At 67.1% G+C, this 55,973-nt stretch carries 55 protein-coding genes and 1 pseudogene (1 of these 56 running past the window's edge); 25 read left to right on the top strand and 31 right to left on the bottom strand.

Features of this window, described 5'->3' with window-relative positions; all coding sequences use genetic code 11:
- The 3 genes in view from cysS to OA56_RS00280 are tightly spaced (at most 12 nt apart) and all read left to right on the top strand, a layout consistent with a single transcriptional unit that may run on beyond the window.
- Window positions 1–919 carry the 3' portion of a cysteine--tRNA ligase gene (gene cysS, locus OA56_RS00290; RefSeq protein ID WP_461583094.1) on the top strand. Its footprint begins 542 nt before the window's first position, so the window shows 919 of its 1,461 coding nt (coding positions 543–1,461); its start codon lies off the left edge, out of view; it ends in the stop codon at window positions 917–919.
- A 12-nt stretch (window positions 920–931) separates the two neighbouring features.
- Window positions 932–1,126, top strand: a complete 195-nt coding sequence (locus OA56_RS00285; protein ID WP_037989220.1) for a DUF3460 family protein — start codon at window positions 932–934, stop codon at window positions 1,124–1,126.
- 4 nt (window positions 1,127–1,130) lie between these two features.
- On the top strand, window positions 1,131–2,555 hold the full coding sequence (locus OA56_RS00280) for an exonuclease domain-containing protein (protein ID WP_461583093.1): 1,425 nt from the start codon (window positions 1,131–1,133) through the stop codon (window positions 2,553–2,555).
- On the opposite strand, the gene OA56_RS00275 is transcribed toward OA56_RS00280, so the two are convergent.
- From OA56_RS00275 to OA56_RS00260, 4 genes are all read right to left on the bottom strand, one after another.
- Window positions 2,548–3,903, bottom strand: coding sequence for a TolC family outer membrane protein (locus OA56_RS00275; protein ID WP_461583092.1), 1,356 nt, complete (start codon window positions 3,901–3,903; stop codon window positions 2,548–2,550). The two genes, OA56_RS00280 and OA56_RS00275, sit on opposite strands and share 8 nt — an antisense overlap.
- A 3-nt stretch (window positions 3,904–3,906) precedes the next feature.
- Window positions 3,907–5,247: an HlyD family type I secretion periplasmic adaptor subunit gene (locus tag OA56_RS00270; protein ID WP_461583091.1), complete on the bottom strand. Its 1,341-nt coding sequence runs from the start codon at window positions 5,245–5,247 to the stop codon at window positions 3,907–3,909.
- A 45-nt stretch (window positions 5,248–5,292) separates the two neighbouring features.
- Window positions 5,293–7,020 carry a type I secretion system permease/ATPase gene (locus tag OA56_RS00265; RefSeq protein ID WP_461583090.1) on the bottom strand — a complete coding sequence of 576 codons (1,728 nt, stop codon included), beginning with the start codon at window positions 7,018–7,020 and terminating at the stop codon, window positions 5,293–5,295.
- A gap of 169 nt (window positions 7,021–7,189) precedes the next feature.
- Window positions 7,190–8,746 (bottom strand): hypothetical protein, encoded by a 1,557-nt coding sequence (locus OA56_RS00260; protein ID WP_461583089.1) that lies wholly within the window; start codon window positions 8,744–8,746, stop codon window positions 7,190–7,192.
- Window positions 8,747–9,495: 749 nt separating this feature from the next.
- Between OA56_RS00260 and OA56_RS00255 the strand changes: the two genes are divergently transcribed.
- Entirely contained in the window at window positions 9,496–10,440 is a 945-nt protein-coding gene (locus tag OA56_RS00255; RefSeq protein WP_461583088.1) for a lectin-like protein, read from the top strand.
- A 105-nt stretch (window positions 10,441–10,545) separates the two neighbouring features.
- On the opposite strand, the gene OA56_RS00250 is transcribed toward OA56_RS00255, so the two are convergent.
- From OA56_RS00250 to OA56_RS00230, 5 genes are read right to left on the bottom strand one after another with little or no spacing between them, the layout of a single operon-like run.
- Window positions 10,546–12,516 carry a polysaccharide biosynthesis protein gene (locus OA56_RS00250; RefSeq protein WP_461583087.1) on the bottom strand — a complete coding sequence of 657 codons (1,971 nt, stop codon included), beginning with the start codon at window positions 12,514–12,516 and terminating at the stop codon, window positions 10,546–10,548.
- A complete protein-coding gene (locus OA56_RS00245; protein WP_461583086.1) occupies window positions 12,513–13,487 on the bottom strand; it encodes an MraY family glycosyltransferase in 975 nt (324 codons plus the stop codon). The genes OA56_RS00250 and OA56_RS00245 overlap by 4 nt, the downstream gene beginning before the upstream one ends.
- A complete protein-coding gene (locus tag OA56_RS00240) occupies window positions 13,484–14,302 on the bottom strand; it encodes an NAD-dependent epimerase/dehydratase family protein (RefSeq protein ID WP_461583085.1) in 819 nt (272 codons plus the stop codon). Before OA56_RS00240 ends, OA56_RS00245 begins: the two co-directional genes overlap by 4 nt.
- Complete coding sequence (locus tag OA56_RS00235; RefSeq protein ID WP_461583084.1) at window positions 14,299–15,150, bottom strand: glycosyltransferase family 2 protein; 852 nt, start codon at window positions 15,148–15,150, stop codon at window positions 14,299–14,301. The genes OA56_RS00240 and OA56_RS00235 overlap by 4 nt, the downstream gene beginning before the upstream one ends.
- Before the next feature lies 1 nt (window position 15,151).
- Window positions 15,152–15,820, bottom strand: a complete 669-nt coding sequence (locus tag OA56_RS00230; RefSeq protein WP_461583083.1) for a hypothetical protein — start codon at window positions 15,818–15,820, stop codon at window positions 15,152–15,154.
- 187 nt (window positions 15,821–16,007) lie between these two features.
- Between OA56_RS00230 and OA56_RS00225 the strand changes: the two genes are divergently transcribed.
- The 9 genes from OA56_RS00225 to OA56_RS00185 all read left to right on the top strand — a co-directional run bounded on the left by OA56_RS00225 (window position 16,008) and on the right by OA56_RS00185 (window position 25,712).
- The gene (locus OA56_RS00225; protein WP_461583082.1) at window positions 16,008–17,027 is read left to right on the top strand and encodes a glycosyltransferase family A protein; all 1,020 of its coding nucleotides are present in this window, start codon (window positions 16,008–16,010) and stop codon (window positions 17,025–17,027) included.
- Window positions 17,024–18,274, top strand: a complete 1,251-nt coding sequence (locus OA56_RS00220) for a glycosyltransferase family 4 protein (protein WP_461583081.1) — start codon at window positions 17,024–17,026, stop codon at window positions 18,272–18,274. Before OA56_RS00225 ends, OA56_RS00220 begins: the two co-directional genes overlap by 4 nt.
- A complete protein-coding gene (locus OA56_RS00215) occupies window positions 18,271–19,041 on the top strand; it encodes an ABC transporter permease (protein WP_461583080.1) in 771 nt (256 codons plus the stop codon). Before OA56_RS00220 ends, OA56_RS00215 begins: the two co-directional genes overlap by 4 nt.
- On the top strand, window positions 19,038–20,249 hold the full coding sequence (locus OA56_RS00210; RefSeq protein WP_461583079.1) for an ABC transporter ATP-binding protein: 1,212 nt from the start codon (window positions 19,038–19,040) through the stop codon (window positions 20,247–20,249). Before OA56_RS00215 ends, OA56_RS00210 begins: the two co-directional genes overlap by 4 nt.
- Window positions 20,246–21,136: a lysophospholipid acyltransferase family protein gene (locus tag OA56_RS00205; protein WP_461583078.1), complete on the top strand. Its 891-nt coding sequence runs from the start codon at window positions 20,246–20,248 to the stop codon at window positions 21,134–21,136. The genes OA56_RS00210 and OA56_RS00205 overlap by 4 nt, the downstream gene beginning before the upstream one ends.
- A gap of 7 nt (window positions 21,137–21,143) precedes the next feature.
- On the top strand, window positions 21,144–22,166 hold the full coding sequence (locus tag OA56_RS00200) for a class I SAM-dependent methyltransferase (RefSeq protein ID WP_461583077.1): 1,023 nt from the start codon (window positions 21,144–21,146) through the stop codon (window positions 22,164–22,166).
- Window positions 22,163–22,759 (top strand): acyltransferase, encoded by a 597-nt coding sequence (locus tag OA56_RS00195; protein WP_461583076.1) that lies wholly within the window; start codon window positions 22,163–22,165, stop codon window positions 22,757–22,759. Before OA56_RS00200 ends, OA56_RS00195 begins: the two co-directional genes overlap by 4 nt.
- Complete coding sequence (locus OA56_RS00190) at window positions 22,756–23,658, top strand: glycosyltransferase family 2 protein (RefSeq protein WP_461583075.1); 903 nt, start codon at window positions 22,756–22,758, stop codon at window positions 23,656–23,658. The genes OA56_RS00195 and OA56_RS00190 overlap by 4 nt, the downstream gene beginning before the upstream one ends.
- Before the next feature lie 95 nt (window positions 23,659–23,753).
- A complete protein-coding gene (locus tag OA56_RS00185) occupies window positions 23,754–25,712 on the top strand; it encodes an acyltransferase family protein (protein WP_461583074.1) in 1,959 nt (652 codons plus the stop codon).
- Window positions 25,713–25,758: 46 nt separating this feature from the next.
- Here the strand turns inward: OA56_RS00185 and OA56_RS00180 are convergent, their stop codons facing one another.
- The 20 genes from OA56_RS00180 to OA56_RS00085 form a co-directional block, all read right to left on the bottom strand.
- Window positions 25,759–26,682: a peptidyl-prolyl cis-trans isomerase gene (locus OA56_RS00180; protein WP_461583073.1), complete on the bottom strand. Its 924-nt coding sequence runs from the start codon at window positions 26,680–26,682 to the stop codon at window positions 25,759–25,761.
- On the bottom strand, window positions 26,679–27,770 hold the full coding sequence (locus OA56_RS00175) for a hypothetical protein (protein ID WP_461583072.1): 1,092 nt from the start codon (window positions 27,768–27,770) through the stop codon (window positions 26,679–26,681). Before OA56_RS00175 ends, OA56_RS00180 begins: the two co-directional genes overlap by 4 nt.
- Before the next feature lie 80 nt (window positions 27,771–27,850).
- Window positions 27,851–28,735 carry a hypothetical protein gene (locus tag OA56_RS00170; RefSeq protein ID WP_461583071.1) on the bottom strand — a complete coding sequence of 295 codons (885 nt, stop codon included), beginning with the start codon at window positions 28,733–28,735 and terminating at the stop codon, window positions 27,851–27,853.
- Window positions 28,736–28,909: 174 nt separating this feature from the next.
- Window positions 28,910–29,353 carry a nuclear transport factor 2 family protein gene (locus OA56_RS00165; RefSeq protein ID WP_461583070.1) on the bottom strand — a complete coding sequence of 148 codons (444 nt, stop codon included), beginning with the start codon at window positions 29,351–29,353 and terminating at the stop codon, window positions 28,910–28,912.
- Window positions 29,350–31,686 carry a type II secretion system secretin GspD gene (gene gspD / locus OA56_RS00160; protein WP_461583069.1) on the bottom strand — a complete coding sequence of 779 codons (2,337 nt, stop codon included), beginning with the start codon at window positions 31,684–31,686 and terminating at the stop codon, window positions 29,350–29,352. Before gspD ends, OA56_RS00165 begins: the two co-directional genes overlap by 4 nt.
- Window positions 31,683–32,213, bottom strand: a complete 531-nt coding sequence (locus OA56_RS00155; RefSeq protein WP_461583068.1) for a hypothetical protein — start codon at window positions 32,211–32,213, stop codon at window positions 31,683–31,685. Before OA56_RS00155 ends, gspD begins: the two co-directional genes overlap by 4 nt.
- Window positions 32,210–32,752, bottom strand: a complete 543-nt coding sequence (locus tag OA56_RS00150; RefSeq protein ID WP_461583067.1) for a GspMb/PilO family protein — start codon at window positions 32,750–32,752, stop codon at window positions 32,210–32,212. The genes OA56_RS00155 and OA56_RS00150 overlap by 4 nt, the downstream gene beginning before the upstream one ends.
- Window positions 32,749–33,750 (bottom strand): PilN domain-containing protein, encoded by a 1,002-nt coding sequence (locus tag OA56_RS00145; RefSeq protein WP_461583066.1) that lies wholly within the window; start codon window positions 33,748–33,750, stop codon window positions 32,749–32,751. Before OA56_RS00145 ends, OA56_RS00150 begins: the two co-directional genes overlap by 4 nt.
- Window positions 33,747–34,655, bottom strand: coding sequence for a type II secretion system minor pseudopilin (locus OA56_RS00140; RefSeq protein ID WP_461583065.1), 909 nt, complete (start codon window positions 34,653–34,655; stop codon window positions 33,747–33,749). The genes OA56_RS00145 and OA56_RS00140 overlap by 4 nt, the downstream gene beginning before the upstream one ends.
- Complete coding sequence (locus OA56_RS00135; protein WP_461583064.1) at window positions 34,652–35,254, bottom strand: prepilin-type N-terminal cleavage/methylation domain-containing protein; 603 nt, start codon at window positions 35,252–35,254, stop codon at window positions 34,652–34,654. Before OA56_RS00135 ends, OA56_RS00140 begins: the two co-directional genes overlap by 4 nt.
- Window positions 35,251–35,649 (bottom strand): prepilin-type N-terminal cleavage/methylation domain-containing protein, encoded by a 399-nt coding sequence (locus OA56_RS00130; protein ID WP_461583063.1) that lies wholly within the window; start codon window positions 35,647–35,649, stop codon window positions 35,251–35,253. Before OA56_RS00130 ends, OA56_RS00135 begins: the two co-directional genes overlap by 4 nt.
- Complete coding sequence (locus OA56_RS00125; RefSeq protein WP_461583062.1) at window positions 35,646–36,098, bottom strand: GspH/FimT family pseudopilin; 453 nt, start codon at window positions 36,096–36,098, stop codon at window positions 35,646–35,648. The genes OA56_RS00130 and OA56_RS00125 overlap by 4 nt, the downstream gene beginning before the upstream one ends.
- Before the next feature lie 19 nt (window positions 36,099–36,117).
- Window positions 36,118–36,549, bottom strand: coding sequence for a type II secretion system major pseudopilin GspG (gspG, locus tag OA56_RS00120; RefSeq protein WP_461583061.1), 432 nt, complete (start codon window positions 36,547–36,549; stop codon window positions 36,118–36,120).
- A gap of 20 nt (window positions 36,550–36,569) precedes the next feature.
- The gene (locus OA56_RS00115; protein WP_461583060.1) at window positions 36,570–37,781 is read right to left on the bottom strand and encodes a type II secretion system F family protein; all 1,212 of its coding nucleotides are present in this window, start codon (window positions 37,779–37,781) and stop codon (window positions 36,570–36,572) included.
- 6 nt (window positions 37,782–37,787) lie between these two features.
- Window positions 37,788–39,509: a GspE/PulE family protein gene (locus OA56_RS00110; protein WP_461583107.1), complete on the bottom strand. Its 1,722-nt coding sequence runs from the start codon at window positions 39,507–39,509 to the stop codon at window positions 37,788–37,790.
- 14 nt (window positions 39,510–39,523) lie between these two features.
- On the bottom strand, window positions 39,524–41,227 hold the full coding sequence (locus tag OA56_RS00105) for a hypothetical protein (protein ID WP_461583059.1): 1,704 nt from the start codon (window positions 41,225–41,227) through the stop codon (window positions 39,524–39,526).
- Between the two features lie 77 nt (window positions 41,228–41,304).
- Window positions 41,305–42,213, bottom strand: coding sequence for an AEC family transporter (locus OA56_RS00100; RefSeq protein WP_461583058.1), 909 nt, complete (start codon window positions 42,211–42,213; stop codon window positions 41,305–41,307).
- A 9-nt stretch (window positions 42,214–42,222) separates the two neighbouring features.
- Complete coding sequence (gene hslU / locus OA56_RS00095; RefSeq protein WP_055422422.1) at window positions 42,223–43,548, bottom strand: ATP-dependent protease ATPase subunit HslU; 1,326 nt, start codon at window positions 43,546–43,548, stop codon at window positions 42,223–42,225.
- Window positions 43,545–44,081, bottom strand: coding sequence for an ATP-dependent protease subunit HslV (gene hslV / locus OA56_RS00090; RefSeq protein ID WP_055422421.1), 537 nt, complete (start codon window positions 44,079–44,081; stop codon window positions 43,545–43,547). Before hslV ends, hslU begins: the two co-directional genes overlap by 4 nt.
- 15 nt (window positions 44,082–44,096) lie before the next feature.
- Complete coding sequence (locus OA56_RS00085; RefSeq protein ID WP_461583057.1) at window positions 44,097–45,152, bottom strand: STAS domain-containing protein; 1,056 nt, start codon at window positions 45,150–45,152, stop codon at window positions 44,097–44,099.
- A 99-nt stretch (window positions 45,153–45,251) separates the two neighbouring features.
- On the opposite strand from OA56_RS00085, the gene ybgC reads away from it, so the two are divergent.
- The 12 genes from ybgC (at window position 45,252) to OA56_RS00025 (ending at window position 55,270) form a co-directional block, all read left to right on the top strand.
- Entirely contained in the window at window positions 45,252–45,671 is a 420-nt protein-coding gene (gene ybgC / locus OA56_RS00080) for a tol-pal system-associated acyl-CoA thioesterase (RefSeq protein ID WP_088178242.1), read from the top strand.
- A 20-nt stretch (window positions 45,672–45,691) separates the two neighbouring features.
- A complete protein-coding gene (gene tolQ / locus OA56_RS00075) occupies window positions 45,692–46,366 on the top strand; it encodes a protein TolQ (RefSeq protein ID WP_461583056.1) in 675 nt (224 codons plus the stop codon).
- 15 nt (window positions 46,367–46,381) lie between these two features.
- Window positions 46,382–46,816, top strand: a complete 435-nt coding sequence (locus OA56_RS00070) for an ExbD/TolR family protein (RefSeq protein WP_055422417.1) — start codon at window positions 46,382–46,384, stop codon at window positions 46,814–46,816.
- An 8-nt stretch (window positions 46,817–46,824) separates the two neighbouring features.
- Entirely contained in the window at window positions 46,825–47,799 is a 975-nt protein-coding gene (locus tag OA56_RS00065) for an energy transducer TonB (RefSeq protein ID WP_461583055.1), read from the top strand.
- A gap of 71 nt (window positions 47,800–47,870) precedes the next feature.
- Window positions 47,871–49,163 carry a Tol-Pal system beta propeller repeat protein TolB gene (tolB, locus tag OA56_RS00060; protein WP_055422715.1) on the top strand — a complete coding sequence of 431 codons (1,293 nt, stop codon included), beginning with the start codon at window positions 47,871–47,873 and terminating at the stop codon, window positions 49,161–49,163.
- A 56-nt stretch (window positions 49,164–49,219) separates the two neighbouring features.
- Window positions 49,220–49,744, top strand: a complete 525-nt coding sequence (gene pal / locus OA56_RS00055; RefSeq protein ID WP_461583106.1) for a peptidoglycan-associated lipoprotein Pal — start codon at window positions 49,220–49,222, stop codon at window positions 49,742–49,744.
- Window positions 49,745–49,758: 14 nt separating this feature from the next.
- Window positions 49,759–50,535 (top strand): tol-pal system protein YbgF, encoded by a 777-nt coding sequence (ybgF, locus tag OA56_RS00050; protein ID WP_055422415.1) that lies wholly within the window; start codon window positions 49,759–49,761, stop codon window positions 50,533–50,535.
- Window positions 50,532–51,182 (top strand): 7-carboxy-7-deazaguanine synthase QueE, encoded by a 651-nt coding sequence (queE, locus tag OA56_RS00045; protein ID WP_461583054.1) that lies wholly within the window; start codon window positions 50,532–50,534, stop codon window positions 51,180–51,182. The genes ybgF and queE overlap by 4 nt, the downstream gene beginning before the upstream one ends.
- A 40-nt stretch (window positions 51,183–51,222) precedes the next feature.
- Window positions 51,223–51,906, top strand: a complete 684-nt coding sequence (gene queC, locus OA56_RS00040; protein WP_055422413.1) for a 7-cyano-7-deazaguanine synthase QueC — start codon at window positions 51,223–51,225, stop codon at window positions 51,904–51,906.
- A gap of 75 nt (window positions 51,907–51,981) precedes the next feature.
- Complete coding sequence (locus OA56_RS00035; RefSeq protein ID WP_461583053.1) at window positions 51,982–54,033, top strand: hybrid sensor histidine kinase/response regulator; 2,052 nt, start codon at window positions 51,982–51,984, stop codon at window positions 54,031–54,033.
- Window positions 54,030–54,743 carry a response regulator transcription factor gene (locus OA56_RS00030; RefSeq protein ID WP_055422411.1) on the top strand — a complete coding sequence of 238 codons (714 nt, stop codon included), beginning with the start codon at window positions 54,030–54,032 and terminating at the stop codon, window positions 54,741–54,743. Before OA56_RS00035 ends, OA56_RS00030 begins: the two co-directional genes overlap by 4 nt.
- Window positions 54,744–54,778: 35 nt before the next feature.
- Window positions 54,779–55,270, top strand: a complete 492-nt coding sequence (locus OA56_RS00025) for a VOC family protein (RefSeq protein WP_055422410.1) — start codon at window positions 54,779–54,781, stop codon at window positions 55,268–55,270.
- Between the two features lie 66 nt (window positions 55,271–55,336).
- Here the strand turns inward: OA56_RS00025 and OA56_RS00020 are convergent, their stop codons facing one another.
- Window positions 55,337–55,453 (bottom strand): biotin/lipoyl attachment domain-containing protein, encoded by a 117-nt coding sequence (locus OA56_RS00020; protein ID WP_461583108.1) that lies wholly within the window; start codon window positions 55,451–55,453, stop codon window positions 55,337–55,339.
- Between the two features lie 5 nt (window positions 55,454–55,458).
- Window positions 55,459–55,785: pseudogene (locus tag OA56_RS00015) on the bottom strand (integrase core domain-containing protein); the annotation flags it as partial.
- Window positions 55,786–55,973 lie beyond the last annotated feature (188 nt).

The raw sequence follows: 55,973 nt of genomic DNA, 5'->3' as shown, positions 1-55,973 counted from the left end.
CGTGCTGTGGAAACCCTCCCCGCCCGAACTCCCCGGCTGGGATAGCCCCTGGGGCCGCGGCCGTCCCGGCTGGCACATCGAATGCACCGCCATGATCGAGACCCACCTGGGCCAGACCATCGACATCCACGGCGGCGGGCAGGACCTCATCTTCCCCCACCACGAAAACGAGATCGCCCAGGGCACCTGCGCCCACGGCGGGCTCACCTACGCCCGCTACTGGGTGCACAACGGCTACCTCACCATTCACGGCGAGAAGATGTCCAAGTCGCTGGGCAACTTCCGCACCGTGCGCGAGCTGCTGGCGCGCTATCCCGGCGAAGTGCTGCGCTACGCCCTCCTCTCCGGCCACTACCGTAAACCGCTCGACTTCACCCCCGAGTTGCTGGAACAGTCGCTGCACGCGCTCGACCGGCTCTACACCACGCTCGCGCTCACCGAATCCGTCCCCGCTGCCCCGCTCAACCCCCAGGCCGCGGCCGAGCGCCTAGAGCTCTCCCCCGAGCGGCGGGCCGCACTCGTGCCCGAAGCGCTGCCGCACGGGCTCGGCGCCGCGCCCGAATTCGTCGCCGCGCTCGCCGACGACCTCAACACCCCCCAGGCGCTGGCGCTCTTGCACGAAGCCGCCGCGCAGCTGCGCAAAGACCCGACCCCCGAGCGCAAGCGCGAATTCCTCGCCGCCGCCGAGCTCCTGGGGCTACTCGCCGACACGCCGCAGTCCTGGCGTCAGCGCCTGCCCGCCCAAGGGGAAGAAACGCTCAGCGAAGAACGCATCGAAGCGCTGATCGCCGAACGCGCCGCCGCCCGTCGCGACCGCGACTTCGCCCGGGCCGACGCCATCCGCGACGAGCTCAAGCGCGCCGGCATCCAGATCGAAGACACTCCCAGCGGCACCGTTTGGCGCCGCGCCCTCGCCTGAAGGAGTACCGTCATGTACGAATCCGAACACACCAAGTTCATCCGCGACTGGCTCGCCAAGCACCCCGAGCAGCTCGAAGAGCGCCGCAAAGGCCGGGCGCTGTGGTGGGACAAACCGCAGGACCCCGAGCTCACGGAACAATTCCGCCGCGCCGAGGTTCCAACGTATCCCTATTATTACGACGCCGACTCCGCCCATCACGCCTGAGCTCATGCCCGAAGACGTCGCGACCGCCGCCCCGCTTGCCGAGCGCTACGTCCTCCTCGACCTGGAAACCACCGGCGCGCACCCCGAGCGCGACCGCATCACCGAGATCGCGCTGCTGCGCTTCGAAGGCGGCCGCCTCGTCGATCGCTGGCAAAGCCTCGTGCGCCCCGACGTCCCCATCCCCCCCCTCATCGAGCGGCTCGTCGGCATCACCAACGCCATGGTCGCCGACGCCCCCCCTTTCGAGTCGCTCGCCCCCGAACTGCTGCCGCGGCTCGCCGACGCCGTGCTCGTCGCCCACAACGCCCGCTTCGACTACGGCTTCCTGCGCCAGGCCTTTCGCCGCTGCGGGCTCACCTTCGAATCCCCGGTGCTGTGCACCGTCAAACTCTCGCGCGCCCTCTACCCGCAATACCACAAACACGGCCTCGACAGCCTGATCGAGCGCCACGGATTCATCTGCACCGCCCGCCACCGCGCCATGGGCGACGTCGAAGTGCTCGCCCAATTCCTCGACCTCGTGCGGCGCGAATTCCCTCCGGAAACGCTGCTCCTCGCCAAGCGCAAGGCCATGCAGTGGCCCAGCCGCCCGCCGGGGCTCGCCGACGGCGTACTCGAGTCCCTGCCGGACGTGCCCGGCGTCTACCTCATGTACGGAGAAAACGACCTGCCGCTCTACCTCGGCAAGAGCAAACGCCTGCGAAGCCGCGTGCTCGACCACTTCTCCCAGGCGCAGCACCACGGCACGGAAGCCGAGATCGTCCGGCAGGTCCGACGCCTCGACTGGCTCGAAACCGCCGGCGAGCTCGAAGCGCTGCTGCTCGAAGCCGAGCTCGTCAAGCAACTGCAGCCCCTCTACAACCGGCAGCTGCGCGCGCGCGGCGCCTGGGCCATCGAACCGCTCCCCGAACCCAGGCCGCGCGGCCCCGTGGTCGGCTACCGCAACCTCGCCGGCACCGACCCGGCCGAGTGGCTCGGCCGCGTCCACGGCCTTTTCCCCGAGCGCAAGCACGCGGAAAAGGCCCTACGCCAGATCGCCCGCGCCCACGCCCTCTGCCCGCAACGCCTGGGGCTGGAACCCATGCGCCGCGGCCCCTGCCTCGCGCATCAGATGAAACAATGCCTCGGCGCCTGCGCCGGCAAGGAACCGCCCGAAGTGCACGACGCGCGCCTTCGCGCCGCGCTCGCCGCCCTTCCGCCTCGACCCTGGCCCTACGCCGCCGCGGTGCGCCTCACCGAATACGACCCCGAGCGCGAACGCCGCATGACGATCGTCGCCGACCGCTGGTGCCTCCTCACACGCTTCGACCACGAACCCACGCCCGAAGAACTCGCCGCCGCCCTCGAGCGCCCCCGCCGGTTCGATGCCGACCTCTACCGCATCCTGGCGCACGCCTTCGCCCTCACGGCCCCGCAGCCGCTCAGCTAGGCGATCCCATCTTGCCAGCCCCCTGCCGCTGCACCGCCTCCAGCCGCTGCAGCGCCTGATCCACTTCGCCCGTGGCCGCCCACAGCTCCACGATCGACCCCAGGAGCTCGAAGGCCGCGCTCACCCACTGCATCTGCACCTTGGCCAGATCCTGCTCCGCGTTCAGCACATCCACGTTGTTGCGCGTGCCCGCCTGCACCCCCTTGCGCGTGGCCGCGAGCGCCTGCTCCGCCGAGCGCGTTGCCTGATCGAGCGCCGTCACCCGCTCCAGGCCGAAGCGTACCCGAGAATACGCATTCGTCGTGGAGGTGACCAACTCGCGCCGCCGGCCGTCGAAGCGCGCCTGAGCCTCCTCACGCGCCGCCAGCGCCGCCCGCACCGAAGCGTTCACCCCGCCGCCCGAATACAGCGGAATCGACACCTGTACCGCCACGTTGGTGGAGAGATACTCCTCGCCGATCGTCGTCACGCTGTCGCTGCGTGAAAAGGTTCGGCTCGCCACCGCATCCACCGTCGGCAAATGCCCCGCCTTCTGCACCGCCACCTGTTTCTCGGCCGCATCGAGCTGCGCCTTGAGCGAAGCAAGCTCGGGGTTTTGCAGCATCGTCCGCTCGACCCATGCCGTCACCGGTTCCTGCAGCATGTCGCGCGCAAGGCCCCGCACCTCGGTGAAAGGGGTCAGCTCCTCTGGGTTCACCTCCTGTCCGATCAAGGCCGCCAGATCCTGCCGCCCCGTCTCGATCTGCCCCTGCCAATCGACCACGCTCGCCTGCGCCGAATCCAGGCGCGCCTGAGCCTCCTCGATCTCGATGCGCGTTCCCTGACCCGTCTCGAAGGCCCGCTGCGCCTGGCGCAAGACCTCCGTATAGCGCGCCACGTCCTGCTCGGCCACTTTCAGCTGCGTGCGCGCCTCCAGCAGCGCCAGATAGGCTTTGGCCACGCGCGACAAGAGCGTGGCCGTCTCGGCCTCCATCCCGCGCGCACTCGCTTCCGCCAGGCTCTGGGCCCGATCCCAGCTGCGCCATTCGGCCGGACGATAGAGCCCCTGGCGCACCTGCAGCGCCCAGTTCTTCGTATCCGGCTCATCGTATTGCGACGGATAGGGCCCAGACAAATATTTGGTGTGCGTATATTGCTTCCCGCGCGCCGCCGCCGCCGACACCTGCGGCAGCAGCCGCGAGCGCGCCACGTCCACCCCCGCTTCGTCCTGCGCGGCGCGAGATCCTGCAATCTTCACCCGCGCGTCGTAGTCTTTCGCCAGGCGGAACGCCTCGGCGAAATCCAGCGCCCACGCCGGCAGCGCGCACGCCCCGCTCAACAATCCTGCCACCAACCAACGTACCCGCATGGCTCACTGCTCCGTCAAGGCCTGATGGAATCGCCGCAGCAGCGGATCGACCAGATAATGCAGGAAGGTACGCTCGCCCGTCTTGATCACCACGCTCACCGGCATGCCCGGCTGCAGCAGGCGGTTGCCCAGGGTCTCTCTGCCCTTGTCGGTGAGCCGCACCCGCGCCAGATAATGCGGCGGCACGTTCGGATCCTTGTCGACCACGAGGTCCGCCGACACCGACACCACCTCCCCTTCCAGCGGATGCGGCAGCTCCTTGCTGAAGTTCTGCAGCATCACGTCGGCCTTCAGCCCCTGATGCACGTGCTCGATCAAATGCGCCGGCACGCGCACCTCGAATTCCAGCCGTTCGTCGGCCGGAATGATCTCCATGAGCGGCTCGCCCGGGCGCACCACCCCACCCACCGTATGCACCGCCAGCGCGTTCACGTACCCATCCACCGGCGCCTTGATCACCGTGCGCGTGAGCTCCTCGCGCAAGGCGCGCCGCTTCTCGTCGAGCACCGCCACCTGCTTGGCCACTTCGGCGAGCTGCGACTCCACCTCCTTGCGATACTCCTCGCGCCGCTGCGCCGCCCGTAAGCGCGCCTCGTCGGCCTGACGCTGTGACAGATCGAGCCGCGCCTGCAGATCCAGCGCCTGCCGCTCCAGTTCCAGCCGTTGCGATTGCGGCGCGTAGCCTTCGGCCGCGAGCGACCGGATCCCCTTGAGCTGCTCCTGCAGCAAGGTGAGCTGCTCGCGCTTGGAGGCCGCATCCTGGCTGTAGGTGCGCACCTGCTCCTCGAACACGCGCAGGTCACTCGCCAGGGACGAGCGCCGCGCCGCGAAGAGATCGCGCTGCAGCGCCATCTGCCGTCCCGCCTCCGGATCCGTCTTCGCCGCCTCGATCAGCTCCTCGGGAAAGCGGATCGTGCTCGCATCGGCCCGCTCCGCCTCCAGCCGCGCCTTCATCGCCATGAGCGAGAGATACTCCTTGTTCGCGCTCTCGTACTGGGCCGAAGCCGTGGTCTCGTCGAGCACCACCAGGGGGTCGCCCGCGCGCACGAACTGCATGTCGCGCACCAGGATCTCCTTCACGATCCCGCCGGAGAGGTGCGCCACCGTCTTGCGCTTGGATTCGACGATCGTCACCCCTGCCGCCGGCACCCCCGCATCGAGCGGCGCAAGCGCCGCCCAGGCGAAGAACCCGCCCACCAGCACCAGCAGGATCAGCATCCCAATGCGCAGGAAACGCTTCGCCTCGTGCGGCAGGTGCTCCTCGGCCACCACCACCGGCGCGATCGCCCCGTCGATGGTGAGCTCCTTGCCCGCCGGCCCCGTCAACAACTTCTCGTCACTCATCACCGTTCATCCCTGAACCTGTATTCCCTTTCCGAAAAAACCCGCTCACGCCGGCGCCACCGCCTGCCCGCCCTGTTGCTGCTGTGCCGCCGCGGCCTGCGCCTGCTGCGCCGCCCGCTGCAGCGCCGCCAGCACCTCGTCGCGCGGCCCGTAGACCTGCACCGTCCCGTCGCGCATCACCAGCAACCGGTCCACCGCCGCGAGCACACTCGTGCGGTGGGTGATCACCACCACCGTCTTGCCCTGCGCCTTGAGCCGCAACAGCGCCTGCACCAGCGCCGCCTCGCCCACGTCGTCCAGGTTCGAATTGGGCTCATCGAGCACGATCAGCCGCACGTCGCCGTACAAGGCCCGCGCCAGCCCCACCCGCTGGCGCTGTCCGCCCGAGAGCACCGCCCCGCCAGGGCCGATCGGCGTGTCGTAGCCCTGCGGAAAACGCAGGATCATCTCGTGCACCCCGGCCGCCTGCGCCGCCGCCACCACCAAGGGCGCCTCGATCGACCCGAAGCGCGCGATGTTCTCCGCAATCGTCCCGTCGAAGAGTTCGATGTCCTGCGGCAGATAGCCCAGATACCTTCCCAGCTCCGCCTTGTCCCACGATGAAACGTCCGCCCCGTCCAGGCGCACCTTCCCCGCCTGCGGCGTCCACACCCCCACCAGCGCCCGCGCGAGCGTCGATTTGCCCGAACCGCTCGGCCCGATCACCCCCACGATCGCCCCGGTGGGAATGGCGAAACTCACCCCGCGCAGCACCGGCACGGTGCCGCCGGGCGGCGTGAGCACCACCCCTTCCACCACCACCTCGCCCTTGGGCGCGGGCAGCGACATGCGCGGCGGCCGCGCCGGAAAGGCCGCCAGCAGCTGCCCCAGCCGGTCATAAGCGAGCCGCGCCTGCACGAAACCCTTCCAGTTGCCGATCAGCTGATCGATCGGCGCAAGCGCCCGCCCCATCAGGATCGAACCCACGATCATCCCCCCGGGCGAGAGCTCGTTCTTGATCGCCAGCCACGCCCCCAGCCCCAGGATCAGCGACTGCGACGTCACCCGGACGAACTTCGTCACCGACGAAATCAAGCCCGCTCGGTCGCTCGCCACCGCCTGCAGCACCAGATGCTGCACGTGCTTCTTCTTCCACCGGTCGCGCAGCGCCGGCAGCATCCCCAGCGCCTCCACCACCTCGGCGTTCGCCAGATTGTTGTGCGCGAAATTCGTCGCCTCGTTGGCGTACTTGTTCGCCTCCGCCAGGGGCTTCTGCGTCGCCATCTCGGTCACCGCCGTGAGCGCCACCAGGATGAGCGCCGCGCCCACCGAGAACCAGCCGATCAGCGGATGCATCAGGAAAATCACCGCCAGATAGATGGGAAACCACGGCGCGTCGAACAGCACGAACGGCCCGTTTCCGGTCATGAACTGGCGCAGCTGGGTGAGGTCCGTGAGCGCCTGCCGCGCGTTCCCGCCGCGGCGCAGCGTCGCCTCGAACGCCGCGTCGAACACCCGGTCGTTCAGTTTCGCCTCCATGGCCGCCCCCACGCGCACCAGCACCCGCGAGCGCACGAACTCGATCGCCGCCATCACCAGGAAGAGCGCGACCACCAGGATCGTGAGCATCAAGAGCGTCGTCTCGTTGCGGCTGTTGAGCACCCGGTCGTACACCTGCAGCATGTAGAGCGGCGCGGTGAGCTGCAGCAGGTTGATCACGAACGAAAACGCCCCGACCCCAAAGAAAAACGGGCGCATCGAGCGCAGTATTTCCCTCATTTCAGCAAACTGCATTCGATCCTTATCCACGGTCATCACATCCCATGTCGGTTGAACGGTCTCTCGTGCGCAGGGCAATATGATATATCGCTACCAGGTGAGTAGGGCGGGAGTAGCACGGGCTCCTCCCACCCAGGAGATTCCTCATATCAATGCAAAATGGATAAAAATTTATGGTTCTAGACTACATTGGACGAGAAGTCTGTCGCTGCAGAATCTCCAAGAGTCGCCGCACTTGCGCGTTGTCCGGGGCGAGCTGCTGCGCTTTCCGGGCATCGCTGAGCGCCGCTTCGGTTCTTCCTTGGCGGGCCGACAACAAGGCTCTCAGACTCAGTAACTGGGCATCTTCCTCCACCGCGGGGCCAAACGCCGCCAGCCGACGTTCTGCCTCTTCGAACCGACCAGCCCGACCCAGCGCATCGATCCAGAGGATTTTCAGCTCGCGCGGCAACTCTCCCACGGCAGACCAGCGCGTCAGGAGATCGGCGGCTTCAGCGGGTCGATCGAGTCGAATCAGGGATCGAGCATAGGCGCGCAGCACCGTGGTCACCGCGGAATCATCCAAACGGCGTGGCAGGCGGGCGAGATCGGAACCAAAGGACGACTCGGCCAAGCGGAGAGATTCGTCATACTGGCCGACATCGGAAGCCAAGTCGATGGCAAGCGCCACGAGGTTCGTCCGTGACACACGGAAGCTCGGATCGATCGACGCCTGCAGTGCCGCTCGAATCTCACGCCAGGCACCCGCCAAGTCACCGGTCGCCTTGCGCGAGAGCGCGAGGTAATATTCGGTCACTCCAGGAGGACCGTTGAGCCGGCGCGCCTGCTCGAAATCCTGCAAGGCCCCCGTGGCGTCGCCCTCTTTCAATCGAGCGATGCCGCGACTGAAGAGCGGCCGCCACGCGGCATAATGGCGTGGATCGCTCCACGCCGTAGCCGGCAAGGCTTTTACCGCTTGGTCCCACAACGCCAGCGGCGAGCGGAAAGTCTGCGCATGCCAGACGGCGGCAAGGAACACGATCGCAAGATAGACGGCAACGACCGGACCCAGCCAGCACGCGGCAAACGCAGGCCAACGATGGCGTATCCAAGCCAAACCGCCCACCGCGACGAAAGGAAGTCCGGTCGCCCACCAGTAGCTGCGGTAGAGGACGACGGGGTCGAGGATGCGATAGACGGTGAATTCGATGAGAAAAGAGGTGGCAAACCACGCGAGCCCCAGCGCCAGCCAGCGCTTCGCTGCATCCCTGCCACGGGCGAGGTAACCCCACGAGCCGATGAGCACCAAGAGATAGCCAACGAAGGCGACGATACCAATAGCATCATATGGATTGACCGACAGCGCCGGACGCAAATCGATCGACATACGCCATACATCTGGAACCAACCAGACGTAGAGGTAGAAAAAAAACGCCTTCGCTTCCAGCAGGATCGACAGCCACCACAGAAGCCCCAACGGCCGATCGGTGATCTGGGCGAGGGACTCGAGAATCCACGGCGGGACTTGGCTCTCGCCATGGACGAAATACGCCCACAGTGCCCCACGAAACACGAACCAGACGAGGGCTGCAGCCGCGAGCAATAGCGCCACCAAGACGAGGAAAGCGCGCAAATCGAGCGCACGCCCGTCGGGTCGCTGCGAAGCCCGATGCACGAGGTAGAGCATGCCGAATCCGGCCGCAGCCGTAATTGCCTGCTCCTTGGAGAAAACGGCAGCGACATAAGCGGCCACGGCGAGCAACAGAAAAGCCCCCGTAGCAGCAAGGCTCGCGAACGCTCCAACGACGAAACGAAGAAGAGGTAGGAGAGCAGCGCAAACGTCGTCGCCATCACGATCGAACGCTGCTGCAGGTACGCCACGGCGTAGAGCGCAACGGGCGAGACGGCGAACCACGCCACGGCGGCGGACGTCCACCAGGAAGGGAGCGATTCGCGCGATGCCTCCCACCGCAGAACCGATCGCACCAGAGCATGGAGCAACAAGACGTTGACGACGTGAAGTCCTAAATTGAAGAGCCGCTGCGCGAGCACCGATCCGGGGGCCACGGCATCGACGAGATGAAACGCCGCATAGGAAAGAAAGCGTTTTCCGCCGATGACATAGGGGACGAACTGCCAACGAGAGACATCATCGAATAGATTGACGTCATCGAAGAAGGGCTCGGTGCGCAACGTCACGCCATAGACTGCCAACAGCCCCACGACCAACCCCAGTAGCGGGGCCCAACGGCGAACCAAGTTCGGTGCGAACATCATTACTCCTCGAGTCTTACCAGCATCTCTTCATCGGCTTCAGTAAAAAATTCTGCACTCGGGCGAGCGATACGGGCCGGTTCGTTTCTCTCGCATGGGCCCTCCACTCGGGGCTACAGAAAAAATTTCCCAGCATTCCAATGCACGGCCGAGGACCCCATCGGCTTGCACCACGCAGATCGCTCATCTATCATATGGAAAGATGCACCAGACGATCAACCCGATCCAGGAGCCAACATGTCCATCTCCTTCACCTACGGCGATCACGAGTATATCCTCGTGACCACACCCATGACGTGGATCGAAGCGAAAAATTACGCCACGGAGCTGGGGGGTCACCTAGCCATCATCGATTCCGCGGAAGAAAACAAAGCCATTTTCTCCGCAGTGACGTCCGCCATTTCGAGTGCGCCATACGCCCCCGACGGAGGCGGCGCCAGCTACGTCTGGTTAGGCGCTTCCGACATTGGGAACGAGGCACACTGGACATGGGTAGATGACACTCCTTTGATCTACGTCAATTGGGGTAGCGGTCCTCTCGGAACGGAACCCGACAACTTCGGCGGCAACCAGAATGCCATGGGGCTAGGGCTCCAACCATGGCCTTATCCCACCGGAGGGATCGGTCAACCCGGTCAGTGGAATGACATCTCGGAAAACAACCGTCTTTTCTCCCTCGTCGAGATCGACCACCTTCCTTCGAGCTCAACGAACCCGGCTCCGCCAGCAACGAATACTCCTCCAGCGACCGATACTTCTCCGGGAAACACACCCCCTGCGTCACCTGCACCCCCAGAGGCATCTGCACCCTCTGAATCACCTGTACCCCCTGAAGCACCAGCGACCGACTGGGGCGGCGTACTCGTCTTTTCCCCTTTCCGGTTCAGCTTTCCCGAATCGATCACGAATCTGGTCCAGATTCGCGCCATGCCCGATTCCGCTCACTGGGGACTCGGCACTTTTCTCTCTCCGGTGCCCTTCAAGAACGCATTCCACGGTGTGCCGGAGATTTCCGACGTCCATTCCTGGAACGTCCTTTCCCTTCCCGCATCATGGTTTGCCACGTCCCTCATGGCCAATGACGCACAGACCAAGCCGACGGTCGAGAATACTCAACCCGACCTTTCCTCCGTCGAGATGACCGGAATTCCCACCTTCGAAGGGTCGATGGCTTGGGGATGACAAAGCACTAGCAGGAAATCTGAACACAGGACTCCGGCGGCCGGTCAGCACGGCCGCCGGGAAGGAAGTAAGCCACCACGCACGCCGCGCCTCGCGACAAGCCTCTCAGCCGAGGGCGACCCGTCGTTGCCCCACCGTCGGGCGCGCAAGCGATACCACCGTCCCTTTCATGCCCAGACGGTGCGCAAACTCGGAAAACAGGCGATCGAGCTCTTCCCCGTCCGGTTGCTGCGCCACGACGAGCGTGATTTCACGCGCCAGCGCCTCGTCGCGTCGCGCAATGGCCTGTTCCAGCAACCGCACCCAGGCATGAAGCCGATCGGCGTCGATCCAAGGTTCATCCGCACGGCGGATCTTGGGGTGACGCGTGGGCTGCACGTTCGCGCCGATCACCAGCTCTTCGTGCAGCTTCTCTCCTGGACGCAGACCCGTGAAGACGATCTCGATGTCGCCGTCGGGATGCGCCGCATCGCGCAGCGACAAGCCCGCCAAGGTGATCAACTTGCGCGCGAGGTCGAGAATCGAAACCGGCTCTCCCATGTCGAGCAAGAAAACCTCTCCCCCTTCGGCAAGGCTGCTTGCCTGCAACACGAGTTCCACCGCCTCATGGATCGACATGAAGTAGCGCGTCACCTCGGGGTGCGTGACCGTGATGGGGCCGCCGCGCTCGATCTGGCGCTTGAAGAGCGGCACCACCGAACCCGAAGACCCCAGAACGTTGCCGAAGCGCACCATACTGAATCGACAGGGAAGCCGTTCCTGGAGGCAGCGATGAGCGGCTGCCAGTACCAACAGCTCCGACCAACGCTTCGTCGCACCCATCACGTTCGTCGGATGCACCGCCTTGTCGCTGGAGATCAATACGAACCGCTCGATACCCTCGGCAAGCGCCGCCTCGACGAGCGCTTTGGAGCCGAGTACGTTGTTGCGTATCCCCTGCAAGGCATTCTGCTCGACCAAGGGGACGTGCTTGTAAGCGGCAGCGTGAAAGATCGTGGTGATGCCGTGACGCTGGATGAGGTCGCGCAACCAATCGCGATCCTCGATGCTGCCTAAGGCGGGCACCAGATCGGAGAAACCGAGCTCCAGTAACGCCTGCTGCACACGGTAGAGCGCGTATTCGTTGATTTCGACGAGCACGAGACGCACCGGATCGAGCAGGGCGATCTGCCGGCACAGTTCCGAGCCGATGGAACCGCCTGCGCCCGTGACCATCACTACCCTGCCGCTCACCGACTCCCGCATCAGCTCCATGTCGGGCACCACGCCATCGCGCCCAAGGAGATCGCCCACATCCACTTCACGCACGATGCGCGGCAGATAACGGCCCGCGGTGAAATCAGCCACCGGCGGCATCACCCGCACGCGCAGGTTGAACCGCTGCAACGCCTCGACCACGCGCTTGCGCTGCAGCTCGGAGGCCTGCGGTAGGGCGACGATGGCGTCGCGAATCTCGTAGCGACTCACGAGCATGCCGAGTGAATCCATGCCGAAGACGCGAACCCCCCCGATCTCCTTGCCGATCACCAAAGGATCCTCGTCGAGGAAGGCCGCCGGAAAGAATTCCTTGCCCTGACGCAACGCCGAGACGAGCTGCCAGCCCGCGTCGTTCGCACCGAAGATGAGCACCTGGCGGCCGCCGAACTGACGACGCAGCGGCCACCACAGCACCCAACGGGCGATGAACCGAGATCCTCCCACCCCGACGAGCGCAAAGGTCCAAAAGAGGATCACCGCCACGGCAAGCTGCTGCGCGCCGTGATCGGTAAAGATTTCCCGCACCGCAAGGCCCCAAAGAACGGAAGCCACCGTGACCGCCTTGGTGATCGCCCACAAGGCGTGGTCGCTGATGTAACGGATGATTGCCCGGTAGAGGCCACACCAGGCGAAGATGGGCAGCGCGATCACGATCGCTATGAGCACGGCCAAAATCGCGCGACCCCAAGCGACGTCGCCGAAAGCCAGACTCGTGGCCGCGGTAACCATCACGGCGAGCGCCACCGAATCGCCCACGGCCATCAACCACCGTTTTCCCATCGGCGAGAGCGCCGATAGCAGATTCACCAGGTGGCTCATTCCCATGTTCTTCCCGCCCCTGCAAGAAAAGCTGCAGCCGACAATACTCCGAGCACCCCGACAGCCAGTAACGCCGACGGTTCGACGCCCCGCCAGCGCAGCAAGGCCAGCAACACGAGCAAGAGCCCATCGAGGAGCCAAAGCCCCAGTAAAACCGGACGATGCCCCCCCCAGCGGCGCGCCAGGCGCTGATACGCATGCAAGCGGTGCGGCAACCAAAAGCGTTCGCCCCGGAGCACACGCCGCAGCAACGTCACCCCGGCATCGGCCACGAAAGGGGAAGCCATGATCAACCATGCCGGCACGGCCTCCCACCCCTGTCGCGACATACCCCCAAGCAGCAAGGAAAACGTGAGGGCCCCCAAAAAGAGACTGCCGCAATCCCCCATGAAGATCCGCGCGGGCGGACGGTTCCACACAAAGAACCCCAAGCCGGCCGCCAACACGCACCATGCCACCGGCGCATCTGCCCGCAAACCGATCGACACGAGACTGCCGAGGGCGAGGAACATCGCCTCCGAGACCGCGAACCCGTCTAGTCCGTCCATGAAATTGAATGCATTGTACCAGCCCACGCCAACCGACACGAGCAGCACGGTCGTCGAGAGCGGCAGGTCGGGCAACCACAGTCGCACCGACACCACAGCCACCGCCAGCTGGGCCGCCAGACGCCAGCCGATCCTCAAGCCACGGCGATCATCGACTAGTCCCACCACAGCAAGGAACGAGGCTGCAACGAGCGTCGCTACCCAGCGACCATTCACCGGCAACCCCAAGCCCATGGCGGTAAGCACCCCCGCCCACACGCCGGCGACGATGCCGACGCCCCCGCCGCGCGGGCGCACTGCGGCGTGCATCGAGCGCTCGTTGGGCACGTCCACGAACCCCCAGACGGCAGCGTGCGCCAGGAAGACCTTCGTTGCTGCCCAAGAGACCAGCAGCGCCACGACGAACGCCACGGCTAGGCTCATGCCCCCTCCGAAGGTAGCCGGAAAGAGCCCGGCACCAACCCCACGACGGGCCACAGCGGCGGCTCACCCTGCAGCAAATCCTCTTCGGTGCGGCGGAACATGGCTGCCCGCAGACCGAATCGCGGCAAGACGAACGAGCCTGCCGCCAGCAAGGCACGCCAGGGTCGTCGGCAAAGGCGGACGAAGCGCACCCGACGCCCGCAGGCGCCGGCGATGCGCTCCACCATACAGCGAAAGGACAGGACTTCCCCACCGCCGGCGCTGAAGGTGCCGCTCACGGAAGGATCACGCACCAAGACCGCCAGGGCAGCGGCCAAATCTTCCACCCGCACCGGTTGGCGCAAGCCTGCCCCCTCCGACCACACCGGACACCACGGTATTCGCCGCAGCCAGGCCGCGAGGCGCGACACATTGCGATCCCCTGGGCCGTAGATCATGGTCGGTCGCACCACCGCCAGAGACACCCCGCGCGCTTCGGCCCAGGCGCGCCAAGCCGCCTCGCCCTGCGCCAGACGCTGCGCGAGAGCGCGCTCGACCGGATCGAGGCTCTCCGCTTTCGAGATCACGCTCATGGAAGAAAGCACCACCACGCGCCGTGGCGAAAAGGCGTCCAGGCGCGGCGTCACGTCCGGCGCCGACCACACGGGCGCGCAGACCACCCAGTCGAGAGGCGGCACATCAGCGGCGAGCCCCCCCGAGCGCGACCACGGCGCCACACGGATCCCCTGACCCTGCAACGCGCGCGCCAGATGCCGCGCAACGAAACTCCCCGCCCCGACCACGCCGACCATGCCGGGACCGCTTTCACGCCTCACGAACCATGCCCTGCCCGTTTGATACAAGCCAGCAGAAAATGCCCCGCGATGCCGAGCGCCACCACGGGAGCGAACACGCTCCCCCAGCCGGAGCGCCCCTCGTACTTGCGGTAGAACCGCCACATTCCGCGGTGTTTGTGCCACTCCACGAACCACGGTCGGCTGCGGCTGCAGACCCCCTTCTCGTGGAGCACCGACACCGCCGGATCGAACACCACCCGCCAGCCGGCGAGCCAGAAACGGCGGCACCAGTCCAGGTCCTCGCAATGGAGGAAGAACCCTTCGTCCCACACCCCCACGGCGGCACAGGCATCGCGCCGCACCGCCATGCAGGCGCCGGAGATGGCCGGCACGTCGATGGGCGAGGACACGGCCTCGCCGCCGGGCATCCCCGAAGGCCGGCGTCCGATCATACGCCGCAGGCCCGCGAGCACCCCGGGGAATTCCCTGCGTCCGCCCCACTGCTCGCGCCCATCCGGCCCCACCAGGCGAGGACCCACCATGCCGATCTTCGGGTCGGACTGCAAGGTGGCACACAATCGCGCCACCGCGCCTTCGGGCAGCACGCAGTCGGGATTGACGAAGAGAACCACTTCCGCGGGCAAGGCCACCAGCCCCTGGTTGCAGGCGGCGGCAAAGCCGCGATTCTCGGAATTTCGGATCAGCACGAGCGAAGAAAGATCCACCCCCGCCGCGGCCAGGCGCTGCTGCGCCGGCTCACGGGAGGCATTATCCACCACCACGATCGCGTCGACCTGACCCTGCAGCGAACGCACGCACGCCCCGAGCGCCGGGCCGGAGTCGTAGTCGACGACGATGGCGGCGCGAAGCATCCCTCCGACGTGCATCTCAGTTGCACGTATCCTTGGTCTGATCCCCCGTCAGCCAAGGTTGCCCCACCACCACCGTAGCCACGTCCCAGGCATCCCACGTGTTGGAATCGCCGAAATCGAGAGTGGAGCTGGTACTGTCGGCAATAATGCCCACGATCTGCCACGTCCCCTTGGGCACCCCGTCGAGGCCGAGGTTGGCCATGACCAAATTTTCCGTCACCTTGCCGGAGGGATTGAGGCTCCGAGGCAGATACATCATGGTAGCTTTGTTCGTCGTCAACTCGTCGATGGAATCGATGGGTTCGAACGCCAACCAGCCGGCATTCAATGGCTGCCGAACCCCTACCTGATACTGTGTCACATTATTACTGCCACCATTAGGCGTAAAAATCAAAACATAAACATCATGCATCGTACCCGCCTTGGTCGGGTCCCCCGCATCGTAGGTCATGGTAAAAGTGACCGCATCGACTTTCGATGGATCGCAAGGAGTGAATTTCGTGTTGCTCGGTTGCGTCGCCGTGAGCTTTTCCGCCGCCGAACCCTTCGGAAAGGTCGGTACGATCTTCATCGAATATTTATAAGAAGAGGCACCCGCCGCTTGCGCGAACGCATCACTGACAAGCCCACCGCTGACCATGACGATCGCCGCAGCGACCCAGATCCGCAGTCCCTTGCTTTGCATGACACACCTCCAGTCGTAGATTTCCCTGCACCCCGAAACGGCCACCCTGGCCACCACCCTTCGGTACGATGACATTATAGCCATCCTCGCACCCGGTTCCATCGACCGAATACGCCCGGGAGCATCGCCCAATTTCGGAAACCTGCCCCTCTCTGCTAGAATCGCGCCGATGAGCGACGCGAGCCCCATGCCACTCCCATCCGACCTCCAGGAGGATCGTCCTCCGCACGCCTCCATCCTCATCCCCGTGAAGAACGGCGGCGAGCGCTTCGGCACCGTGCTCGCGGCGGTGGCACGGCAGCGCACCGACTGGCCCTTCGAGCTCATCGTGGTCGATTCGGGCTCCACCGACGGCTCGCAAGACCTCGCCCGCCGCCATGGAGCACGGCTCATCGAAATCCCGCCGGCCGAATTCGGGCACGGACGCACGCGCAACCTCGCTGCACAGCTCGCCCGGGGCGAATTCCTCGTCTTCCTCACGCACGATGCCGTGCCGGCGCACGATCGTTGGCTGCAAAACCTGGTCGATGCGTGCGCCATGAGCGAGGATTGCGCCGGCGCCTTCGGCCCCCACCTCGCGCACCCCGAGGCGCGGCACGTCACGCGCCGGGAGCTCGCCGAGCATTTCGCCGGTTTCGGCACCGAGCGGCGGCTCTTTCGCCTAGAGGACCCACAGCGCTACCGCGCCGACGAAGGGCTGCGCCAGTTCCTGCACTTCTTCTCCAGCAACAACGCCTGCCTGCGCCGCAGCGTGTGGACGCGCTACCCTTTGCCCGACGTCGATTTCGCCGAAGACCAGACGTGGGCAAAAACCGTGATCGAAGCCGGCTTTGCCAAAGCCTACGCGCCCGATGCGCCGGTGTACCACTCGCACGACTTCGGTGTCTGGGAGACCCTGCAGCGCAACTTCGACGAAGCGAGCGCCTTCCGTCGCCATTTCGGCTATCGTCTGCAGCCCAGCCTGGGGCACGCTTTGCTCGTGGCCGGAAAGCTCGCCCGGCGCGATGCCGCCTGGCTCGCTGAAACGGGGCTCTCCGGCCCCGCCCTGTGGCGCCAGGCGTTCGGCATGGCCCGCATCGAGCTCGCCCGGGTGCTCGGCCACTACTTCGGCACCCATTGCGAGCGTTGGCCGAGGCGCCTCGGGCGGCTACTGTCGCGCGACCAGCGCCTGCAGCGCCTCACCTCCGATCCCCACTTCTCACGATGAACCGTCTCGATTTCTGGATCCGCATCTTCGCGCGAAAAGTGGCCGATCACGGCCTCGTGGGCGCGCTGCGGCTTGCCTGGCAGCGGCTGCTCGGCCGCCGGAACACGCAAACGCCCACCACGCTGCCCACGCCCGACGAAGTCACCGCCTACTACGGCCGCATCCTCGACCTCGACCCGCCGCCTCCGCCCGCGCCGCTACCCATAGAAAAGGACACCATCGGCTGGCTCATCCCCCCTTTCCTGCCGGGAAGCGGCGGGCACACCACCATCTTCCGCCTGATCGCCATGCTCGAGCGACGCGGGTACCGCCACCGCATCCATCTCACCGAACCGGGCCAGTTCACCTCCCCCGAGCAGGTCAAAAAAACAATCGACCGGCACTTCTTCCCCCTGCAGGCCGAAGTCGTCTTCCCCACCACGAGCTACCCGCCCTACGAATTCTTCTTTGCCACATCCTGGGATTCCGCCTACCGTGTGGCGCACAGCCCGGCGCAGCACAAGCTCTATTTCGTGCAGGATTACGAACCCTGGTTCTATCCCGTGGGGAGCCATTACCACTTCGCCGAGCGCACCTATCGCCTGGGCTTGAAGGGCATCACCGCCGGCGACTGGCTTGCCTCCCTGCTGCATGAGCGCTACGGCATGGACACCTGCGCCTTCCCCTTCTCCTGCGACAAGGACATCTACCATCCCGAAGCGACGGAACGCGAACGCCGCAGGGTGTTTTTCTATGCGCGTAACGTCACCCCGCGCCGCGGCTTCGAGCTGGGGCTGCTCGCGCTCGAACGCCTGCACCGGCGCCACCCCGATGTCGAATTCATCCTTGCCGGCTGGCCCTGCGAACGCTATCGGCTCCCCTTCCCCTACCGGGACATCGGCGTCGTTCCGCCACGCGAGCTCGCTTGGTGGATCGCCCGCTGCGATGCCGCACTCGTGCTTTCGCTCTCCAACCTCTCGCTCATGCCGCTCGAAATCATGGCCTGCGGCTGCCCGCTGGTGTGCAACGGCGGACCCAACAACGAATGGCTGCTACGCCACGAAGAGAACGCCCTGCTCGCCGAACCCGAGCCGCAGGCGCTCGCTACCGCGCTCGCCCGCCTGCTCGAAGATCCCGAACTGCGCGAGCGTCTCATCGCCAACGGCCTGGCCTGCGCCGCCGCCACCGATTGGGAACAGGCGGGCGAGGCCGTGGCCTCGGCTCTGGAGCGCCTACGCGCGGGACAACCCCTTTCTCTGCGCCCATGAACCGCTGGTGGCTACTGCTGCGCTTCTGGCTCGCGCGCGACCTAAAAACTCGCTACGCCGGCTCGACGCTAGGGCTGGCGTGGGCAGTGCTGCAGCCGCTCGCCACCATGACCATGTTCTACGTGCTCTTCGCCCACATCTTTCGCGTGCGCGTGCCCGAACTCGCGGCCGAGACGGGCTACCTCTACTATCTCCTCGCCGGGCTGCTGCCCTGGCTCACCAGTGCCGAAGCGCTCGGGCGCGGCACGGGCGTGCTCGTCGCCCATGAAGATTTCCTGCGCAAGCAGGCGTTTCCGGTAGAAATCCTGCCCGTGGTTGCCGTGGTCTCGGCCTGGGTGCCACAAATCGTGGGGACCCTCGTACTCGCGGGACTACTCGCGCTCGCCGGTCTCGGTCCCCACACCGGCTGGCTCGCCCTGCCCCTGCTGTGGCTCGCGCAAACCGTCATCCTGCTCGGCGCGGTCATGCTCGCCGCCATCACCAACTACGTCGTGCGCGACCTTTCCTCCGCCCTGCCCTTCGTGCTGCAGGTGCTCTTCTACGCCGCGCCCATCGTCTATCCGCTCGCCACCGTACCCGAAGCCTGGCGCCCCTTCTTTCTGCTCAACCCCTTCGCCTGCCTCGTGATGGCGCAGCAGCACGCCTGGCTCGGTACCGCCGTGCCACCGGGGCTAGGGCTTGCGCTCCTTGCCTGGAGCGCACTGCTGGGCGCTGGCGGCATCGCGCTCTTTCGCGCCCTCAAGCCCGCCCTGGGAGAAGCGCTGTGAGCCCCGCTCTGCGCTTCGAGCGCGTGTGCAAGCACTACCGGCTCTACGCGCACCCGCGCGACCGCCTGCTCGAGCTCCTCGCCCGGCGGCCACGCCACCGGCTGCACGTCGCCCTCGAGCAGATCGACTTCAGCGTGGCTCGCGGTGAAACCTTCGGCCTGGTGGGCGAGAATGGCGCCGGCAAGAGCACGCTGCTCAAGCTCGCCGCCGGCACCATCGGCCCCACGTCCGGGCGCATCGAACGCCACGGCAGCGTGGCGGCGCTGCTCGAACTGGGCGCCGGTTTTCATCCCGAGGAATCCGGCCACGACAACGTGCGCTTCATGGCCGCGCTCAACGGCATTCCCCGCGAAGCCTTCGAGGACTACCACCGACGGGTGATCGAATTCAGCGAACTCGACGAGACCACGCTGGCCCGCCCGGTAAAGACTTACTCTTCCGGCATGTTCATGCGGCTCGCTTTCTCCGCCGCCACCGCCCTGGAGCCGGAAATCCTCATCATCGACGAAGCCCTGTCGGTGGGCGACATGCACTTCCAGAAAAAAAGCCTGGATCGCATCCTCGCCCTGCGCGATGCTGGCGCCACGGTACTCTTTTGCTCGCACAATCTCTACCAGGTACGCAGCCTGTGCCGGCGCGCCGCCTGGATCCACCGCGGTCGCATCGCCGAGATCGGCGACACCGAACCGGTGGTCACCGCCTACGAAGCCCACGAACGGCGCAAGAGCGCCCCTACCGCCGTCCCCGCCGCGTCCCCAACAAACCCTTCCTCCGCCCCCCCTGCCGCTGCGGGCGAAGTGAAGTTTCGCGCGCTGCAGCTCGAGACCGCCGACGGCTTCGATCCCGCCTTCGTCGAATCCTTTCAAGACCTCACGGTGGAGCTCACGGTGGAAGCGCTGGGCGAGCGCCCCTTCCACGTGGGACTGGCGCTGGTGCGCAACGACCGCGACAACGTCTTTGGCACCAGCACCCACTTCCGTGACCCGAGCACGCCGCTTTCCGGCCGCGGCGAGCACCGTTTGCGGCTGCGCTTTCCGCAGCTACCGCTGCTCTCCGGCGAATACCTCTGGAGCGTGTACGTGCTCGACGACACCGGTCTGCAAGTGCTCGACATGGCCGAGTGCATCCACCCCTTCAAGATCCTCAACCGCGGCTGCCGCGATTTCGGTCTCGTCCGGCTGCCTTACGAATGGGAGCTGGTGGCGTGAGCCCACGAAACTGGCGGCTCGATCTCGCCTTCCCCTGGCTCGCCCGCTTGCCCGGTAGCCTACCCTGGTGGCTCGCGCCCCTCGTCGGCCACCTGGACACTGCAGCCGCCGAAGGGGCACGCCACGCCCTCGTCACCGCCTTCGGACGCGTATTCCCCCAATCATCCCCGCAACAGCGCCACGAATGGGCCGAGCGCCACCTGGCCATGCAGGCCCGCGAAACCTTGGATGCCTGCGCCTTCCCCCGACTGCACGCACAGCGCGGCATGCGCATCACCCTCGAAGGAGAAGCGCACTACCGCGCCGCGCTCGCCCGTGGCCGGGGCGTCATCCTCGTGCTCGCCCACTACGGGCGACTGCTCACCGCCCCCGTGGCACTCGCCGCGCGCGGTCATCGGCTGAGCATGGTCACCATGCCGGTGCTCGACAACCCCGACCTTCCACCCGCGATGCGCCGTTTCTTGACCAAAAAAGTCGCCGCCTTCGGGCGCATCATCGGCGGCGAATGGATCAGCACCGACCGGCCACTGCTGCCCGTGCGCCGCGACCTCGCCCGAGGCGGCGCCTGGATCATCCTCGCCGATGCCTGGAGCCCCACCTTCGCCCGCCTGCGCGCCCATCCTTTTCTCGGCGGCAGCCTGAGCCTGCCCACCGGCATCGAACGACTCGCCGCGGCCACCGGCGCCGCGCTGATCTACGGTGCCACCTACGAGGAATCCCCCCGCCACCTACACGTGCAGCTACGCGCACTGCCCGAAAACCCTGCCGAAGCCCTCGGCGCCGCCGTGGCCCAGCTGGAAACCGACGTGCGCGAACGCCCTTGGGACTGGTGGCACTGGGGCTTGCTGGAGTATATTTGGCATTCCGAGCCACCTTCGCAGGAATGAAAACTTCATGACGCTGCCCGAGCGCTACGACTATGCCTTCGACCCCGAGGGGGACAGCCTTCCCGCCAAGGTCGTGCGGCGCGTTCCGGCCGGCTCGCGCGTGCTCGAACTCGGTACCGGCCCAGGCGCCATGACCCGCGTACTTGCCGAACGGGGCTGCCGCGTCACCGGCATCGAGCGTGATGAAACGCTCGCCGCCCGCGCCCGCCCCCACTGCGAACGCATGATCGTGGGCGATCTCCTCGCCCTCGACTGGAGCGCCACCCTCGGTGCCGAACGATTCGAGCGCATCCTCGCCTGCGACGTGCTCGAACACCTCGACGAACCCGAAACCGTGCTCGCCGCCTTGCCCCCTTTTCTCGCGCCCGAAGGACGGCTCCTCCTCACGCTGCCCAACCTCGCTCACTACGGCGTCGTCGCCGCGCTGCTGCAAGAATCTTTCGACTACGCCGACAAAGGGTTGCTCGACCGCACCCACGAGCGCTTCTACACCCGCCACTCGCTCGAGCGCCTGCTGCTTGCCACCGGCTGGATCCCCCTGCAATGGGAAGCCAACCGGGTCGACGTCGGCGCCACCGAATTCGCCCGCCATTGGTACGACCTGCCCGAATCGTTGCGCCAGACCCTGCAGCGCCACGCCGCTGAACTCGACGTCTATCAATGGCTGGTGGTGGCCGTGCCAGCGAACGAAACCGGCTGGCAAGACCGCGCAGCGACCGAAATCGCGGCCCTCCACGAGCGACTCGAAAGCGCCCGCCGTGAACATGAAGCCCTGCAGCGCAGCTTCGACGAGCACCTGGCCTCGCTCAAGGAACACCAGAAAGCGTTCGCCGAAGCGCGCGCCTGGATTGCCGACCTGCAACGCGAGATTGCCGACCTGCAACGCGAGATCGACGAGCTCACCCGCGAGCGCGACCACTACCGCAGCCTCTACCGCGGCGTGGCGCTGACCCCCTTCTGGCGCCGCCTCGTCGCCAGCCTGCACCGGCGCTGTGGCGAGCTGCTCGAGCGCTGGAACGAAGGACGATGAACGAGCCGCCCTTGCTCGGGGTCCCCCCGATCACGCAAGCCCATCCCGGCATCGACCGCCTCGGCGCGCGCTGCCGCATCGACCCCAGCGTGAGCGTACTACGCTATGGGAGCAACCGGCCGGCCCTCCTGCTCGAAGACGACGTGAGCCTCTACGCCTGGTGCCGGCTCGTGCTCGGCAACCCCGGCGAAGACCCCCGTATCGGCATCCGCATCGGCGCGCGCACCATCGTCAATGTCGGCTGCTACCTCTCGGGCGAAGGCGGGTTGGAGATCGGCCCCGACGTGCTCATCGGCCCCCACGTGAAACTGCTCTCCGCCGGGCATCAGGTCGACGGCGGCGAACGGCGCATCAACCGCAATGCCATCACCCGCGCCCCGGTGCGCGTCGGCGAAGGCGCCTGGATCGCCGCCGGAGCCATCGTGCTCCCCGGCGTGACGATTGGCGAAGGCGCGGTGGTAGCCGCCGGTAGTGTGGTGCGCCGCGACGTCCCGCCCGAGACCATCGCCGCCGGCGTTCCCGCCCGGCTGCTGCGCCGACGCAACGCTGCTTCGCCCGGCCTGCTGCGCCGCCTTCTCCAGCGCCTGCGATGACCGAACGCCTGCACGCCGTCGTCGTCACCTACCATCCCGACCTGGCGCTCCTCGAGCGCCAGCGCACCGCCCTCCAGCCGCAGGTCGCCTTCATCCACTACTGCGACAACACCGCCGACGGCGCCCTCGAGCGCCGCCTCGGCAACCACGAAGGCCTCGAAGTGCTCACCCTGCCGGAGAACCTCGGCGTGGGCGCCGCGCTCAACCGCGGCATCGAGCGTGCGCTCGCCCAGGGCGCCACCCACGTCCTCACCTTCGACCAGGACAGCGTACCCGCCCCCGACATGGTCGAGCGCCTGCTCGAACCCTGGCGCGGCCCACTGGCCCGTCGGCTTGCCGCCACCGCACCGGTCACCGTCGATGCCTACACGGGCGAAATCGCCCCGCTCATCGGCCTCATCCACCCCTGGTACCGCCGCCCCCGCCTCTACCTGCGCCACGGCGACACCGCGGCGCTCGATCACGCCATCACGAGCGGGCTCATGATCTCGGCCGAGAGCTGGCGCCAAGTCGGGCCCTTGCGCGAAGACTTCTTCATCGACTACATCGACATCGAATGGTCCCTGCGCGCCCGCGCGCTGGGCCTCACCCTGCTCGGCGTGGGCGCCGCGCGCCTCGAACACCGCCTGGGCGAGCGCTCCATTGCGCTTCCCTTCGGGCGCAAGGCGGCGGTGCACGGCCCGCGGCGCACCTACTATGAAGTAAGAAACGGCCTCATCGTCCACCGCCTGCCGCACGCCGACCCGGCCTGGCGACTGTGGCACGCCTGGATCGGCCTCAAGAAACTCGTTTTCTACCTCCTCGCCTTCCCCCAGCGGCGCGAGCGCCTGCGCGCCATCGTCAAAGGGGTGAACGATGCAAGACTCCTCTCATCGACGAGACCACCAAGGGCACCATGATAGAGTCACCCCGCCGGAGCGTTCCTGGCGAATACGCATCCCAGCATGAACCATGCCCCTCTCGTCCCATCCCCCTGCCTGATAAAAATCATCCAATGAGCAGCCCCCTCTCCTGGCGCCCCGACATCGACGGCCTACGCGCCGTGGCCGTAACGGCCGTCGTGATCTTCCATGCTTTCCCTCATAGACTCCCCGGTGGCTTCGCCGGGGTCGACGTCTTCTTTGTCATTTCCGGCTTTCTCATCTCTTCGCTCATCTACGCCGGTTTAGAAAAAGGCCGCTGGAGTTTTGCCGAATTCTACGAACGACGCATCCGTCGCCTTTTTCCGGCGCTCATCCTCGTGCTCAGCGCCTGCCTGGCCTTCGGCCTCTATGCCCTGCATGAAAACGAACTCAAGCCACTCGGCAAACACACCGCGGGCGGGGCCGCTTTCGTTGCCAATTTCGTCCTGTGGTCCGAAGCGGGCTACTTCGACACCGCCGCAGCGGAAAAACCCCTGCTCCACCTCTGGAGCCTGGGCATCGAGGAACAGTTCTACCTCGTCTGGCCGTTGCTGCTATGGATGGCGTGGCGCCTGCGGCCACGTCCCTCCACCCTCATCGCCCTGCTGGCGGCACTTGCGACCCTCTCCTTCGGTCTCGACCTGTGGCGCATCGAGCACGACCGCGTCGGCACCTTCTATTCCCCCTTCACCCGCTTCTGGGAGCTGCTCGCCGGCGGCGCGCTCGCAGGGTTTGCTCGGTGGGTAGCCCATCCCAAAAGCCGTACAGCGCCGCATACTGCAGCCGGATTTGCTGGTGCCGCGCTGCTCGTTGGCTCGTTTGCCTTGCTGGACCCAGCGCAAGCCTTTCCTGGCGCCCTCGCCCTCGCTCCAGTCCTGGGCGCGGCACTGCTCATTGCCGCCGGGCCGGCTACTCCCACCGGTCGGCTGCTCGCCACACCCCCCATGACGTGGTTGGGCAAAATCAGCTATCCCCTCTACCTGTGGCACTGGCCTCTGCTCGCCTTCGCCCGGCTCATCACCGGTAGCGAACCCATCACACCCGCCACGCGGCTCACGCTCGTGGCCACAGCCGTGCTCCTTGCCTGGGGTACCGCCCGCTATGTGGAATACCCCCTGCGCTACGGCACGCACGGTCGGCTCAAGGCCAGCCTGCTCACCGTCGTACTCGCCCTTCTCGGTAGCGCCGGGCTATGGCTCTTCCTCGCCCCCAGCGGCGAAACGCTAGCGCTGAAGCGCTACCAGAATGCACGTGAGATCTGTGCACGACAGCACCCCGAATGGAATCAGATCACGGACACCCCTTGTCTGATGGAAAAACCGGCTGGCAACCGCCTCGCCATCTTGGGCGACTCCCACGCTGGCGTGCTCTTCATGGGCCTTTCCGAACGCCTGCCCATCCAGGAATGGGGGATCGCGGTCTACCCCGTGAGCTGCGGCGCCCCCTATCCGCGCCTGGTCACGGGGATGGCCGATGCCGGCGCGCGGGGCGTGCGCGAGGGAGGGCACCACCTGATCGAACTCGCCTACCGCGAAGTCACCTCCGATCCGGGCGTGACCACCGTGCTGCTTGCGCACAACCCGAAATGCTCGTGGCGCGACGCCCAGGATTTGGACGACCCCACCGCCTCCGACCGCCAGGCCATGACCGCTGCCATGCGCCGCGGGCTCTCGGCCCTGTTCGCCGCAGGCAAGCGCGTGATCCTCGTGCTCGACAACCCCGCCCTGCCCTTTCCTCCGCGCGAATGCCTGCCCCGACCCGCCCCTTTCCGCCAACACGCGCGCTGCAGCTTCCCGCGGCAGATCTACGACCAGGACCCTGCCATTTCCCAATACCGGCAACTCGCGTTCCAAATGAAACGCGAATTTCCTCGACTCGAACTCTTCGACCTCTCCCCCCTGTTCTGCGACGACACGCACTGCCGGCTTGCCGACGAGAAAGGAAGGTTACTCTATCTCGACGACAATCACCTCAGTCTAGAAGGCACACGCCGAGCGGCCGACGCACTCGTTCCGTTGCTCATGGCAAAGACGCAACTGCGCCGAGAGTGATGCCTGGCGCGCGATCAGCACCGGTGCAAACCCACCTATTCCAGCCTCAGCGCGTGATGTCCGGCCCCTGCGGGCGCTGGGCGCGGGCGAGCGGGTTGGCTGCCTGCCGGATGGCATCTTCTTCCAGTCGCACCTGGTAGCGGGCGAAGAGCTCGTCGTGCACCTTGGTGCGGGCCTGCTCGCGGCAGTATTCGACGGCACGGGTGGCCGCATGGACGCGCACCTGCTCCCAGGGTAGGCGCTGGGCCTCGCGTTTTTCCAGCACTTTGAAAAGATAGACGTAGTCACCGTCGCGATAGGGTCCCACCAGGTCGCCCGCCTTGGCCGAGGCGATCGCCTTGACGATGGGGGCACGGTCGGAGAGCTCGATGAAGCCGAGGTCTCCCATGCGCTCGTTCGGGCGCACCTTCTGGGCGTCGGCGAGCGCATCCTCGAAACGCTTGCTACCGGAGGCGATCGCGGTCGCCTGCATCAGGAGCCAACCGAAAGCCGGTTCATCGCCCACCTTGTCGTCGACTTTCAGGGCGATGCGGGCGACGCGGGCGCGCGGCGGAACCTGGAAGGCCTCGGGATGCTGCTCGTAATAGGCCTTGGCCTCGGCCTCGTCCTTGGGCTTCTCGCACGCCGGGGCCAGCGTGTTGAAGACGGCCAGCGCGTAGACGTCGTCGAAGCGCTCGTCGGCGGAGCTCTTACGCTCCACGCCTCGGGCTTGCCCCTCGCGCACGAGGAGCCGGGTGAACACCATCTCGTCCACCAGGCGCCCGAGTCCCTCCTCGGTACCGAGGAGGGCGCGGGCGTCGAGGCGGCGGGCGACATAGCGCTCGACGTCATCGACCGTCACCGTTTCATCCTGACCGATGTGCGCGAGCACCGTCGGCACACCCTCCGCCGCCACGGCGGCGAGCGGCCCCACGAGCCAGAGTGCGAAAAGAACGACTGCCGGCAATAGCCGGTGCCAATAACGCATCATTTCTTGTCCTCGATCGGTAAGGGATGGGCCTGTTCCCACAGAGGGCCGAACCAGACATCGACCCCCTTGCCGGTCGAATTATAGACCACGAGATCCTCCACGCCGTCACGGTCGAGGTCGGCCACCTGCAGCGGCGTGGCAAAGCCCGAGACGGGAAGCATGCGCGTCTCCACCGTACCGTCCGCCGCCATGCGCTGCAGGATCACCCGGCGATCCTCGCCCCAGACGAGGGTACCGTCGGACATCAAATCCACCGCCACGTAGCCCCTGGAAGGGGCCGGCACCGGCGTCACGGCCGGCGGCGTGCGGGAGAGGTCTACTTTTGCCCCATGGCCGCCGAGCTCGAGCGCCACCCAGGCCGTGCGCCCGTCGGGAGAGACGGCCACATCGCGCGGCACAGGGTCGAAGCGCAGCACGGTGCGAGGCACCAGGCGCCCGCCACCGAGGTTGTCCCAGACGGTGAGGGTCTTGTCGTCGAGGCAGCCGGCGATGAGGCCGGGGCGCTCCGCGCCGGGCAGAAGTTTCACGTGCCAGGGCGTAGCGCAGGAAGGGATCGGCGTGCCGGCGGCAAAGGCGCCGTCCGCGCGCCCCGGCATCCAGGAGAGCGCCTTGCCAGAGTAAGGGGCGGCGATCAGATCCTCTCGGCCGTCGCCGTCGAAGTCCGCCGCGATCACGGCCCGCGGCGGGAAGCCCACCGGCACCTGCTGCTCCCGCAGCAGGGCATCGCCCTGCAGGCGGAAGACGTCGATGCTGGCGCCCGCCTCCACCGCCACCGCCAGGCGCCCGTCGGCCAGCCAGCGGGCGTGGTCGGGATGATAGTTCGTGCCCGCTTCGGCCACGCGCACTGGCGCCCGGCCCGCGAAACGCCACACGGCCACGGCGCCCTTTGTATGCAGCACGGCGGCGAGCAGGCAGGACGATGCGTCGCAGCGCACGTCCCCGCCCCAGATCGATCGCTGGTCGGCTTCCAGCACGCGATGCATCGTCTCGGTCGCCCCCGGCGAGGACGCCGCAGACGGCACCGGCGGCTCCTGGGCGCAGGCAGCCAGCAACAGCAAAGGAATGAAGAAACCGGTCGAGTAACGCACGGCGATGCTCCTCGGCGAGGGATACGAAAAAGGCGCCTTGCGGCGCCTTTTTCGGTCAAGACCGCTTGGAACGCAAACGGTTACTTACCATACGCGCCGAGCAGGGTCTGCACCGCGCCGAAGGCGGGCGAACTGACGACGCTGTAAACAAACACGTCCCCCGCATCAGTGGTTGGCGTCCAGGTAATGAAACCGTCGGTGTAAGACGACGGGAGATTGAGATCTTCCACATTAATCAGATCGAGTTCAGTATTCTTCATCTCGAGGTTGAACGACCCGGTGGGATTCTGCTCGGTATCGTACGCAAAGGCAATATTCGTGCCAGAGTGATCACCGGACGACCACACGACGACCGTGGTATCGTCGCCGCCAGGCTTGCCGTCGATGAAATAGCGCATATATACCTTACTCCCAGCATCAGCACCACCAGCATGCATCGCCCCACCGACAGACTGCAGAGCGTCAGCACTGGAAATATATCCAAGCGTAGTGCCAGACTTTAGCTGCACGGGACCATCGATGACCGGGACGAAAGCCACATCGTGGTTAGCGAGATCGACCTGGAAGGCGTTAGCGGAGATCGCACCGTAAGTAAAATCACTCAAAGTAGGATTGGCTTTGCAATTTAGCTTCCCATCATCATTTTTAGCGGCCACGAAGAGCAGATAGCCGTCCATATTGGCAGGCACCATATTCTTCGGGTCAGACAAAGTGAACGACGCGAAGTCGTTTGCCGTCATATCGATGCAACCATCCTTCTGATGCCCGGAATTTTTGTCGAAAAACGTCCAATAAACCACGACCGGTTTCAGAGAGGTGATCCCTACCGCCGTGTCATAGGAGGAACCATTGTGAACGGCATGGGGCACCACGAAACCGTTGGAGAAGGTACCCACGGTGTAAGCCTGGGCCACGCCGGCCGAGAGAGCCGCCGTCACTGCGGCCGCGATCGCGATTTTCTTCATCTTGCCACTCCTTTAAGGATGATAAAAACAAAAACCCATTGGCGGGAAGAGCAACCCGGCCGTTCATGACGTCTCGGGTTGTACGAACTATAAAGCAGGTCGAAAAAATTCGCAAGCATTCGCGCGATTCTCGTGACCCCCACCTGTTGCGCCGCTGCAACAGAAGGAAAAGGCTCAGTCGCCGAACATCACGCTGCGCTTTTCGGCGTGGTACCAGCGCCCGTCGATGCGCTTCCACTGGTCGTCCAGCGTCGCCTCCTTGCCTTTTAGATGGATCTGCGGCAGGGAATACTTCTGCCGCACGCGCACCACTGCGGTGTCGCCTTCGATGCGTTCCACCGCCAGCACCTCGACTTCGTCGAAGACGATGCCGCCGCGCTTGAGATAGGCTTGCAGGGTCCAGCGTGGATCGAGCGAGATTTCCTCGTAGCTCCAGGCGGTGACGCGGTCGTTGGCCTGGATGGCGGCCCAGTAGGCGCGGGCGCGCTCGAGGAGCTGGGCGCGGTCGGCATCCGAACCCGGCTCGGGGGCGGATGGGATGCCCGCGCAGCCGGCAAACAGCAGGACGGCTGCGGCCAGCACGGTGCGGCGCAGGGGACGGAACGACAGGGTGCTCATGGGACCTCCTTGACGGGTTGGGTTGGTGGTGGGGACGACGGAGCAGCGCTCTGCCCGCCGTCGCGCTCGCGCGCGCGCACGTCGACGGCGATGCCGCGCATGCGCTCGCGCATCTCCTGGCTCGCCTGGCGCAGGGCGTCGTCGTTCTCCAGCGCCCGCGGGGTGAGGAGCACGAGGAGCTCGGTGCGCTGGCGGGTGTCGTTGGTGGTGGAGAAGAGCGCGCCGATCACCGGCAGGTCGGCGAGCACGGGCACGCCGCTGCGGCCGTTCGATTCGTTGTCGCGGATGAGGCCGCCGAGCACGATGGATTCGCCCGAGCGCACGGCCACGCGGCTCTGGATTTGGCGGTTCATGAAGCTGCGCTGGCCGGTGGCGGCATCGACCTCGCCCACGTCGGTGACCTGCTGCACGATGTCCATGGTCACCAGCCCCCCGGCATTGACGGAAGGGGTGACGGAGAGCATCACGCCGGTGTCCTTGTAGGTGATGGATTCGGTGACGAGATCCTGGCTGGAGACGGTGGTGGCGTTCTTGATCGGCTGCTGCTGCCCGACCTGGATGACGGCGGTGTGGTTGTCGAGCACCAAGAGCGACGGGTTGGAGAGCACGCGCAGGAGCGACTTGTCGGCGAGCGCATTGAGCGCGGCGCGCACCACGCCGGCGCTGTTGGTGATGGTGTAGGAAAATCCGGGCTGGGTGGGGCCGATGTCGCCGGAGGATCGCATGTTGAACTGGGCGGTGCCGGTGCGCCCGCCACCGAGGCCGTTTTGCAGGTACCACTCGAGGCCGTATTTGAGGTTGTCGGTGAGGGTGACCTCGACGATGCTCGCTTCGATCAGCACCTGGGTCTGGGCCTTGTCGAGTTCGCGCAGCGCCGCCTCGATGCGGCGGTATTCCTTGCGCGGGGCGCGGATGATGAGGGCGTTGCGCTTTTCGTCGGCCACCACGCGCACGTTGCCTTCGAGCTGGCTCACGCTGGTCTGGGCGGCCTCGCGCCCAGGCGCCGTGCCGGCGGGTTGCACGGCCTGGGCGCCGAGGGTGGGCGTGGTGCCGGAGCTCGAGGACGAGGAAGCGGTCGTGCCGCTCGTGCCTCCCAGCGTGTTCGCCGCCATCATGCCGGTGCCGCCGATGCGGGTGGGAGCGAGCCCGGGGGCGACGCCGCTCGTCTTGGCCGCCCCGCCCTGCCCCGCCGCGCCGAAGAGGCCGTTGAGGAGCTCGGCGAGGTGCACGGCGGAGGCGTTCTGCACGGGGTAGACGAAGAGGCGCGGTTCGAGTTCGTTGTCCGCCGGACGGTCGAGCCGGGCGAGCCAGTCGCGCACGAGATCGAGGTAGTGGCGGCGGGAGGTAACCACCAGCAGCGCGTTGAGCCGCTCGATGGGCAGGACCTTGACCAAGCCCGACAAGGGAGAGGCGTCCGCCCCGCCGGGGGCATTGCCGCCCGCAGCGGCAGCCCCCGCCACACCGCCCTTGGCATCGGCGCCGCCCGCGAGGGCCTGCTGGCCGAGCATGAGGGCCACGGCATCCTTGACTTCGGCGACGCTGGCGTGTTCGAGGGGGAAGACGCCAACGGAGAGGCCGGCGAGGAAGTCGACGTCGAAGGTGTCGATGATCTGCATCCAGCCTTCGAGCTGGGCCTTGGAGCCTTGCAGCACGAGGAGGTTGCGCACGGTGTCGACGCGCACGAGCGCGCCTTCGGGAGCGAGCGGTTCGAGGACCTTGGCCATTTCGGCCGCGCCGATGTACTTGAGCGGGGCGACGAGCACGCCGGCACCGGGGAGGGCTTTTTCCTGGCCGGAACCGACCACGGGAAGGCTCCCCTTGACGCCATCGCGGGCGGTGACGTGATACACGCCGGCCGGGTCGCGAACCAGGGTGAGGCCGTGCGGCAGCAGGAGCGTATCGAGTACGTCGAGCACCTGGGCACGCGGCAGGGGTTTCTGCGTGCGCAGGCTGACGGTGACGTCGGCGCCCTGGTCGATGGTGTAGTTGAGCTTGAGGAGGTCGCCGAGCAGGGCGTGGACGACCTCGCCCAGCGGGGCGTTCTCGAAGTTGAGGCTGACGGCGTCGCCCTGCTGCAGCACGGGGTCGGGCTTGGGCGCGGGGGCGAGCTTGACGACGCGGTCGTTGCCGGGGTAGAGGCGCGGCTCCTGCGGCTCGGAAGCGGGAGCCGGGGCGGGTTGGGGTTCGGTGGCGCCGCGCAGCGGCGTGGCCGAGCCTTCCTCAGGGAAGGTAAACGGCGGCGGATTGGGCCGCTGGGCAGTGAGGCTGGCGCAGCCGCCGAGCAGCAGGGCGAGGAGCGCGAGCGAAGGGAGCAGGCGCAGGCGTTGCTTCATGGCTTGTCCTTGGAGGATGCGGGTTTGGCTTGCGACGCGGGGGCCACGGCCTTGGCGGGAGGTTTGGCGGCAGCGGCGGGGGCGGCTTCGAGGCGCAGCGACACGCTGCCGCCACCGGGGCGCTCGAACCGGGCGGTGCGGCCGTCGAAGGCGGCGAGCCGCCAGCCGTCGGCGCCGGGCTTGGTAGCGATGCGGGCGGTGTGACCGTCGGGGAATCGCACGATGGCGATGCGCTGGGCATCGCCTTCGAGCACGGCAAGAAGCTTGGCCTGCGCGAGCGGCAAGGCCTGGGCCGAACCCGCCTCGGACGGAGGCGGCGGGCGGCGCGAGGACCAGAAGAGCGGCCGGGCGCGCGCGGCGGCGGCGGCGCTCGCCGGGGCGGCATCGGCCACGAGACGGACTTCATCGATGGCCGGCAGCGCCGGTTCGGGCGGCGCCCAGCGCACGGGCGGCTGCCACCACAGCAGGGCGAGCAACGCAAGGAGCGTGGCGTCGAGCGCCGGCCACAGGAGCCAGCGGGCGGTCATGACGCCCCTCCGGCGAGCGGCGCGAGGAGCTGGACGGTGAGGCGGACGTTCTGCGCGGCAGCCTCGGGCGTGCCGCCTTCGCGCATGAGCAGCGTGGATTCGACGAGCAGCAGCGGGCGCTGATCGTAGAGGGCGCGCAAAAGGTCGAGCACCTGGGGCCAGGCGCCGGTGACGGTGAGCGTGATGCGCACCGAGGGAATCGCTTCGCCTTGGCGGGCGGCGACGGTCTGCAGGGACACGGTGGCGAGCGCGCTGCGATCGGCGAGCTGGCGCACGAGCTGACGCAGGCGGGTTTCCGGGTCGCCCTCGCCGGGATGCAGCCAGGGGGCGATCTGGCTGCGGGCGGCGGCGAGCGCGGCCTCGATTTGCTCGCGAGCGAGATCGAGCCCGAGCAGGCGGGCAAGGCGGGGTTCGACGCGCTCCAGGACGCTGCGGTAGCGCTGCCAGTTCCAGGCATAGGCGGCCGCGAGCGCCGCCGCGAGCAGCAGAAACGCGGCGAGCGTGCCGAGGAGGTAACGGCGGGCGATGGGGGCGATCATGGGGCGACCTCGTCGGGATGCGCGAGCCAGCGCAGCTCGATGCTGAAGCGTTCCTTGCCCGTGGCGGGATCGCGCGTGGTGGCGATGGGGGTGCGCACGTCGCGGACGTGGGGGTCCTTGCCGAGATCGGCCATGAGGGCGGCGACGTCCGGGGCGAGACCGCTGATGCGGACGGTGTCGCCGGAGTATTCGAAGCGGTCGAGCCAGGCACCGTCGGGCAGGATGGCGGCGAGGCGATCGAGCACGAGGCCGAGGTCGACGCGCCGCTCGAGCAGGTGCTGCAGGGATTGGGCGGTCTGGGCGGTATCGCGCAGGGCGGCCAGGGCCTGCTGGGCCGGCTCGGCGCGGCGCTGGGCCTCCACGGCGGCGATTTGGGCGCGGACCACGGCCAGGCGCTGCTGCGCGAGTGGCGTGACCGCGACGGCGAGCGTCAAGGCTGCGGCGGCGCCGAGCGCGGCGACCATGGCCGCATCTTCGCGGCGGCGGGAGCGGTGCCAGGCAAGATGCGCCTCGTCGAAGAGCGGCACGGCGGTCTCGCCTTCGCAAAACCAGGCGGGCAGCGCGCGCCCGGCCCGGCGGCGCGCGAGAATCGCGGCATCGGTGGCGTACCAGTCGAGTCGCCAGCCTTCGGGCGCGGCGGCAAGACACCAGCCGGCGCGGAGGTCTTCGGGCAGGAAAGGGGCCTGCTGGGCGACGAGGGCGCGGGCGGCAGAAGGGATCTCGCGCAGCGGCAGGGGCGGAAGCACGGCGGTGCCGCCGACGTATTCGTCGGCATCGAGCAGCAGCCCGTCGACGGGCAGCGCGGCGGACGGCGGTACGGCAAAGAGGCGTCGGCCGAGAAGACGCCGGCAGGAACCGTCGGCAAGGCTCAGGATGGCGGGGCGGCGGCGCCACCAGCCGCGCTCCTCGAGTTCGAGGCGCCATTCTCCCAGCGACCAGCGCCAGCGGTCGAACTCGACGGCGAGACGGGCGAGCACGGCGTGCCTGGGGGTGCTCATGCGGGGGGAACTCCGTCTGGGGGGAGGAGCTCGACCGGATCGACGGTTTCGGTGGTCCAGGGTGTGAGGGTATCGGGTCGAGCGTTGCGGTCGATCCAGACAGTACGGCGCCAACGACGCCCATCGGCGGTATGCAGCTCTGCCTGTAGACGGTAGCGCAGCGATTCGTTGCGCTGCGACAGCGGCGCGAAGACGGCGGGATCGAGCACGCCGAGGGTGACGGGGTCCTGGTTGGTTTCGATCATCGCGCGGATCCGTTCATGGGCGTTCGGCTCGCCGGTGAAGGCGTCGAGGAGATCGGGTGGGGCGGCGCGCACGTCGATGAGATTGCGCCCTTCCCTTCCGATGAAATTTTTGATTTTATCGTAGACGGAGCGATCGAAGCCGAGCACGGCGAGGAGGTCGGAAGGGTCGTCCATGGGGCCGTTGCGCGGCAGCGAGGGCCAGCCGGCGGCCAGATACTGCGCCGCCTCGGCTCCGCCCGGGCAGGAGGGGAGATCGTCCGGGTCGATCCAGTCGCGGATGCGACAGGCAAGGATGGCGGCATCGGCCGGAGCGAGGCCGCCCACGCGGGCGAGCAGGGTCTGCAGGACGATTTCATCGGCCACGTTGAGATTGACGAGACCGTTGGCCGAGGTGATGGCGACGAGCACCGAGTCTTCGCCGATGCGCCACTGCAGGCGGGTGTAGCGCTCGCCCAGCCGCGGGTCCGTGGTGAGCGCCTGGGCGGTGAGCGAGAGGGCGGCATCGAGCCGCAACCGCGCTTCGGTCTGGTCGAGGTACCAGCGGGTGAAATCGATCTGCTGCCGGGTCTGGAGGGTGAGGCCGAGCAGCGTGAGGGAGAGCGCGACCACGAGCCAAAGCACGGCGGGCAGCGCGAGACCGGCTGCGCGGGGGGAGCTCATCGGACGTGATCCAGGGCGAAGACGAGGACGGGCCACTCCTGCCCTTCCGCGCCGAGGAAGAGGCGAAGGCGACCGGGGTAGAAGGCGGGGTCGGTCCATTCGTCGAGCCATTGGCCGGTGCGGTTGTCGAAATACTGCCAGCGCAGGGTGGAGAGGTTTTCTAGAAGGACGATCCGCTCGGCGGCGGGCCAATCGAAAGTAGTATAAGCCCCCTGAAAAGGGAGGATTTCGAGCACCCAGTCGGTCCGCCCGTCGGGGTAGCGCTCGGGGCCGAGACGCAAAACGTGCAGGCCGCCGCCCACTGGGCGCTCGGGCAAGGGGGCGACCCAGAGCAGCCCGGCCGAGTTGCCGGAGAAGAAAACGACGGGTCGGCCGTTGTCGAACCGCTTCACCTGGCGCATGCCTTCGAGTTTGTCGCGCAAAAAGCGTTCGACGAGCATCATGCGCTCGCTGCGGTCGCGCAGGAGGGTGGCGGTATCGGTGCTGCGGCCGATGAGACCGAAGGCGGCGAAGGCGGCGGCGAGCACGAGCGCGGTGAGCGCCAGGGCGATGAGGAGTTCGACCAGGGTGAAACCGGCGCTGCGCGGGCGGGGCATCATCGGGACTGTGATCGGTTGAGCAGGGGGAGTTCAATTTCCCACAGGGGGAGATCCTCGCCCCGGGCATATACGGCGAGATGGACTTGCGTCACCGCGACGGGGGCGACGGGCGCGGCGGCGTCGGTCGCTTCCGGCTGCATGGTCGAAGGGGAAAAACGGATCTGCCAGCGCAGCGGGCCGTCCTCACCGGTGGAGAGCGGGACGAGGTCGTCCGCCCAAGTGGCACCGGCGAGCAGCGACTGGCCGAGCATGGCGGCTTGCGCCTTGAGCCGGCTGCGTTCGAGCCCGTAGAGGGACTGCCCGGTGCCGCGATAGAGGGCGGCGAAGGCCATGGCAGCGATGGCGAGCGCCACGAGCACTTCGAGCAGGGTGAATCCGGCGCGGCGCGACCTCATGGGGCCTCGGGCACGGGAAATTCGTCGATGCGCCCGAAGAGCCAGTCGAGGCGCAGGGCGATGCGGCGCGCAGGAACGCCGAGCGTGACGGTGCCGCCGGTGTTGCTGCCGTCGGGACGAAAGGTGATGGCGGCAAGCCCGCGACGGGTATCTTCACTCTCGGCGACGACCCAGTCGGCCTCGACGCCTTCGGGAAGCTCGAATGCCGCGCCGGTGTCGAGCCAGAGACGGCGGGCGTTGGGATCGTAGCGCAGCGTGAGGGGGCGGCCGAGGCGCATGGCTTCGAGCCGCCCCTGGGCGAGGAGCGCGCGCACTTGGGCAACGCTGTCGTGGTAGCGGGCGCGCTCGAGCACCTTGGGCAGGGCGAGCACGGCGACCCCCAGCGCGAGACCGGCGATGGCGAGCACGACGATGAGCTCGATGAGGGTGAAGCCGTGATCGCGGCGCACGGCGGCGCTCCGCTCCCGATCAGTCGTTGTAGATGTCGGCGTCTTCGCCCTCGCCTCCGGCCTTGCCGTCGGCGCCGAGCGAGTAGACATCGGGGCTGCCGTGCCGGCCGGGATTTTTGTAGAGATAGGGGCGACCCCAAGGGTCGTTGGGCAGGCCCTTTTTGAGGTAGGGACCGTTCCACCCATTGGCGCTGGCGGGTTTCTTCACCAGGGCGTCGAGCCCTTCCTGATCCGAGGGGTAGCGGCCGACGTCGAGCTTGTAGAGGTCGAGCGCCTGCTCGATTTCGTGGATCTGCAGCGCGGCGGTCTTGGATTTGGCGCCACCGAGCTGGTCGAGCACGCGCGGGCCGACGAGGCCGGCGAGCAGGGCGAGGATGGCAAGGACGACGAGCAGTTCGATGAGGGTGAAACCGCCCTGGCGGCGAGGAAAGCGGGCTTCGAGCAATGGCATGAAACGATCTCCGTACGGTGTCACACAGCGAGTTGGTTGACCGACAGAATGCCGGTGAGCACGGCGATGATGATGACGGCGACGACGGCCCCCAGCGTGACGATGATGGCGGGTTCGAGCAGCGTGAGGGCGCGCTTGATGCGCTGCTGCGCGTCTTCCTCATAGCGCTGGGCGAGTTCGGTCATGGCCTCGGCGAGCCGCCCGGTTTCGTCGCCCACGCGCAGGATCTGCTGCAGGGCGCGATCGTCGGGCCACAGGCGCCCCATCACGAGGCTGAGGCGTTCGCCGCGCTTCAGCGCGTCGGCAATGGGTTCGACGCGCTCACGCAGGACCAGGTTCCCCAAGGTTTCGCGGGCGATACCCGCAGCCTGCAGCATGGGTACGCCACGTCCGAGCAGGGTACCGAAGGTTTGGAAGTAGCGCGCGAGTTCGAGATGATAGCGGATGCGTCCGAGAAGCGGCAAGCGCAGCGTGAGTTCATCCCAGCGCCGGGCGCCACCGGGGCTGCGGCGCCAGCGGTCGACGGCCCAGACGATGAAGACGGCGCCGGCGAAGACGAGATACCAGGCGCGCTGGAAGAAATGCCCCAGAGCGACTACGGCGCGGGTGAGTAGCGGCAGGGCCTCGCCCAGGTCTTCGAAGAGCTTCTCGAACTGGGGCACGACGAAGGCGAGCATCAGCACGATGGAAGCGATGGCGACGACGACGAGGATGGCGGGATAGATGAGGGCGGAGGCGATGCTCGCGCGCAGGCGCTCGCCGGCTTCGAGGTGGCGGACGATGTCGGCGAGCGCCTCATCCAGCCGGCCAGAGGCTTCGCCGGCGCGCAGCAGTGCCAGATAGAGGCTACCGAGGAGGGATTCGTAGGGGGCGAGCGCCTGAGTGAGGGATTTCCCGCCGCGCAAGCCTTGGGCTACGGCGGTGGCGAAGCGGTGCAGCTCGCCGCCTTCGGGGTACATCTCGGTGAGCACGCGCAAGGCCCGGTCGAGCGCGAGGCCGGCGCGCACCAGGCGCCACAGCTCGCGGCTGAAGTCGAGGATCTGCGTCGGCGTGAGGCGCAAGGGGCGCTCGCCTTCTGGCGTAGCGGCGGCCGAGCCGGGTTCGCGCAGCTCGAGCACGGTGAGCCCCTGCAGCTGCAGACGCAGGCGGGCATCTTCGGGGCGCTCGGCCTGGATGCGCCCAGCGCGGGCCGTGCCGTCGCGGGCCATGGCGCGGTATTCGTATTCGCTCATAGGGGGTCAGTCTTGGGCACGGGCCACGCGCAGGACTTCTTCGGCGCTGGTGATGCCGCGAAAGACCTTGCGCGCGCCGTCCTGCAACAGGGAACGCTTACCCACGGCGGCGGCGTCGATGGCGTCGGCATCGGCCCCGGCCAGGATGGCCTGCTTGACGGCGCGATCGAGCACGAGGAGTTCGTGGATGGCGCGCCGGCCGCGGTAGCCGCTGCCACGGCAAACAGGACAGCCGACGGGTTCGAAGAGGGTGGCATCGCCGGGTAGCGGCAGACCGAGGGCATCGGCCACGGCCTGCCGACGTTCGGGCGGCACGGGCGCGCGGCAGGCAGGGCACAGGGCGCGCACGAGGCGCTGTGCCATGATGCCGATGACCGAGGAGGTGATGAGGTAGCGCTCCACGCCCATGTCGTGCAGGCGCACCACGGCACCGGCGGCGGTGTTGGTGTGCAGGGTGGAGAGAACGAGGTGACCCGTGAGGGCTGCCTGCACGGCGATCTGGGCGGTTTCGCCGTCGCGCATCTCGCCCACCATGATCACGTCCGGGTCTTGACGCAAAAAGGAGCGCAGCACGTTGGCAAAGGTGAGGTCGATCTGGGGCTGTACCTGGACCTGGTTGATCCAGGGGATTTGATATTCGACGGGATCCTCGACGGTCAGGATCTTGAGCTCGGTGGCATCGAGCGCGCGCAGGGCGGCATACAGGGTGGTGGTCTTGCCCGAGCCGGTGGGACCGGTAACGAGGAAGATGCCATGTGGCATGCCCAGGAGCGCGCGTACCTGGGCGAGGATGTCTTCCTCGAAACCAAGGGCGTCGAGCGCGAGGAGGGCGAGGTTGCGCTCGAGCAGCCGCATGACGACGCTCTCGCCGTGGGCGGTGGGCACCGTGGAGACACGCACGTCCAGCTCGTGGCCATGGACGCGGATTTTCATGCGACCGTCTTGGGGAAGGCGGCGCTCGGCGATGTTGAGGCGCGACAGCAGCTTGATGCGCGAGACGATGGCCGGGGCGAGTTCGCGCGGCGGCTCGTCGATGACGCGCAGCACCCCATCGACGCGGCAGCGCACGACGAAAGCGTCTTCGAAGGGCTCGATGTGGATGTCGGAAGCGCCGAGCTCGACGGCGCGGGCAAAGAGTTGATTGACGCGCTGGATGACGGGCGCTTCGGAGGCGAGGTCGCGCAGGTGCTCGACGAACTCGCTCACCGCCTCGCCGTCCCCTACCCCCCCGGTTTCACCTTCTTCTTCGGGGGCGAGGAACCAGGCTTCGAGCGTGGCCTCGATCTCGCTCTCCAGCCCCAGACACAGCCGCACCGGTCGCCCCAAGGCGAGCCGCAAGGCGTGCGCGAGCCGGGTATCCTGCGGCACGGCGGCGGCAAAGCGTTCGGTCTCCTCCACCGGCCCGAGCGGCAGGACACGGTTGGCGATGAGAAAGGACGGATTGAGGCGGCCGAGCGCAGGTGCCGTGGCCGGAAAAGCCTCGCGCCGCACGAGCTCGACGCCGAGCTGCTCGGCCAGCACCTGGGCGACGTCGAGCTCGGCGACGAGCCCGAGCCGCACCAGCACCTGCCCAAGCATGCCACCAAGCTGCTGCTGCGCTTCCAGCGCCCGCTCGAGGTCGGCCGGCGTGAGCTTGCCGCAGGCGACGAGGCGCTCGCCGAGGCGCTGCGCCTTCGCCCGCTCCGCGTCGTCGGAGTGATCGGCCAAACGTGAAGAAGAAGAGGCCATGCCGAAGGGGAGGCTCACAAACTCATGGCTGCATCACCGATCTGCCCGTCGAGATCCTTGATGCCGATGACGACGACTTCGGTGAGCGTCGGGATTTCCGTGATGGATTCGCTTGACGTTCCCGTTCCGCTTCCCGACGTCGGTGGAGTGTAGGTATAGGCATGTACCAGGTCGGCATCCGAACTCATCTTGATGACGAGCTGGCTGTTAGGCAGGATTTTGCCTTGGTCATCTACGGAGACGACGGCCGTTGGGCTGCTGCCCAGGGGGTTGGTCATGGCGATGGTTTTGCCCCCGCTAGCTCCTTCCGGCGCTTCCCACACCCCTTTGGCTCCGACGATGAGCTCCGAACCGATGGCGAGCTTGCCGTCATGGTTCTTGTCGAGGTAGTTCCAGTCGATGGCCTGATCGAAGGTAATCGAAAGGGTATCACCGACACGCATCACCGAGGTAATTTCGGGAGGCGTTGGTTTCGTCCCGTAGCCGAGGGAGAGGTCGATGTCCTGGATCACTTCCTGCGCCGTCTTGCCGTCGGGGTAAGCGGATACTTCGCCCAGGAGCTGCATCACGATGGGCTTGATGTGCGGATCGGAGGCATCGAGCCCTTTGCTCTGCTCGATCTGCTTGAGATCTTCCACGACCAGGAGCTTCTGCTGCAAGGAGGCGTAATCGGTGCCGCTAGCGGAGACGGCGATCTGCCAGGGAAGCAGGTAGTTTTTGGTAGGGTTGGCATTGACCCAGCCGACCCAATTAGCGATCTCATCCGCGGACGCGGCACGGCCGAAAAGGAAATGGTAGAGGTCGTCGATCGACTTGGAGAGGTCACCACCCACTGCGCTGTAAATTTGGGCAAACTCGGAACTGGAAGCAAGCGTCTGCAGGAGGACATCGGGATTGCCGTTCGCCTGCTTGAGATGGGTGGTCCAGATGGTGTATTCGTCGGTAGCGGCAGCCGCGGTATCACCCGTCCCGCCGGTTCCGGGAGTACCCGTGTTTCCCTCGGCGGTAGGCATGGTAGGAGGACGGCGGAGATAGGCAAGGAAGGCGAGGTCGAGCGCAAGCGTTTGCTGTTGCGCGATATAAGGCGCATTGAGCTGTTCGAGCAAGGTCTGAGCGTTCGGATCGAGCAGGTGGTTGAAATCGACCAGGGCCTGCTCGGCCGTCTCACCGCCGAAATGGATTTTTGACAAGGTATACGCCAGGGCGCCGCGGTATTGCACGGCCGTCGGATCGTCACTGCCGAGCAAACCGTCGACGCCATCGAGGAACTGAACGCGCTGTGCGAGCGCCCAGGCGTCAGCCGGCGAAGCCGCGGCGGCAAGCTTCATGGGAAAGCTGGGATTCGTTGCCAGCGGCAACCAGTAGGCGAGATCCCCCGCATTGGCCTCCCGTCCGAAGAGGTTGTGAAACGCATATTGCACCGCGTTGACGGCACTGCCAGCCGTATTGGCGAGATAGGCCGGGTTCTTGGCCAGCGTAGCGATGAGTGTCGTGGTCGAGCCGCCTTTGACCAAGAAATCGACCCAGGTAGTCAGATCGGGCTGGCTCGGCGGCAAACCCGTATAGGCCAGATAGGCGGTGAGCACGGTATTGGTGGCATTGGTGGTGGCCACCAGGGTGTGCGCCTGATCTTCCAGCTGGTCCTTGGCCTGCTGTTTGGTGACGATCTCCTGGATGGCGGCTTCTTTTTTCTGGGCGACGATGTCTGCGATCGGCATGGCGGCATCTCCTCTACGACGAAGAAAAGGGGGCGGGTCTCATTCGCGCCGGGGTCGGAATCATTTTGTTTTTGTCATTATATCCCATACGCCAGCACCGCCGCCAGCGCCAGTGGTAAAAACGCCACAGAGGCGAGGTTGCCCACCAGCACGATGGAGGCGACCTTGTCCGGCTCCTGGCCGTAGCGCTCGGCGAAGAGGTAGTTGAGCACCGCCGGCGGCAGGGCGCCGAAGAGCAGCAGCAGCGCCGCCTGGAGAGGCTCGAGGCGCCAGGCGCCGTCCATCAACTGGTAGAGGCCGATCATCGCCGCGGCAAGCGCCATGCCCGACAAGGGGCGGGCCAGGGCGACGATAACGCCCAGGCGCCAGGCGCGGATGGGGGTCTCGGCCAGACGCACGCCCAGGCCGAAGAGCATGAGCGGAATGGAGATGTCGCCCAGCATCTTGAGGGTGGTGAGTAGCGGCGGCCACACCGTCCAGCCGGCCGCGCCCACGGCGAGCCCGGCGACGGCGGCGAGCACCGAGGGCACGCGCCAGAGATGGGAGAGGCGGGCGCGGCGATCGAGCAACCACACGCCCAGGCTGAAGTGCAGCAGGTTGCTGACGATGAAGAGCACCACCATCGGCGCCAGGGCCTGCTCGCCGAAGGTGAGCAGCGCGAGCGGCAGGCCGAGGTTGCCGCAGTTGTTGAACATCATCGGCGGTGCGAGCGTGCGCGGGTCCTCCTGCAGGCGATGCGCGAGCCACCAGCCGAGCGCCCCCGAGCCGAGCACGAGCACGAGGGCGGCGAGCACGAGCGGCAGATAGGCAAGGACGTCGACCTGCCGGCCGGCGAGCGCGGCGAAGACGAGCGCCGGCGTGAAGACGTCCATGTTGAGCCGGTTCGCCCCCGAGAGCTCGGGGCGGTGGCGCTTGCCGATGACGTAACCCAGCGCCACCAGGGCGAAGAGGGGAAAGAGGATCTCGACGAGGCGCTGGGCGAGCACGGCCGCGCCTCAGAGCACGTAGCGGGCGAGATCCTCGTCGCCGGCCAGATCGGCCAGCCGCCCGTCGACGTAGGCCGCATCGATGAGCACGCGCGGCAGCGGCTCGCCGCCGGCGCGGAAGGAGACCTCTTCGAGCAGTTTCTCCATCACGGTGTAGAGGCGCCGCGCGCCGATGTTCTCGACGCGCTCGTTCACTGCCCAGGCGATCTCGGCAATCCGCCGCACACCGTCGGGGGAGAATTCGAGTTCCACCCCGTCGGTGGCCAGCAGCGCCCGGTACTGCTCCACCAGGCTCGCCTCGGTCTCGGTGAGGATGCGCACGAAGTCGTCCACTGTGAGGCTGTCGAGCTCGACCCGGATGGGGAAGCGGCCCTGCAGCTCGGGGATGAGGTCGCTCGGCTTGCTCAGGTGGAACGCGCCCGAAGCGATGAAGAGGATGTGATCGGTGCGCACCATGCCGTACTTGGTGGCCACGGTGGTGCCTTCCACCAGCGGCAGCAGGTCGCGCTGCACCCCCTGGCGCGAGACGTCGGCGCCGGAAGTTTCCTGACGCGCGGCGATCTTGTCGATCTCGTCGAGAAAGACGATGCCGTTCTGCTCCACCGCCTGGAGCGCTTCCTGCTTGAGCTCCTCGTCGTCGACGAGCTTGGCCGCCTCTTCCTCGGTGAGCGCCTCCATCGCCTCACGCACCCGCATCTTGCGCGTGCGCCGCTTGCCGCTGCCCAGGTTCTGGAACAGCCCCTGCAGCTGCTGCGTGAGCTCTTCCATGCCGGGCGGGCCGAAGATCTCGGCGCGCAGGGCGGGGGCGGTAAGTTCGATCTCGATCTCCTTCTCGTCGAGCTGACCTTCGCGCAGCATTTTGCGGAATTTCTGCCGCGTGGCGCTCTCGGCGGGTGCGGGCTCCTCGCCGAAGGAGCGCGCCGGCGGCAGCAGGACGTCGAGGATGCGGTCCTCGGCCGCGTCGCGCGCCCGGTCGCGCACCCGGCGCATGGCCCGTTCCTTGGCCTCTTTCATGGCGATCTCGGCCAGATCGCGGATGATGGTGTCGACGTCGCGCCCGACGTAGCCGACCTCGGTGAATTTCGTCGCCTCGATCTTGATGAACGGCGCGTTGGCAAGCCGCGCCAGCCGCCGCGCAATCTCGGTCTTGCCCACGCCGGTGGGGCCGATCATGAGGATGTTCTTGGGGGTGATCTCGTGGCGCAGCGGCTCGGGCACCTGGGCGCGGCGCCAGCGGTTTCTCAGCGCCACGGCCACGGCGCGCTTGGCCTCGTGCTGGCCGACGATGTATTTGTCCAGTTCCGAGACGATCTCGCGGCAGGTGAGCGGCGTCATTCCAGCACCTCGATGACGTGGTTTTGATTGGTGTAGATGCACAGGTCGCCGGCGATGCGCAGCGATTCGGCGACGATGTCGCGCGGCGGCAACTGGGTGTGGCGCAGCAGCGCCTGGGCCGCGGCCTGGGCATAGGCCCCGCCCGAGCCGATGGCGACGATCCCTTCCTCGGGTTCGAGCACGTCGCCGTTGCCGGTGAGGATGAGCGAATGCTCCCGGTCGGCCACGGCGAGCATGGCCTCCAGCCGGCGCAGCATACGGTCGGTGCGCCAGTCCTTGGCGAGCTCGACCGCGGCGCGCAGCAGGTGCCCCTGGTGCTTCTCGAGCTTGGCCTCGAAGCGTTCGAAGAGGGTGAAGGCATCGGCCGTGGCGCCGGCAAACCCGGCCAGCACCTTGCCGTGATAGAGCGTGCGCACCTTGCGCGCCGTGGCCTTGACGACCACGTTGCCCAAAGTGACCTGACCGTCGCCGCCCAGCGCCACCGAAGCGCCGCGGCGCACCGACAGGATGGTGGTGCCGTGATAGGATTCCATGAAATTCCTTCGTTGCTAGTAGGTTTTCGTCTGGATGGTGGCGACCTGCTCCATGCTCAGCACCTGGAAGAGGGCATTCACCACCTGGCTGACGTTGCGCAGGATCACCTGCTTGCCCTGCCCCTTGAGGGCGGCGAAGGCATTGTAGAGCATGCCGGCGGCCACGAAATCGACCCGGCGCAGCGCGTCGCAGTCGAGGACGATCAAGTCATGGTCGCGGGCGAAGGCGAGGATTTCCTGGACGACTTCGCCGATGGAGCGCTCATCCAGATCCCCTTCGAGCACCAGGTCGCCGCACGCCGGCGCGCTCTCTCGCTCCGCCTCCGGCTGCGTCGCCGTCTCACAGCCGACGCGCTCCGGCTCGGACATCCAGACCGGCGGAATCGCCTCGAAGGTTTCGGCAAACGCGAGCACCAGCGCTTCGGCCCGGTCCAACTGGCCGGCGGCGGTGCGCCACACGATCTCCAGCTCCCACAGCGCCCGGTCGTCCGCCGCAGCGGACCTCGCCCGCTCGATCGCGCTCAGGGCGAGGTCGAGACGACGCCACTGAAACCGCACCCCCTTGTCGATGAGCTTTTTCATCAGGGCAAGAAAGAGCGCCGCGCCGGCCGGTTCGATCAGGCGCAGGCGCGAGGCATCGAGACGCAACGAGCCGCTGACTTTCGCCAGCCGCAGCGCCTTGTCCTGCAGCGAAGACATCGCTGCGGCATCGAGCCGCTCGGGCAGGAGCAGCAACGGCGGCCCGGCCTGGATCCGTTCTTCCGCCGGGGCGAGCGCCGGCGGGGAGCAGTCGAAGCGCAGCGCGTAAGCGAGCGCCGCCTCCTCGAAGCGGCGCCGCTCGCCGCGCGCGCGCAGCATGTCGAACAAGACCCACCAGGCCTCTTTCGGCGCGGCGTTGTCGGCAAGGAAGCGCTCGAGCGTGGCGATGGCCGCCTCTTCGTCGCCCCGAGCCCAGTACATGGCCACCTCTTGAACCGGGTCTCGCCCCAGGAAGAGATCCTCGACGGCGAGCGCCGTGGCCGCTAGCGCGTCCTCTTCGAAGGCAAACGGATCGTCGGGCTCGTGCTCCATCACCACACTCCCCATCGTATGGGCGTTTGCCAGTCTACCCCAAATCCCGGTATCCCGCTGCGTCGAACTCGGCAAGGGATGCGCTATAATGGCCCGGCCATGGACGCCTCCGCCCCTGCCGAGTCCCACGCGATCGAACTCCGCGTCTATTACGAAGACACCGATTGCGCCGGCCTCGTCTATTATGCCAATTATCTTCGCTTTTGCGAGCGCGGCCGCACCGAGCTGCTGCGCGGGCTAGGATTTTCGCAAAACGAACTGATGCGCGAGCACGGCATCGGCTTCGTGGTGCACCGGTTGCAGGCGCATTACCGGCATCCGGCGCGGCTCGACGACCTGCTGCGGCTGGAGACGCGCGCCGTCTCGGCCACGCGCACCACCGTCGTCTTCGCCCAGCGCCTGCTGCGCGGCGATCTGCCGCTCTTCGACGCCGAAGTCACCGTGGCCTGCGTCGATCTGCAGCGCGGCCGACCGGTCGCCCTTCCCGCCGCCGTGCGCGCACGGCTCTTCCTTTCCTGACCCCCATCCTTTCGCCGACCATGAACGTCACCACCGATCTGTCGTTTACCCATCTGGTCCTGCAGGCGAGCGTGCCGGTCCAGCTCATCATGCTGATCCTCGCGCTGCTGTCGGTCATGTCGTGGTACTGGATCTTCCGCAAGATCTTCCAGATCCGCGACGCGCGCCGGCGCACCGACGCCTTCGAGGCGAGCTTCTGGCAGGGCAGCGATCTGGAAACGCTCGCCCGGCTCACCGAGTCGCGCCTGCAGCACGCCGGCCCCATGGAGATGGTCTTTCTCGCCGCCTGGCGCGAGTTCCTGCGCCAGCGCAGCCGTTCGCTCGACTCGGCCGCCGCGCTCGAGAGCGTGCGCCGCGCCATGCGCGCCGCCTACCAGCGCGAAATGGACGAACTGGAGGCGCATCTGGCTTTCCTCGCCTCCACCGGGTCGGTGGCGCCCTACATCGGGCTGCTCGGCACCGTCTGGGGGATCATGAACTCCTTCCGCGGCCTGGCGAACATGACTTCGGCCACGCTGTCGCACGTCGCTCCGGGCATCGCGGAGGCGCTCATCGCCACGGCGATCGGCCTTTTCGCCGCCATTCCCGCGGCCGTGGCCTACAACCACTTCACCCACGACATCGAGCGCCTGTCGGTGCGCATCGAGACCTTCATGGAAGAGCTGACGAACCTGCTGCAACGGCAGCTGCGCTGAGGCCGGAGGCATCCCATGGCCAAACGCAAGCTGATGAACCAGATGAACGTCGTGCCCTACATCGACGTGATGCTGGTGCTGCTGGTGATCTTCATGGTCACCGCCCCCATGATCCAGCTGGGCAACGTGGAGCTGCCCACGGTGGGCAACCTGCCCTCGCCGCCGTCGGAAGCGGCGATCGTGATCGTGCACGCCGACGGTAGCCTCGCGCTCAAGCCCAACCCCGCCGCGCCCGAGAAGAACGTCGATGCGCTCACGCTGCTGCGCGAGCTGCAGGCGCTCAAGGCGAAAGACCCGAACCTCGCCGTCGTCGTGGCGGGCGATCGGCGCGCCACCTACGAGAAAATCATGGACACGCTCGATCGGCTGCGCAATGAAGGCTACACCCGCATCAGCCTGCAGACGAGCAGTACGCGCAAGTCTCCGGCGGGTGGCGCCACCGCGCCCTGAGGCTTCCGATGGCAGAACCTCTCCTCCGCTCGCCCGTGCGTCCGCCGCGCCGCCCCGAGCAGGGCAAGCTGCTCGCCGCGGTCCTCGCGCTGGGCATGCACGCGCTGCTCCTCGCCCTCATCGCCTTCTCGGTGCAATGGAAGGTCGGGGAGCCCTCACCCTTGCTCGTCGACCTCGTGGCCGCGCCGCAGGCCGCCCGCACACAGCTCGCCAAGAATCCGGAGCCCGCGCCAGGCCCGCAGCCGGCTCCCAAGCCCGAGCCTGAACCCAAGCCGGAACCCGCCCCACCCAAGCCCGAACCTCGCCCCGAGCCGCCCAAGCCGCAGCCGGAACCGAAACCCGAGCCGAAACCGGAACCTCCCAAGCCGGCGCCTCCGCCCAAGCCCGAGCCGCCCAAGCCCGAACCCAAGCCTTCCGCCCCGGACAAACCCGACATCGCCCTCAAGGAAGAGGCGAAAAAACCCGAACCCAAGAAAGAGCCGCCCAAGGAAGAGGCGAAGAAAGAGCCACCCAAGCCGGAAAAAGAGCCACCCAAACCCGAACCGAAGAAACCCGAGCCGAAGAAAGAACCGCCGCTCGACGATTTCACCAAGCTCGCCGAGGCGCGCCTGCGGCAGCAGACCACCAACCCCGCCACGCCCGCGAAGGCGCCAAGCAGCGCTTCTGCCCCTGCGGCCGGCGGCGCCCCCAGCGGCCCCTCCGAGCAGGCCCGTGCCACCTACATCGACCAGATCCGCGCCAAGGTACGCGGCAACATCGTCGTCCCTCCGGGTGTGCAAGGGAACCCGGAAGCGGTATTCATCGTCGACCAGCTGCCGGACGGGACGGTCGTCAATGTCCGCCTCGTGCAATCCTCCGGCAACGCGGCGCTCGACGCCGCGCTCGAGCGCGCGATCCGACGCTCCAGCCCCTTGCCTTTGCCCGAAGACAAGCGGCTCTTCGAGCGCACCCTCACCCTCAAACTGCGGCCGCTCGCGCAATGAGCATGGGAATGCGTTGCCACCAAAGAAAATTTGTGCAAAACTTCACACTTTCCACCACCAGCGTGATCGCGATGCACGGCCTCGCCCATCGAGCCTTCCATCGGTTCCTTCCTTTCATGGTGGCGCTCGCCGCCTTGGCCGCGCTTCCCGCGCGGGCCCAGCTCACCGTCGAAATCACCGGCGCCGGCGGCCGTCTCATTCCCGTGGCCATCCCCTATCTGGCCGGCGAAGAGTCGCTGCCCGCCCCCATTTCCCAGATCGTGAGCCAGGATCTCGCCAAGAGCGGCATCTTCCAGCTCGTCGACGTCGGCATGATGCGCCTGCCCGAGGACCAGATTCCCGATTACGCCAACCTCGCCCAGCGCGGGGCCGATGCCGTGCTCGCCGGCACCGCCACGCCGGTCGGCGCAGGTCAATATGAAGTCAGGGTGCGCGTGTTCGACACCCGTCGCCAGGCCGACCTCGGCGGCATCCTCTACCGTTTCACCCCTTCGCAGACGCGCGCCACCGCGCACCGCATCGCCGACTTCGTGTATGAAAAACTCACCGGCGTGCCCGGCTATTTCGCCTCACGGCTCGCCTACGTGGTGAAGCAGGGCAGCCGCTACGAACTGCGCATCAGCGAGGCCGACGGCAGCAATTCCGTGCCGGCACTCATCTCGCAGGAACCCATCATTTCTCCGGCATGGAGTCCCGACGGTACCAAGGTGGCCTACGTCTCGTTCGAGGCGAAGAAACCCGTGGTCTACGTCCACGAGCTCGCCAGCGGCCAGCGCCGCGCCGTGGCGAACTTCAAAGGCTCCAACTCGGCGCCGGCCTTCTCCCCCGACGGCCAGAACCTCGCCGTAGCCCTCACGCGCGATGGCATCTCGCAGATCTACCTCGTCCCCGTTTCCGGCGGGGCCCCGGTGCGCCTGTCGCGCAGCAGCGCCATCGACACCGAACCGGTCTTTTCGCCCGATGGCCGCTACCTCTATTTCACGTCCGACCGCGGTGGCTCGCCCCAGATCTACCGCATGCCGGCGAGCGGCGGCGCGGCCGAGCGCGTCACCTTCGAAGGCGAATACAACGTCAGCCCCGACGTCTCGTCCGACGGCAAGCTGCTCACCTTCGTCACGCGCAACCAAGGGCGTTACCAGGTGGCGCTGCTCGACCTGCAGACGCGACAGCAGCTCATTCTTTCCGATTCGTCGCGCGACGAATCGCCTTCGTTCGCGCCCAACGGACGCATGATCGTCTATGCTTCAGAATCTGGCGGAAGAGGCTCCCTCTTCGCCGTCTCGACCGATGGCAAAGTCCGTCTGCGCCTCTCGGCCGAGGGGGCCGACGTGCGGGAACCGGCCTGGGGGCCGTTGCCGCGCTAAGCCCGTTTTTGTTCGTTCGTCTCCCACCCATCCATAGGAACATGAACCAAATGCACATGAAAAAGCTGCTCACCCCTGCCGTGCTCTGCCTTGGGCTCATCCTCTCTGCCTGTTCCTCGACCGGCTCGGTCGAGGAAGGCGCGGGCAAGGTCGAAGACCGCAACGCCGGCGCCGTGAAAACGGTCACGCCGCCGAGCTCGCGCAGCCAAGCGCTGGCCGCCCTGCGCGACCCCAATAGCCCCCTGTCCAAGCGCAACATCTACTTCGACTTCGACAGCTACGTCGTCAAGCCGGAATTCCAGTCGCTGGTGCAGACCCACGGCCGCTTCCTGGCGCAGAACCCCGATCTCAAAGTCCTGATCCAGGGTAATGCCGACGAACGCGGCAGCCGCGAATACAACCTGGCGCTCGGCCAGAAACGGGCCGAGGCGGTCAAAAACGCCCTCGTGACCTTCGGGGCGCGTGAAGATCAGGTGGAAGCCGTGAGCCTGGGCGAAGAAAAGCCCGTCTGCACCGAGAAGACCGAAGAGTGCTACGCGCAGAACCGCCGCGCCGACATCCTCTATTCGGGTGAATTCTGACGGAGCCTCGCGCGATGCCCAAGCCCTTCTCCTGGCGTACGGGGGTGCTGCTCGCCGCAGCCGCGCTGAGCCAGCCGGCTTTCGCCCTCTTCGCCGACGACGAGGCGCGCCAGGGCGTCGCCGACCTCCGCTTGCAGGTGCAGACGCTCAACGAGCGCGTCGATGCGATGGCGCGCTCGCAGCTGAGCCAAAGCAACGACATGGAGCGACTGCAGGAGGACGTGCGCCGGCTCACCGGACGCATCGAAGAGCTGCAGTACAAGCTGGATCAGCTAGAGAAGCGGCAGAAGGATTTCTACCTCGATCTCGATGCCCGGCTCAATGCGCTGAGCAGCGGTGGTGCCGCCGCGTCTGCCCCCTCGCAGGCCGCGGCACCGTCCGCGACGGCTCCCGCTGCGCCTGCGCCGGCGTCCGCCCCGGCAGGTAATGCCAAGGCGGAGTTCGATGCGGCGCTCGCCAAGCTCCAGGCGCGCGATGCGAAGAATGCGTTGGCGGCCTTCGAGACCTTCCTGCGCCAGTATCCCAACGACGCCCAGGTGCCGGCGGCGCATTTCTGGGCCGGGACGGCGGCGCTGCAGCTCAAGCAGTACGAGACGGCGCGGCGCCATTTCGCCCGGGTGGTCTACGACACGCCCAAGCACGAGCTCGCGCCCGACGCCATGCTGGGCCTGGCGAACGCCCTGCAGGGCATGGGCGACGAAGTCGGCGCCACCGACATGCTCAAGCGCCTGGTCGAACGCTATCCCAACACCCCGGCGGGCCAGGTCGCCCGCCAACGCCTGGGGCGATGAAGTCGCAGGAGCTGCTGCGGGTCAGCGAGATCTTCGCCTCCCTGCAGGGGGAATCGACGACGGTGGGGGTGCCCACCGTCTTCGTTCGCCTCACCGGCTGCCCCTTGCGCTGCCGCTGGTGCGACACGACGTACGCCTTTCGTGGCGGCGAACGCCTCACGATCGACGAGATCCTCGCCCGGGTCTCGGACCTGGGCTTGCCCGAAGTGTGTGTCACCGGCGGCGAGCCGCTGGCACAAGCGGCCTGCCGCGACCTGCTCACGGCGCTCGCCGACGCCGGCCATCGCGTCTCGCTGGAGACGAGTGGGGCGCTCTCCATCGCGGGGCTCGACCCTCGCGTGCGCTGCGTGATGGATCTCAAGGCGCCGGGCTCGGGCGAAGCCGACAAGAACCTGTGGGACAACCTCGACCACCTGCGCCCGCACGACGAGGTGAAGTTCGTGCTCGCCGGGCGCGCCGACTACGACTGGGCCAAGGACGTCCTGGAGCGGCACGGTCTGGCCCGCCGCGCCACGGTGCTCTTCTCGCCAGTGGCCGGGGAACTGGCGCCCTCGACGCTCGCCGACTGGATCGTGGCCGACCGCCTGCCGGTGCGATTCCAACTGCAGCTGCACAAGATTCTGTGGGGCGACGCGCGCGGCAAGTGAAGCACCGTCGCGTCCCTCTCTTTGCGTAAGGATTCCCGCGATGAAGGACGTCTCCTCTCGAAACGCCGTGGTGCTGCTCTCCGGCGGGCTCGATTCGAGCACGGTGCTGGCGATCGCCCGCGCCGAAGGCTACCGTCCCTATGCCCTGTCGGTGGCCTACGGCCAGCGGCACGATGCGGAACTCGCGGCCGCGGCGCGCGTGGCCCGGGCACTGGGCGCCGTCGAACATCGCGTCGCCCGCGTCGATCTGGGCGTTTTTGGCGGCTCGGCGCTCACGGACGAAGCGATCGCCGTGCCCGAGACGCCGACCGAGGGCATCCCTGTCACCTACGTGCCGGCGCGCAACACGGTGCTCTTGTCGGTGGCGCTCGCCTGGGCCGAGGTGTTGGGGGCCCGCGATCTCTTCATCGGAGTCAATGCCGTCGACTATTCCGGCTATCCCGACTGCCGGCCGGAATTCATCGCCGCCTTCGAGGCGCTGGCCAACGTCGCCACCAAGGCCGGGGTGGAAGGCGCGCGTTTCCGCGTCCACGCGCCGCTCATGCACCTGTCCAAAGCCGAGATCATCCGCCGGGGGCTGGAACTGGGCGTGGATTATGCGCTTACCGTCTCCTGCTATCAGGCGGACGAGGAAGGGCGCGCCTGCGGCCGCTGCGACGCCTGTCGGCTCCGCGCCCAGGGGTTCGCCGCAGCGGGCGTGCCCGATCCCACCCGCTACCGCTAGCGCCCGGCTCCTGCTTGGCAAAAGCGCGGCGATCGGCGTAGGATTATCCTCGATACGCACACGGCCTTTCGCGCAATGCCCCCTCCCCCTGCCCTGCCGGAACTGCCTGTTTCCAGCCTCGTCGGCCCCGGCGACCGGCGCCGGCTCGACCTGCTGCTCGCCGGGCTCGACCTGCTCGATCAGGCGATCGCCGTGTTCGACGCCACGCCCAAGCTGGTGGCCTGGAACCGCGCCATGCAGCGCCTGCTCGACTTCCCCGAAGACCTGGTCCATGAAGGCACGCCTTTCGAAGCCTTCGCCCGCTTCAACGCCGAGCGCGGCGAATACGGCGAGGGCGACATCGAGCGTCTGGTGGCCGAACGGGTGATGGCCGCGCGTGCCTTCCAGCCGCACTACTTCGAACGCGAGCGCCCCAACGGCCGCATTCTGGCGGTGCGCGGCGTGCCCATCCCCAACCTCGGATTCGTGTCGCTGTGGACCGACATCACCGAGCAGCGCCGCTACGAGCGGCTCATCGAGGAACAGAACCAGACGCTGGAAGCCCGGGTGGTCGAGCGCACGGCGGCGCTCGCGCAAGCCAACGAAGAACTGCGCGCCGCCCAGCGTGAGCTCGACCAGACCGCCGAGGCGCTGCGCCGCTCGGAAGAGCGCCTGCGCCTCATCCTCGATTCCATTCCGGCGATGGTGGCCTATCTGGACGCCGGCGAGCGCTACCGCTTCGCCAACCGGGTCTATGCCCGCTGGTTCGGCCTCGAACAGGACGAGATCGTCGGGCGCACCGTGGCCGAGATCACCGGCCCCGACACCTATGCCCAGATCGCAGCGTCGCTGGCGCGCGCCCACGCCGGTGAGACCGTCAGCTACGAATACGCCCGCCGCAACGCCCGGGGTCGGCCGGTCCACGCCCGTAGCACCGTGGTGCCGGAGCGCGACGGGCAGGGCACGGTCGTGGGCTTCTTCGTGCTCTCGATCGACATCACCGAGCAGAAGGCGCACCAGAACGCGCTCATCCAGGCGCAGAAGATGGAGGCGATCGGACAGCTCACGGGGGGGCTCGCGCACGACTTCAACAACCTGCTCACCACCCTCATTGGCAACCTCGAAGGGCTCAAGCGCTACCTGGGCGATTCAAGCGCCGTGCGCGAATATCTCGAACCGGCGCTCGCGGCGAGCACGCGCGGCGTGGCCCTCATCCGGCGGCTGCTCACCTTCGCGCGTTCGCAGCCCCTCGCGCCGCAGGCGGTCGAGGTAGGCGAACTGGTGCGCTCCATGAGCGTGATCCTCGAACGCACGCTGGGCGAGACCATCGCCATCGTGCTCGACCTGCCCGAGACGCCGCTCCACGCCTATGCCGACGCGCATCAGCTCGAGAGCGCGCTCCTCAACCTCGCCCTGAACGCGCGCGATGCCATGCTCGAGCGCGGCGGGACCCTCACGATTCGCGTCCGCCCGGACACGACGGACGACGCGGGGCAGTGCGTGCGTTTCGAGGTCGCCGACACGGGCTGCGGCATCGCCGCCGAGCAGATTTCCCATGTCTTCGAGCCGTTCTATACCACCAAGCCCTTCGGCCGCGGCAGCGGTCTGGGGCTGGCGATGGTCTATGGTTTCGTGCGCCAGTCGGGCGGCGACATCCGGGTGCACAGCGAGCCCGGCCGCGGGACCACTTTCTCCTTCACGCTGCCGCAGGCCCCGGCAGCGGAGGGTGCCCGAGGAACGGACGAGGCGCAAGACGATGAAGCACCCCCCTCGATTCCCCGCATGGTGCTGCTGGTGGAAGACGAACTGCCGGTGCGCCACGTCCTGCGCCAGCAGCTCATGGCGCTGGGACACACCGTGCTCGAGGCGGCCAACGCGCACGAGGCGCTGGAGCTGCTCGAGCACGTCGAGGAGATCGAGCTGCTCGTCACCGATGCGGTCATGCCGGGCGAACTCGACGGCCGCAGCCTCATCGCCCGCGCCCGTGCGCTGCGCCCGACCCTGCCCGCCGTGCTGGTGACGGGCTATGCCCACGACGAAGGCCCGCCGGTGGATGCCTACGTATTCCTGCCCAAACCCTGTACCCAGACCCAACTCGCCCAGGCGCTCGCCGCCGCGCAGCGTCTCAGAGCCGGAACGACCCGATGAATACCGCCGAGCCTCGCCTCCTCGTCGTCGAAGACGATCCCGACGTCGCCCGTCTCATCTGCCGCAGCCTGGGCGAATTCGGCTTTGCCTGCGACGTGGCCGCGAGCGGCCGCGCCGCGCTCGACGCCGTGCGCACCCGCACGCCGGAACTGACGATCGTCGATCTGGGGCTGCCGGACATGGACGGCCTGGCGTTGATCGCCGAGATGCAGCGCCTGCACCCCTGCGCCGTGCTCATCCTCACCGGCCGCGCGGGCGTGGCCGATCGCGTGCTGGGGCTGGAGCTGGGGGCGGATGACTATCTCATCAAACCCTTCGAGCCGCGCGAGCTGGTGGCCCGGGTGCGCTCCATCCTGCGCCGCTACCAGAAGACCGCCGCCCCGACCCCTGCATCGCAAGAGGGCTGCGCGCATTTCGCCGGCTGGCGCTATGACCCGGCAAGCCACACCCTCACCGATCCGCAAGGCGGCAGCACGCGGCTCTCCACCGCCGAAGCGCAGCTGCTGATGCTCTTCCTCGCCCATCCCAACCGCATCCTCTCGCGCGAACGCCTGGTAGGGGACCGCCCCGTCGAATCGTACGACCGCAGCATCGACGTGCGCATCTCGCGTCTGCGGCGCAAGCTGCGCGACGATCCGCACGACCCGCGCCTCATCAAGACGGTCTATGGCGCGGGCTACCTCTTCGCTGCTCCCGTGCGCTGGGAGTAAAATTCCTGCCCATCCCTACCGCACGAGACCATCCCATGAACGATTCCTCCCGCCCGTTCCGTATCCTCGGCATCCAGCAGATCGCGCTGGGCGCGCTCGACAAGACGCGGCTTGCCCGCCTGTGGGTCGAGCTCTTCGGCCTGCCGGTGACCGGCACCTTCCGCTCCGAGCGCGAGAACGTGGATGAAGACATCGTCGCCCTGGGCGCGGGCCCCTTCAAGGTCGAGGTCGACCTGATGCAGCCGCTCGATCCGGAGAAGAAACCGGCGGTGCACGCCACCCCGCTCAACCACGTCGGCCTGTGGGTCGACGACCTGCCCAAGGCGGTGGAATGGCTCTCGGCGCATGGCGTGCGTTTCGCCCCCGGCGGCATCCGCCGCGGCGCGGCCGGCTACGACATTTGCTTCATCCACCCCAAAGGCAACGACGAATTCCCGGTGAGCGGCGAAGGCGTGCTCATCGAGCTCGTCCAGGCCCCGCCGGAAGTGATTGAGGCGTACGCGACGATCGCCGCCGCGGCGCGCTGATTTTTCGCCCAGAAAAAAGCCGGCCTCTCGGGGCCGGCTTTTCTTTACCTTTGCAGGGAAGGAGGATCACTCGAATTCGAGGATCACCTCGTCCACCGCCAGGCTCGCGCCCGGCTTGGCGACGATCTTCTTCACCTTGCCGTCCTGCTCGGCGCGCAGGATAGAAGGATATTTTCTGGACAAAGATATCAGGTCCCGGACGATTCTGTAGCATTTTTAATGCAAATTTCATGTTTTTGACTTCGTTGGAACTCGCTTTGCTCGTTTTCCGCGTACCATCTTTTCATGGCTCCGATGGGTGAGACATGCCCCAGAGCCTCCTGGGGGATGTGGTGATTGTACAGCCAGACGTAGCGCTGAATCGTCGCCTCCTGCGCTTTGCGGCTGTCGAAGCGATGGGTGGCAAGCACCTCGCTGATGCGTCCGTTGAAGCGCTCGCCCCTGCCGTTCGTTTGCGGACGGCGAGGTTTGGTCAACCGATGCTCGATGTCGAGCGCCTGGTACGGTTCATCGAAGGTGAGGATCGTACGCAGACGAAAGAGGCTGCATCAATGAGCGAACACAAGAAGCTCGGGGTCTTCAGCGTCGGCGACGTCGAATGGCATCCTCCGACACCCTGAGTTCCCGGGCAAGGCGGCGCACCAGCAGACTCGATTTGGATGGTGCGCAGGGCCGCAGGGGTCGTGGTGGCGTTCTTGTGCAG

Source organism: Tepidiphilus sp. HLB4 (assembly GCF_054823945.1).
The sequence above is the reverse complement of the archived record's forward strand: the minus strand, read 5'-3'. Positions and strand labels throughout refer to the sequence as shown.

What these genes read in the sequence shown, in the direction of transcription:
- OA56_RS00285 (WP_037989220.1), top strand. Translation starts at nt 932, where the DNA reads ATGTACGAATCCGAACACACCAAGTTCATCCGCGACTGGCTCGCCAAG.
- OA56_RS00280 (WP_461583093.1), top strand. Translation starts at nt 1,131, where the DNA reads ATGCCCGAAGACGTCGCGACCGCCGCCCCGCTTGCCGAGCGCTACGTC.
- OA56_RS00275 (WP_461583092.1), bottom strand. Translation starts at nt 3,903, where the DNA reads ATGCGGGTACGTTGGTTGGTGGCAGGATTGTTGAGCGGGGCGTGCGCG.
- OA56_RS00270 (WP_461583091.1), bottom strand. Translation starts at nt 5,247, where the DNA reads ATGAGTGACGAGAAGTTGTTGACGGGGCCGGCGGGCAAGGAGCTCACC.
- OA56_RS00265 (WP_461583090.1), bottom strand. Translation starts at nt 7,020, where the DNA reads ATGCAGTTTGCTGAAATGAGGGAAATACTGCGCTCGATGCGCCCGTTT.
- OA56_RS00255 (WP_461583088.1), top strand. Translation starts at nt 9,496, where the DNA reads ATGTCCATCTCCTTCACCTACGGCGATCACGAGTATATCCTCGTGACC.
- OA56_RS00250 (WP_461583087.1), bottom strand. Translation starts at nt 12,516, where the DNA reads ATGAGCCACCTGGTGAATCTGCTATCGGCGCTCTCGCCGATGGGAAAA.
- OA56_RS00245 (WP_461583086.1), bottom strand. Translation starts at nt 13,487, where the DNA reads ATGAGCCTAGCCGTGGCGTTCGTCGTGGCGCTGCTGGTCTCTTGGGCA.
- OA56_RS00235 (WP_461583084.1), bottom strand. Translation starts at nt 15,150, where the DNA reads ATGCACGTCGGAGGGATGCTTCGCGCCGCCATCGTCGTCGACTACGAC.
- OA56_RS00230 (WP_461583083.1), bottom strand. Translation starts at nt 15,820, where the DNA reads ATGCAAAGCAAGGGACTGCGGATCTGGGTCGCTGCGGCGATCGTCATG.
- OA56_RS00225 (WP_461583082.1), top strand. Translation starts at nt 16,008, where the DNA reads ATGCCACTCCCATCCGACCTCCAGGAGGATCGTCCTCCGCACGCCTCC.
- OA56_RS00220 (WP_461583081.1), top strand. Translation starts at nt 17,024, where the DNA reads ATGAACCGTCTCGATTTCTGGATCCGCATCTTCGCGCGAAAAGTGGCC.
- OA56_RS00215 (WP_461583080.1), top strand. Translation starts at nt 18,271, where the DNA reads ATGAACCGCTGGTGGCTACTGCTGCGCTTCTGGCTCGCGCGCGACCTA.
- OA56_RS00200 (WP_461583077.1), top strand. Translation starts at nt 21,144, where the DNA reads ATGACGCTGCCCGAGCGCTACGACTATGCCTTCGACCCCGAGGGGGAC.
- OA56_RS00195 (WP_461583076.1), top strand. Translation starts at nt 22,163, where the DNA reads ATGAACGAGCCGCCCTTGCTCGGGGTCCCCCCGATCACGCAAGCCCAT.
- OA56_RS00190 (WP_461583075.1), top strand. Translation starts at nt 22,756, where the DNA reads ATGACCGAACGCCTGCACGCCGTCGTCGTCACCTACCATCCCGACCTG.
- OA56_RS00185 (WP_461583074.1), top strand. Translation starts at nt 23,754, where the DNA reads ATGAGCAGCCCCCTCTCCTGGCGCCCCGACATCGACGGCCTACGCGCC.
- OA56_RS00180 (WP_461583073.1), bottom strand. Translation starts at nt 26,682, where the DNA reads ATGATGCGTTATTGGCACCGGCTATTGCCGGCAGTCGTTCTTTTCGCA.
- OA56_RS00170 (WP_461583071.1), bottom strand. Translation starts at nt 28,735, where the DNA reads ATGAAGAAAATCGCGATCGCGGCCGCAGTGACGGCGGCTCTCTCGGCC.
- OA56_RS00165 (WP_461583070.1), bottom strand. Translation starts at nt 29,353, where the DNA reads ATGAGCACCCTGTCGTTCCGTCCCCTGCGCCGCACCGTGCTGGCCGCA.
- gspD (WP_461583069.1), bottom strand. Translation starts at nt 31,686, where the DNA reads ATGAAGCAACGCCTGCGCCTGCTCCCTTCGCTCGCGCTCCTCGCCCTG.
- OA56_RS00155 (WP_461583068.1), bottom strand. Translation starts at nt 32,213, where the DNA reads ATGACCGCCCGCTGGCTCCTGTGGCCGGCGCTCGACGCCACGCTCCTT.
- OA56_RS00150 (WP_461583067.1), bottom strand. Translation starts at nt 32,752, where the DNA reads ATGATCGCCCCCATCGCCCGCCGTTACCTCCTCGGCACGCTCGCCGCG.
- OA56_RS00145 (WP_461583066.1), bottom strand. Translation starts at nt 33,750, where the DNA reads ATGAGCACCCCCAGGCACGCCGTGCTCGCCCGTCTCGCCGTCGAGTTC.
- OA56_RS00140 (WP_461583065.1), bottom strand. Translation starts at nt 34,655, where the DNA reads ATGAGCTCCCCCCGCGCAGCCGGTCTCGCGCTGCCCGCCGTGCTTTGG.
- OA56_RS00135 (WP_461583064.1), bottom strand. Translation starts at nt 35,254, where the DNA reads ATGATGCCCCGCCCGCGCAGCGCCGGTTTCACCCTGGTCGAACTCCTC.
- OA56_RS00130 (WP_461583063.1), bottom strand. Translation starts at nt 35,649, where the DNA reads ATGAGGTCGCGCCGCGCCGGATTCACCCTGCTCGAAGTGCTCGTGGCG.
- gspG (WP_461583061.1), bottom strand. Translation starts at nt 36,549, where the DNA reads ATGCCATTGCTCGAAGCCCGCTTTCCTCGCCGCCAGGGCGGTTTCACC.
- OA56_RS00115 (WP_461583060.1), bottom strand. Translation starts at nt 37,781, where the DNA reads ATGAGCGAATACGAATACCGCGCCATGGCCCGCGACGGCACGGCCCGC.
- OA56_RS00110 (WP_461583107.1), bottom strand. Translation starts at nt 39,509, where the DNA reads ATGGCCTCTTCTTCTTCACGTTTGGCCGATCACTCCGACGACGCGGAG.
- OA56_RS00105 (WP_461583059.1), bottom strand. Translation starts at nt 41,227, where the DNA reads ATGCCGATCGCAGACATCGTCGCCCAGAAAAAAGAAGCCGCCATCCAG.
- hslU (WP_055422422.1), bottom strand. Translation starts at nt 43,548, where the DNA reads ATGACGCCGCTCACCTGCCGCGAGATCGTCTCGGAACTGGACAAATAC.
- hslV (WP_055422421.1), bottom strand. Translation starts at nt 44,081, where the DNA reads ATGGAATCCTATCACGGCACCACCATCCTGTCGGTGCGCCGCGGCGCT.
- OA56_RS00085 (WP_461583057.1), bottom strand. Translation starts at nt 45,152, where the DNA reads ATGGAGCACGAGCCCGACGATCCGTTTGCCTTCGAAGAGGACGCGCTA.
- ybgC (WP_088178242.1), top strand. Translation starts at nt 45,252, where the DNA reads ATGGACGCCTCCGCCCCTGCCGAGTCCCACGCGATCGAACTCCGCGTC.
- tolQ (WP_461583056.1), top strand. Translation starts at nt 45,692, where the DNA reads ATGAACGTCACCACCGATCTGTCGTTTACCCATCTGGTCCTGCAGGCG.
- OA56_RS00070 (WP_055422417.1), top strand. Translation starts at nt 46,382, where the DNA reads ATGGCCAAACGCAAGCTGATGAACCAGATGAACGTCGTGCCCTACATC.
- OA56_RS00065 (WP_461583055.1), top strand. Translation starts at nt 46,825, where the DNA reads ATGGCAGAACCTCTCCTCCGCTCGCCCGTGCGTCCGCCGCGCCGCCCC.
- tolB (WP_055422715.1), top strand. Translation starts at nt 47,871, where the DNA reads ATGCACGGCCTCGCCCATCGAGCCTTCCATCGGTTCCTTCCTTTCATG.
- pal (WP_461583106.1), top strand. Translation starts at nt 49,220, where the DNA reads ATGAAAAAGCTGCTCACCCCTGCCGTGCTCTGCCTTGGGCTCATCCTC.
- ybgF (WP_055422415.1), top strand. Translation starts at nt 49,759, where the DNA reads ATGCCCAAGCCCTTCTCCTGGCGTACGGGGGTGCTGCTCGCCGCAGCC.
- queE (WP_461583054.1), top strand. Translation starts at nt 50,532, where the DNA reads ATGAAGTCGCAGGAGCTGCTGCGGGTCAGCGAGATCTTCGCCTCCCTG.
- queC (WP_055422413.1), top strand. Translation starts at nt 51,223, where the DNA reads ATGAAGGACGTCTCCTCTCGAAACGCCGTGGTGCTGCTCTCCGGCGGG.
- OA56_RS00035 (WP_461583053.1), top strand. Translation starts at nt 51,982, where the DNA reads ATGCCCCCTCCCCCTGCCCTGCCGGAACTGCCTGTTTCCAGCCTCGTC.
- OA56_RS00030 (WP_055422411.1), top strand. Translation starts at nt 54,030, where the DNA reads ATGAATACCGCCGAGCCTCGCCTCCTCGTCGTCGAAGACGATCCCGAC.
- OA56_RS00025 (WP_055422410.1), top strand. Translation starts at nt 54,779, where the DNA reads ATGAACGATTCCTCCCGCCCGTTCCGTATCCTCGGCATCCAGCAGATC.